General features: G+C 45.7%; 44 protein-coding genes, 9 pseudogenes and 1 other annotated feature (1 of these 54 only partly in view). Of the genes and pseudogenes, 13 read left to right on the top strand and 40 right to left on the bottom strand.

Going from position 1 to position 57,671, the window contains the following annotated elements; genetic code table 11:
• Together PAV_RS15705 and PAV_RS15700 are read right to left on the bottom strand one after the other, a co-directional pair.
• Nucleotides 1-45 carry the 5' end (the start) of a DUF3679 domain-containing protein gene (locus tag PAV_RS15705; RefSeq protein WP_005547867.1) on the bottom strand. The gene continues 435 nt to the left of window position 1, outside the view, so the window shows 45 of its 480 coding nt (coding positions 1-45); its start codon is at nucleotides 43-45; the stop codon falls past the left edge of the window.
• A 17-nt stretch (nucleotides 46-62) separates the two neighbouring features.
• Nucleotides 63-1,418, bottom strand: coding sequence for a stage II sporulation protein P (locus tag PAV_RS15700; RefSeq protein ID WP_005547865.1), 1,356 nt, complete (start codon nucleotides 1,416-1,418; stop codon nucleotides 63-65).
• A gap of 632 nt (nucleotides 1,419-2,050) precedes the next feature.
• Between PAV_RS15700 and PAV_RS15695 the strand changes: the two genes are divergently transcribed.
• From PAV_RS15695 to PAV_RS15690, 3 genes are all read left to right on the top strand, one after another.
• Nucleotides 2,051-2,644, top strand: a complete 594-nt coding sequence (locus tag PAV_RS15695) for a hypothetical protein (protein WP_040735999.1) — start codon at nucleotides 2,051-2,053, stop codon at nucleotides 2,642-2,644.
• 186 nt (nucleotides 2,645-2,830) lie between these two features.
• Nucleotides 2,831-3,049 (top strand): RDD family protein, encoded by a 219-nt coding sequence (locus tag PAV_RS37650; protein WP_081505756.1) that lies wholly within the window; start codon nucleotides 2,831-2,833, stop codon nucleotides 3,047-3,049.
• Between the two features lie 68 nt (nucleotides 3,050-3,117).
• Entirely contained in the window at nucleotides 3,118-3,345 is a 228-nt protein-coding gene (locus tag PAV_RS15690) for a hypothetical protein (protein WP_005547859.1), read from the top strand.
• A 109-nt stretch (nucleotides 3,346-3,454) separates the two neighbouring features.
• Here PAV_RS15690 and PAV_RS15685 read toward each other — a convergent pair whose 3' ends face one another.
• From PAV_RS15685 to PAV_RS36190, 3 genes are read right to left on the bottom strand one after another with little or no spacing between them, the layout of a single operon-like run.
• Nucleotides 3,455-4,333, bottom strand: coding sequence for a hypothetical protein (locus tag PAV_RS15685; protein ID WP_005547858.1), 879 nt, complete (start codon nucleotides 4,331-4,333; stop codon nucleotides 3,455-3,457).
• Nucleotides 4,334-4,373: 40 nt separating this feature from the next.
• A complete protein-coding gene (locus PAV_RS15680) occupies nucleotides 4,374-10,349 on the bottom strand; it encodes a non-ribosomal peptide synthetase (RefSeq protein WP_051135136.1) in 5,976 nt (1,991 codons plus the stop codon).
• Nucleotides 10,283-12,547 (bottom strand): non-ribosomal peptide synthetase, encoded by a 2,265-nt coding sequence (locus PAV_RS36190; protein WP_238555835.1) that lies wholly within the window; start codon nucleotides 12,545-12,547, stop codon nucleotides 10,283-10,285. Before PAV_RS36190 ends, PAV_RS15680 begins: the two co-directional genes overlap by 67 nt.
• Before the next feature lie 376 nt (nucleotides 12,548-12,923).
• Between PAV_RS36190 and PAV_RS37645 the strand changes: the two are divergent.
• Nucleotides 12,924-13,076, top strand: a pseudogene (locus PAV_RS37645) (IS30 family transposase); the annotation flags it as partial.
• A 484-nt stretch (nucleotides 13,077-13,560) separates the two neighbouring features.
• Here PAV_RS37645 and PAV_RS33480 read toward each other — a convergent pair.
• The 3 genes and pseudogenes from PAV_RS33480 to PAV_RS15670 all read right to left on the bottom strand — a co-directional run.
• Nucleotides 13,561-13,665, bottom strand: a pseudogene (locus PAV_RS33480) (IS3 family transposase); the annotation flags it as partial.
• A 111-nt stretch (nucleotides 13,666-13,776) separates the two neighbouring features.
• Nucleotides 13,777-15,540: a HAMP domain-containing sensor histidine kinase gene (locus tag PAV_RS15675; protein WP_005547854.1), complete on the bottom strand. Its 1,764-nt coding sequence runs from the start codon at nucleotides 15,538-15,540 to the stop codon at nucleotides 13,777-13,779.
• Entirely contained in the window at nucleotides 15,537-16,316 is a 780-nt protein-coding gene (locus tag PAV_RS15670) for a response regulator transcription factor (protein ID WP_005547852.1), read from the bottom strand. Before PAV_RS15670 ends, PAV_RS15675 begins: the two co-directional genes overlap by 4 nt.
• Nucleotides 16,317-16,573: 257 nt before the next feature.
• Here PAV_RS15670 and PAV_RS15665 point away from each other — a divergent pair, with 257 nt between their 5' ends.
• Complete coding sequence (locus tag PAV_RS15665; RefSeq protein WP_005547851.1) at nucleotides 16,574-17,605, top strand: M23 family metallopeptidase; 1,032 nt, start codon at nucleotides 16,574-16,576, stop codon at nucleotides 17,603-17,605.
• A gap of 207 nt (nucleotides 17,606-17,812) precedes the next feature.
• Here the strand turns inward: PAV_RS15665 and gpr are convergent, their stop codons facing one another.
• Nucleotides 17,813-18,814, bottom strand: coding sequence for a GPR endopeptidase (gene gpr / locus PAV_RS15660; RefSeq protein ID WP_005547849.1), 1,002 nt, complete (start codon nucleotides 18,812-18,814; stop codon nucleotides 17,813-17,815).
• A gap of 272 nt (nucleotides 18,815-19,086) precedes the next feature.
• Here gpr and rpsT point away from each other — a divergent pair, with 272 nt between their 5' ends.
• Entirely contained in the window at nucleotides 19,087-19,359 is a 273-nt protein-coding gene (rpsT, locus tag PAV_RS15655) for a 30S ribosomal protein S20 (protein WP_005547847.1), read from the top strand.
• A gap of 60 nt (nucleotides 19,360-19,419) precedes the next feature.
• Here rpsT and holA read toward each other — a convergent pair whose 3' ends face one another.
• The 6 genes from holA to PAV_RS32420 form a co-directional block, all read right to left on the bottom strand.
• Nucleotides 19,420-20,469 (bottom strand): DNA polymerase III subunit delta, encoded by a 1,050-nt coding sequence (gene holA / locus PAV_RS15650; protein ID WP_040736074.1) that lies wholly within the window; start codon nucleotides 20,467-20,469, stop codon nucleotides 19,420-19,422.
• 263 nt (nucleotides 20,470-20,732) lie between these two features.
• Nucleotides 20,733-22,052: an anti-sigma factor family protein gene (locus PAV_RS15645; RefSeq protein ID WP_005547844.1), complete on the bottom strand. Its 1,320-nt coding sequence runs from the start codon at nucleotides 22,050-22,052 to the stop codon at nucleotides 20,733-20,735.
• Nucleotides 22,049-22,597, bottom strand: a complete 549-nt coding sequence (locus PAV_RS15640; RefSeq protein WP_005547843.1) for an RNA polymerase sigma factor — start codon at nucleotides 22,595-22,597, stop codon at nucleotides 22,049-22,051. The genes PAV_RS15645 and PAV_RS15640 overlap by 4 nt, the downstream gene beginning before the upstream one ends.
• A gap of 235 nt (nucleotides 22,598-22,832) precedes the next feature.
• Entirely contained in the window at nucleotides 22,833-25,454 is a 2,622-nt protein-coding gene (locus PAV_RS15635; RefSeq protein ID WP_005547842.1) for a ComEC/Rec2 family competence protein, read from the bottom strand.
• A 134-nt stretch (nucleotides 25,455-25,588) separates the two neighbouring features.
• Nucleotides 25,589-26,110, bottom strand: coding sequence for a deoxycytidylate deaminase (locus PAV_RS15630; RefSeq protein ID WP_040735997.1), 522 nt, complete (start codon nucleotides 26,108-26,110; stop codon nucleotides 25,589-25,591).
• A gap of 112 nt (nucleotides 26,111-26,222) precedes the next feature.
• Nucleotides 26,223-26,867 (bottom strand): ComEA family DNA-binding protein, encoded by a 645-nt coding sequence (locus PAV_RS32420; protein ID WP_005547840.1) that lies wholly within the window; start codon nucleotides 26,865-26,867, stop codon nucleotides 26,223-26,225.
• A gap of 158 nt (nucleotides 26,868-27,025) precedes the next feature.
• Between PAV_RS32420 and comER the strand changes: the two genes are divergently transcribed.
• Complete coding sequence (gene comER / locus PAV_RS15620; protein ID WP_005547839.1) at nucleotides 27,026-27,871, top strand: late competence protein ComER; 846 nt, start codon at nucleotides 27,026-27,028, stop codon at nucleotides 27,869-27,871.
• Here the strand turns inward: comER and leuS are convergent.
• From leuS to PAV_RS15530, 17 genes and pseudogenes are all read right to left on the bottom strand, one after another.
• Entirely contained in the window at nucleotides 27,852-30,302 is a 2,451-nt protein-coding gene (gene leuS / locus PAV_RS15615; protein WP_005547838.1) for a leucine--tRNA ligase, read from the bottom strand. The two genes, comER and leuS, sit on opposite strands and share 20 nt — an antisense overlap.
• 104 nt (nucleotides 30,303-30,406) lie before the next feature.
• Nucleotides 30,407-30,636, bottom strand: a binding site (T-box leader).
• Between the two features lie 227 nt (nucleotides 30,637-30,863).
• The gene (locus tag PAV_RS15610) at nucleotides 30,864-31,625 is read right to left on the bottom strand and encodes a class I SAM-dependent DNA methyltransferase (protein ID WP_005547836.1); all 762 of its coding nucleotides are present in this window, start codon (nucleotides 31,623-31,625) and stop codon (nucleotides 30,864-30,866) included.
• A gap of 68 nt (nucleotides 31,626-31,693) precedes the next feature.
• Nucleotides 31,694-32,677 (bottom strand): CvfB family protein, encoded by a 984-nt coding sequence (locus tag PAV_RS15605; protein ID WP_005547834.1) that lies wholly within the window; start codon nucleotides 32,675-32,677, stop codon nucleotides 31,694-31,696.
• Complete coding sequence (gene rsfS, locus PAV_RS15600) at nucleotides 32,674-33,021, bottom strand: ribosome silencing factor (RefSeq protein ID WP_005547833.1); 348 nt, start codon at nucleotides 33,019-33,021, stop codon at nucleotides 32,674-32,676. Before rsfS ends, PAV_RS15605 begins: the two co-directional genes overlap by 4 nt.
• A 54-nt stretch (nucleotides 33,022-33,075) precedes the next feature.
• The gene (gene yqeK, locus PAV_RS15595; protein ID WP_005547830.1) at nucleotides 33,076-33,669 is read right to left on the bottom strand and encodes a bis(5'-nucleosyl)-tetraphosphatase (symmetrical) YqeK; all 594 of its coding nucleotides are present in this window, start codon (nucleotides 33,667-33,669) and stop codon (nucleotides 33,076-33,078) included.
• Nucleotides 33,641-34,249, bottom strand: coding sequence for a nicotinate-nucleotide adenylyltransferase (locus tag PAV_RS15590; RefSeq protein ID WP_005547828.1), 609 nt, complete (start codon nucleotides 34,247-34,249; stop codon nucleotides 33,641-33,643). Before PAV_RS15590 ends, yqeK begins: the two co-directional genes overlap by 29 nt.
• 21 nt (nucleotides 34,250-34,270) lie before the next feature.
• A complete protein-coding gene (gene yhbY, locus PAV_RS15585; RefSeq protein ID WP_005547826.1) occupies nucleotides 34,271-34,561 on the bottom strand; it encodes a ribosome assembly RNA-binding protein YhbY in 291 nt (96 codons plus the stop codon).
• Nucleotides 34,562-34,675: 114 nt separating this feature from the next.
• A complete protein-coding gene (gene aroE, locus PAV_RS15580) occupies nucleotides 34,676-35,572 on the bottom strand; it encodes a shikimate dehydrogenase (protein WP_005547824.1) in 897 nt (298 codons plus the stop codon).
• Between the two features lie 44 nt (nucleotides 35,573-35,616).
• Nucleotides 35,617-36,720 (bottom strand): ribosome biogenesis GTPase YqeH, encoded by a 1,104-nt coding sequence (gene yqeH, locus PAV_RS15575; RefSeq protein ID WP_040736072.1) that lies wholly within the window; start codon nucleotides 36,718-36,720, stop codon nucleotides 35,617-35,619.
• An 11-nt stretch (nucleotides 36,721-36,731) separates the two neighbouring features.
• Nucleotides 36,732-37,255 (bottom strand): annotated as a pseudogene (locus tag PAV_RS15570) (YqeG family HAD IIIA-type phosphatase).
• Nucleotides 37,256-37,392: 137 nt separating this feature from the next.
• Nucleotides 37,393-39,666 (bottom strand): transglutaminase TgpA family protein, encoded by a 2,274-nt coding sequence (locus tag PAV_RS15565; RefSeq protein WP_005547818.1) that lies wholly within the window; start codon nucleotides 39,664-39,666, stop codon nucleotides 37,393-37,395.
• Nucleotides 39,663-40,958 (bottom strand): DUF58 domain-containing protein, encoded by a 1,296-nt coding sequence (locus PAV_RS15560; RefSeq protein WP_005547815.1) that lies wholly within the window; start codon nucleotides 40,956-40,958, stop codon nucleotides 39,663-39,665. Before PAV_RS15560 ends, PAV_RS15565 begins: the two co-directional genes overlap by 4 nt.
• A 2-nt stretch (nucleotides 40,959-40,960) precedes the next feature.
• Nucleotides 40,961-41,917 (bottom strand): AAA family ATPase, encoded by a 957-nt coding sequence (locus PAV_RS15555; RefSeq protein ID WP_005547814.1) that lies wholly within the window; start codon nucleotides 41,915-41,917, stop codon nucleotides 40,961-40,963.
• A gap of 269 nt (nucleotides 41,918-42,186) precedes the next feature.
• Complete coding sequence (gene spoVAE / locus PAV_RS15550) at nucleotides 42,187-42,537, bottom strand: stage V sporulation protein AE (protein WP_005547813.1); 351 nt, start codon at nucleotides 42,535-42,537, stop codon at nucleotides 42,187-42,189.
• Nucleotides 42,538-42,543: 6 nt separating this feature from the next.
• Nucleotides 42,544-43,565 (bottom strand): annotated as a pseudogene (gene spoVAD / locus PAV_RS15545) (stage V sporulation protein AD).
• Nucleotides 43,566-43,603: 38 nt separating this feature from the next.
• On the bottom strand, nucleotides 43,604-44,101 hold the full coding sequence (spoVAC, locus tag PAV_RS15540) for a stage V sporulation protein AC (protein ID WP_005547809.1): 498 nt from the start codon (nucleotides 44,099-44,101) through the stop codon (nucleotides 43,604-43,606).
• Nucleotides 44,102-44,505: 404 nt separating this feature from the next.
• Nucleotides 44,506-45,165, bottom strand: a complete 660-nt coding sequence (locus PAV_RS15530) for a carbohydrate-binding family 9-like protein (protein WP_005547807.1) — start codon at nucleotides 45,163-45,165, stop codon at nucleotides 44,506-44,508.
• Nucleotides 45,166-45,562: 397 nt separating this feature from the next.
• On the opposite strand from PAV_RS15530, the gene PAV_RS15525 reads away from it, so the two are divergent.
• The gene (locus PAV_RS15525) at nucleotides 45,563-46,963 is read left to right on the top strand and encodes a transposase (protein ID WP_202950506.1); all 1,401 of its coding nucleotides are present in this window, start codon (nucleotides 45,563-45,565) and stop codon (nucleotides 46,961-46,963) included.
• Nucleotides 46,964-46,991: 28 nt separating this feature from the next.
• On the opposite strand, the gene sigK (PAV_RS15520) is transcribed toward PAV_RS15525, so the two are convergent.
• From sigK (PAV_RS15520) to PAV_RS15510, 3 genes and pseudogenes are all read right to left on the bottom strand, one after another.
• On the bottom strand, nucleotides 46,992-47,699 hold the full coding sequence (sigK, locus tag PAV_RS15520) for an RNA polymerase sporulation sigma factor SigK (RefSeq protein WP_005547803.1): 708 nt from the start codon (nucleotides 47,697-47,699) through the stop codon (nucleotides 46,992-46,994).
• Nucleotides 47,700-48,191: 492 nt separating this feature from the next.
• Nucleotides 48,192-48,959, bottom strand: a complete 768-nt coding sequence (gene rsiV / locus PAV_RS15515; protein WP_476638844.1) for an anti-sigma-V factor RsiV — start codon at nucleotides 48,957-48,959, stop codon at nucleotides 48,192-48,194.
• 105 nt (nucleotides 48,960-49,064) lie between these two features.
• Nucleotides 49,065-49,567, bottom strand: a pseudogene (locus PAV_RS15510) (RNA polymerase sigma factor).
• Between the two features lie 243 nt (nucleotides 49,568-49,810).
• Here PAV_RS15510 and PAV_RS37300 point away from each other — a divergent pair.
• The 3 genes and pseudogenes from PAV_RS37300 (at nucleotide 49,811) to PAV_RS36185 (ending at nucleotide 52,468) form a co-directional block, all read left to right on the top strand.
• Nucleotides 49,811-51,578, top strand: a pseudogene (locus PAV_RS37300) (acyltransferase family protein).
• A 239-nt stretch (nucleotides 51,579-51,817) separates the two neighbouring features.
• Nucleotides 51,818-52,111 (top strand): annotated as a pseudogene (locus PAV_RS37640) (IS3 family transposase).
• Between the two features lie 54 nt (nucleotides 52,112-52,165).
• Nucleotides 52,166-52,468, top strand: a complete 303-nt coding sequence (locus PAV_RS36185; RefSeq protein WP_005547796.1) for an IS3 family transposase — start codon at nucleotides 52,166-52,168, stop codon at nucleotides 52,466-52,468.
• Here PAV_RS36185 and PAV_RS33470 read toward each other — a convergent pair.
• From PAV_RS33470 to PAV_RS15480, 3 genes and pseudogenes are all read right to left on the bottom strand, one after another.
• Nucleotides 52,448-52,973 (bottom strand): annotated as a pseudogene (locus tag PAV_RS33470) (SDR family oxidoreductase); the annotation flags it as partial. The gene PAV_RS36185 and the pseudogene PAV_RS33470 overlap by 21 nt on opposite strands.
• A 12-nt stretch (nucleotides 52,974-52,985) precedes the next feature.
• Nucleotides 52,986-53,716 (bottom strand): annotated as a pseudogene (gene sigK, locus PAV_RS15485) (RNA polymerase sporulation sigma factor SigK).
• 821 nt (nucleotides 53,717-54,537) lie between these two features.
• Complete coding sequence (locus PAV_RS15480; RefSeq protein WP_005547794.1) at nucleotides 54,538-55,155, bottom strand: hypothetical protein; 618 nt, start codon at nucleotides 55,153-55,155, stop codon at nucleotides 54,538-54,540.
• A gap of 364 nt (nucleotides 55,156-55,519) precedes the next feature.
• On the opposite strand from PAV_RS15480, the gene PAV_RS15475 reads away from it, so the two are divergent.
• Nucleotides 55,520-55,711: a transposase gene (locus PAV_RS15475; RefSeq protein ID WP_005547793.1), complete on the top strand. Its 192-nt coding sequence runs from the start codon at nucleotides 55,520-55,522 to the stop codon at nucleotides 55,709-55,711.
• A gap of 139 nt (nucleotides 55,712-55,850) precedes the next feature.
• Here the strand turns inward: PAV_RS15475 and PAV_RS15470 are convergent, their stop codons facing one another.
• Both PAV_RS15470 and PAV_RS15465 read right to left on the bottom strand, forming a co-directional pair.
• Nucleotides 55,851-56,384 (bottom strand): hypothetical protein, encoded by a 534-nt coding sequence (locus tag PAV_RS15470; RefSeq protein WP_005547791.1) that lies wholly within the window; start codon nucleotides 56,382-56,384, stop codon nucleotides 55,851-55,853.
• Between the two features lie 97 nt (nucleotides 56,385-56,481).
• Nucleotides 56,482-56,742, bottom strand: a complete 261-nt coding sequence (locus PAV_RS15465) for a hypothetical protein (RefSeq protein ID WP_005547789.1) — start codon at nucleotides 56,740-56,742, stop codon at nucleotides 56,482-56,484.
• A gap of 220 nt (nucleotides 56,743-56,962) precedes the next feature.
• Here PAV_RS15465 and PAV_RS36180 point away from each other — a divergent pair, with 220 nt between their 5' ends.
• Nucleotides 56,963-57,301, top strand: coding sequence for a hypothetical protein (locus PAV_RS36180; RefSeq protein WP_005547788.1), 339 nt, complete (start codon nucleotides 56,963-56,965; stop codon nucleotides 57,299-57,301).
• Nucleotides 57,302-57,671: the final 370 nt, after the last annotated feature.

Here is a 57,671-nt window from a genome sequence, read left to right as displayed (position 1 = left end):
CAGCAGTACGACGACACCGATCAATTGCTTCATAAATCGCGTCATGCAAGCGCCCCCTTCGGTTACCCTTTTGCTCCCGCAGATTTCGATTGAGTCTTGCCCATTACTGTTTTGTCAGCACCTTTCCCCTTGATGATTGGGTTAGGTATTGGCTTGTTTACCGGCTTGGCATCCTTCTTTTTGTGAACAATATCGGCAATGAAATCAGCAAGCACATCAGCAGTCCGGTATAGCTCCTCTAATGTGTTGTCTATGCCCCCAATTTCGATAACGACACTATTCGGAGAAAGCGACTGATTGTACTCTCCATTTCCTTGTAATGCAGTTTTGCCGAATATTCCCCGGGAAATCCCTGGATAGTTCTTCTCCAGCCGTTCATGAATCTCATTTGCAAACTGCTCATTCTTTTTCCAATTGGGATTCAAGTGCCCGATAATAAAATAAACTCTCGCATAGTCCTTTCCCTTTATCGTTACGGTTGAATCCTTGCGTCTATTCGAATCTCGATGTATATCGAAGAAAAATTGCAGTTCCTGATTCGCGCTCATCGCTTGTTTTACCGTCTGCTTCGAATACTTATAAGACATGTTCCAATTGTACCCTTCTACACTTGAAGCATAGTCTTTATTGGAATGAGAGGCCCCGATTCCTCGCTTCTCTAACTGCCCCTGCAATCGCTTGCCAACCAGTGTAATATTCTTCTTTGCATCATTCGGATTGTTACTTTCCTTCTTAAGCAGTGGATTGAAGGATTCTCGGTTATGAGAGTGATAGATGAATACGATCTTGCGCAAATTTGAATTGCCTCCCGATTGCGTTGTTGATTCATCCTTGTCTGGTTTTAAATCCGTAGATGGATCAGTCGACTTGGGAGGTTCCGCACTCCCCTTATCTTTATTTCCGTCTATAACCTCCCCCTGAATGACATCATGCGGCGGCTCTCCTCCATGCTCGGCTTGAGAGCTGCTCTCTTGATCAGTAGGTGTTGGATAATCCTGCGGCCCAATGCCAGTTTGATTACCGATGCTCAGTCTCAATGGGATCGCTGCATCTCTATTAATTCCTGGCACTTCACCAGCCAGCAGCGTTTTAGGATCTAGCGGATTCACATTCGTCGCAAGTCTGACAAGGAACTGGGCCACTTGATTGCGAGTAAGTGTTGCTTCCCCTTCCCCTTTCGGGAGATTTGGCATTTCCATAGCCATCATATCGACAAAGAAGCGTGTCGATAACTGTGCTGCAACTCCCTTCATCGAAGATAACGGAGAAGAGTTCAGCTTATTCTCCAACATTCCTCCAAGGCCTAATACGATAAAAAACATAGCCGTTCCGATAGACAACAATGCAAACGTCCGTCCCATAACGAGCGCCTGCAGCCATTTACGCTTCCACTTTCCTACATTAAATGTCCGAAACATGCGCAGTCCTCCTTCTTCCGCCTTCCTCTCTCAGCTCAAGCAAAGGAGCATTCATCTAAGAGAGTACTTTTACTAGAATCTATGAGGACAATCTATGAAATAGAACAAACATATTAAGTATCAATTATTCTAATTAGATACATGTTCTTTCCAAGCTAGCTGCTGACAGCGCCACTATACCTTCATACACAACTGCGAACTATTTCGATATCTCAAACCTTCCCCTTATCTTTATTTTGTACTGTACTTCATTTTAATTGCAGAAAGCGATAATGCGTACGATTTACCCTAGGGACTTCTCACCCATTTTTTTATAAAAGTTCCAACCAAAGCCTGCCCCCATTTGCATACTTACGATGGATATCTAATAATATGCTTTTATTCCTTCATACATCATTCCGTCTACAAAGTAAGAGGTTGAATCTACCTAAAAAAACGTAAGGAAATCTTCTTTGCATAAACAATAAATAATTAAATGCAATAGTTAAAGAATTATATGTGCTTCCTAAAATTATTTTCCTGGATATCTATTCTAATTAAAATCAGGACTTGAACAATAAAGATACGATAAAGAACTTCCATTTAATAATCATGACCCTTTATTCCCTCTGACCTCTGCTAGCATCATGTGCATGCATATAAAAGATGCAGAAAAACTTTCTTTAAAAACTCTTAAACATAAGATACGGCATATGGGCTCTGAGGAATATATAGAACGTGCCGTCTATATGCATCAACTCCTCAACAATGACGAACATAACCATTATATTAATACTTTGAACCAGTCTGATAATTACGATATCGAGTTGCAACGAATAAAATCATGTAAACAACCCTGTTCTACAACCAAGGACTATGCAACACTAATAAAAGGGATTCATCAAGATAACGGATTGCTCCCTTCTCATGTAAGCGAGATGATGAGAAACATCTTGAACCGTACATTCTGTTTTGCATTACCGTATTCTTACTTAAAAATAAAAGGTTACCTTTCTCTAAAGGAACTTGGATTAGTTGATGAATTCAGAAATTTGGAGGATGCCACGAATTTTATCCAAATGAAACTTTCAAACAAAGCACAAATCATCCAGTATAGCAAAAACTCATCTTTCTTGAATCAAATCTTGCCTCAAGCAGCTCATATAACCCCTCTAGAAGAGCAGATAAAAGCAGCAGCAGCGCAGCTTTTCGATTCTACGCCTCAAATATTGTACATGCTAAAATAAACATATGGGGTATTCAGGAATGGAGGTAACTGTAATGGCTCCCCACACATTGAATCATGCCGGCTTTTGGGTTAGGTTTTATGCATTTATCTTAGATCTGATTTTCACATTTTCATTACTCTATATTATTTTCGATGTTTTTTTAACGAGCAATAACAAAAGTTTTTTAGTTACAGTCGCAAAAGTATGCTTTCCAGGATTTTAGTTTTTATCTTGACGTATCTATTTGAGCAAACACTTGGTAAAATGATAATGGGAATCAAAGTCATACCTGTCACGAACAAAAAAATATCCTGGGATGAAGCCCTGCTAAGGGAAATAATCGGGAAATTTTTATCTATGAGCTTTATTATTCGCAGGAATGATATTAATTGCTCTAGATCCATACAAACAATCTTTACATGACAAGTTGGGAAATATGTATGTATTATGGGATAAAAATGATTGACAAATCATAATTTTAGAGGTGTTACATGAATAAAAGTTTGGTTTTGCTCATTCAATTTGTGGCGCTTTCCTGCGGTTTTGCTATTCCCTTCATTCATGTTGTCCTCAGAATTGTTATGCTCTTAGGTGTTTACTTTGCCGACGCAGTGGTCGGCGAAAAAATAGAAAACAGCAATCGAAAAGTATTGTTGATGTGGATTATAGGGCTTATTATCGGCTATGTTGCTAAAGGATTGTTAGGCGGGGGCATATAGTAGTCCCGCCTGCATCCCCCTGCTTATAGAGTTGTTTATTTTCCCCGTCCCCCTACCTGTTCTTTAAGCAAGGAACATAGAGACAACTCCTACCCGAATCCCGCTAGCTTTAATACCAAAGATCTTCCGTTTGAACATCTTGAAGGGCAGCCAAAAACGTTTTATCGTTATCGACATAGAGTTCAGAGTCAAGATAATACAACTTTTTATCATCCAGACACTTTTTAATATATTCCTCGCTCACAATGCTTTTGTCCTTCACGTTAGCTGCGAAAGCTTGGAGCTTGGGAAGCGCCGTTTTAGGATATTCGAGCCAGGAATGATGAAATCCAACCGGTTCCTCCAAACAGTAAATATCTTGATACAATCCTTCGGCAATCCCCTTCTTCCTCAGGTAATCCGCCGAAAAAGGCATGCTTCTGAAAAAGCGGCCGGTCATCGCAAAGACGCGATAGCTCCAATGCGGAGCGCCATGATTCGATCGGCAGAATAAATTAAGGAAAAAGACGGAATAGTGCATCTTAACGGTAATAACTTGACGCCTCTTCACTTCAGTAACGATCCGATCTGCCATGCGACTGTCGATAATCTCGTCGAAGTCGGCCAAAATAATCACATCTTCATCCTCTACCCGCTCTCGCAAAATGTCAGAGCATTTACTTCTTTGATAGGCTTCGTTATGAAACGCACTATTATAGCTAAGCAAACGCCAATACCACCGGTCAAAATTAGCGGATTGACAGGTTTCGGGATTGAAATACAATTGGTGTCGCTCCGGTTGGCGAAACACGTTGTCGGCATGGAGCGGATGATAAATTACCTTCGAACCGATATAAGACGGATTGAAATTTTGAGGTTTGACCGCATAACTGAATGTTTTGTTCGCCTCGATTACATGGAGCTCATCAATCCAGCGGGCATCTTCGTTTACTTTGATTTCCGCCACACGGTTTTCGTTAAAAAAAGGGCAAAATTCATAGATTTTCATGATCGAAATCTCAATCTCCTCTCGCTGTAGTCGTTCGTGTCTACAATTGCATGCAATCGCGCAGATGATAGGAAAAAAGATGTGCCAGTCGGTCAATGGTCTGTTCGTTGTAATGTAGTGAGCTATAATAACAGGTCAGGCATAATTTGTCCTTCTTTATGCAAGCCGTCATATTTAGCCAGTAGGCAGAAGGGTTATTCGACGCATTCGTGTTTCCAAAAGGAATGGATAATGGTTCATAGAGATTATCGGCTTGCCAAGCCGTTTCCTCGGATTGGTAGTGAAACAACATGTGGCTTCCATCAATAAGCGGTCCCACTCCGTTATGCAAATCTGGCAGAACATATCGCATAGCAAAATAATCCATGCCTTCACGTGGAATATCGCTTAACGTCTGCTTGACCTGCTTCAGATCCAATTCAATATCCCCTCTAAGCTCTTGGTTCTGGAGGCGGATCCGCACAGGATATGCCCCGGCAAAAAAGCCGATCGTCCGGAAAATCGAGATGTTGGGTAAAAAGGACTCCCGCTGATAAGACATCAAATGCAGCAGCAAATCCGATTGTCCTTTTAAGTCAAAACAAGCCCGGGACAATGCCGTCAATAAGACGCAAAGCGGGGTCGTTTTCCAATGCCCGGCTATCGCTTTTAATCTGCTTACCCGCTCCGATCCTTCAAGTAAATCATACGCTTTGGTCGCCATTTGACGATGAACTGGCCTTTCCTCCGTTTCCTTGTCGACTTGCAACGATTTCCCACCCGTGGTCACGTTACTCCAATACTCCGTCGCCGCAAGTGGTAAGCCGTTGGCCACGTATTGCGTCAATGCCTGACACCAATCCCGGTAACTGCTTCCATGTTCCTGGCTCGCCTCCTCTTCAGCAACGACGTCTAATAGAAGGAGATTCCTTAAATCATCCAAGAAGATGTTCATTGACATGCCGTCAAAAATCAAATGATGGAACAAAAGCAGCAAAACTTGGCGACTACCGTCATAGTGATCAAACAATACCACTTTCCACAAAGGCCCATTTTCAATGTCAAAGCCATACTGAAGGTTCGAGCTGTAATCTGAGATGAAGATGTCGTGCACTTCGGGAGTCTCTCGCAAATCTACATAAGTAAAAATCTGATCCGTTTCGATTCCCTGCTCGTATTGATACCATTCTCCGTTATCCAGTTTGGCAAAAGTCAATCGTAATGCCGCATGCCGATCGGCTAGGGTTCGTATCGCTCGACTTACCGCCTGCTTCGAAGTTTGTCGCTTGAGCAAGGCCAAGTAAGGAACATTGAACATATTGCGGTTTTGCAAATCTCTTTTGATAAACCTCCTTTGTACCGCCGACAGCGGGAACCCGTTGTCGGGATACTCCACCCACAATGAGTTTTGCGCTTGCTCTTGAACCTCGATTGCCGCCGTATCCGGAATCATTCCGTTCAGAAATTGAGCTAAACGTTCGATCGTTTGTTCTCTAAATATTTGGTTGACCGTAACGGGATAACCGCTCTTTTGCAAAATACTGGCTATGCGCAGCGCATGGAGGGAATGTCCTCCCAATGCATGAAAATCTTCATTCTTGCCGATATGATCGAGCTTAAGAACGGAACGCCAGATCAGTTCCAGCTTGTGTTCCATTTCGGTGTTGCAGTAGGAATTGCCTGCATTTGCAACTCGTCGAACTTCCGGCAACGGAAGCCTCTTTCGGTCGATCTTCCCATTAAGTGTCAACGGAAACGAATCTAGTCGCGCGAACCTGTAAGGAAGCATATACGAAGGAAGAACCTCAGCCATAAAGGCTCGCAGATGTTCTTCCTGCTCCTCCGTTTCTGAGGTATAATAAGCAATCAACCGCCGTTCCCCTTGAATTTCTCGGACGACCACCAGACATTCTTTCACGCGGGAATGAGAGCTAAGACGATGCTGGATTTCTCCGAGTTCAATTCGATTGCCGTGTAGTTTTATCTGCTCATCGATCCGTCCTATATATTCGATGTTCCCGTCCGCAAGCCATCTTGCGCGATCCCCTGTCCGATAAAGAACCATGTTTCTTTCTCTCTTGCGATCTTCGGCGGAAGCATACGGATTAGTGAAGAATGCATTTCGCGTCAATTGATCGTTCTTCCAATACCCCCTCGATACACCATCCCCTCCGACGTAGATCTCTCCGATCGCCCCAACAGGCTGAACACGACCTTGTTTATCCAGAATATAACAGGTGGAATTGCTGATCGGTTTGCCGATGGGAATATCTCGTTCAAAGTGTCGCTCGATCGTATAGCTCGTAGAGAACGTGGTGTTCTCCGTCGGGCCGTACATGTTCAGAATCGTAATAGCTGGACAAGCTTGACGAATGCGATTAATGGCCTTTGGCGATAATATTTCTCCACCAACCAGCAGCCATGATAATCCGCTAAACATCGATATGCTTTCTTCAATCCATTGATTGCATAACGCGCTGGTAAGCCATAAGGTGTTTATGCTCCACGATTCCATTCGCGTCTCTACTAGTCGAATATTCAAAAGGTCGTCTTTTGAAACAACGTGCAGACGTCCCCCGTTTAGCAGCGTTCCCCAGATTTCGAACGTAGAAGCGTCAAATACGGGTGAACCCGTATACAATAAATTCATATCTGGGGAAAACGGGAAATAACCGACGTTTTTGACTAGACGAACGATGCTCCGGTGATCGATCATTACGCCTTTCGGTTTCCCCGTCGAACCAGAGGTATACATGAGATAAGCAAGGTCGGAAGCTGCCGAAGCTACGGCTTCCTTCTCTGGATAACGGACTGTCGGAATCGCATCGCAATCGTCGAGGTAAATCAGATGTAGCCGGGTTCCTCGGCTGATTTCCAGGATATTAGCAGCATCGCTCCGCGAAGTGATTATCGTTTCCAGTTCTGCATCTTGGATAATATCGTTCATCCTTTCCCTTGGGGAATCAGGATCAATTGGGACGTACGCGCATCCCGCCTTCAAAACCCCTAGTATGGAAACAATAAATTCAAGAGAACGAGGGAAGCATACGCCGATAAGCTTTCCGCGCGTCGGCTTTTGTTCTTCGAGCAAGCTCGCAACATACCAAGACAATCGGTCTAAGCTGCCGTAAGATAGGATGCTGTCATGGGTAATCACTGCCGGTTGGGAATGTCTAATCATAACCTGCTCGCTGAACAGTTCGGGAACAGAGCTCTCGTTTGGATACTCTGTAAAAGTACGGTTCCAATCGTATACGATTCGTACATATTCCTCTTCGGACAGTAAATTTACATCGCCAATCAAACGATCCGGATATTGCACAGCAATATCCATGACGTTTCGCAGATTTCCTGCCAAACGACGAATCGCGTCCTCATCAAGCCTTTCAACATCATACATGAACTTGACTTCGATTTGCTCTCCCACGTTTGCGATCGTGATTGTTAGCGGGTAATTTGTTTTCTCTCTTTCCTCGATCGCCGACATTATCAAGCCGTTTGCAGGCTGACGATAATCATTCAAATAATTTTCAAATGCCACGATGCTATGGAACAGCGCATTACCTTGAATCGGGCTCCATTCCTGCAGCTCGTTTATACCAACGCAACAGTAATCGTTCAGCTTCAGAATGGTTCGATGAAGCTCTTGTACATAATCGGCAATCGTTTGATCCGTATTCCAGCGCATGACCAAAGGGAGCGTATTAATGAGCAGCCCTGTGATTCGATCCGCTTTCGCCAGATCCGATCCTCTGCCGGACACAACCATGCCGAATACGGTGGTATCCGCATCATGATACACTTGAAGTACTTTGCCCCAAGCGAATTGCACCAAAGTGTTTAGTGAAATTTTCATCGTTTTCACAAAATTCGCCACTCGTCCTGTAAAGGTTGAATCCAAATGAAGTATTTCGATTTGCTGTCTACGGATTGCCCGATGAGCTTCGAATCGCGGACCGCTTATGTCCATAGGAAGCAAGGTAGGTTCAGTAACTTCCTCCAAATACGCTTTCCAAAATGACTCGGATTCCGTCCTTTCCTTCTCTATAAGCCATCGGATATAACCTTCAAAAGAAAGCAAAGAGTTGCGCTGCGGCTTCATGAATTCAAGCCTGCAAGAATAAATTTCATGAATCCGATTAAGCAACAGCGGAAGACTCCATCCATCCAAAAGTATGTGATGATAACTCCAAACAACCGTCCATTCCTCTGATGACCTCTGAATTAACATAAGGCGATGGGAAGGCCGACTCAAATCGAAGCGGCGAGCTCGATCCAGCGTAATCTGTCGTTCGACGAACTCTTTCTGTTGAACAGGGGATTGCGAGTCAATCTCAAGCAATGTCCAATCCATTTCCATTTTTTGAACCACACATTGTACCGGCTTGTCTATCGACTCCCAAACAAAACATGTCCGCAAACAATCATTTTCGGTAATGATGCGTTGCCATGCCTCCTTGTAGTAGGTGGTATTTAGCCTTCCTTCATAATTCCAAACCATTTGTACATGGTATTGATCAGATGCAGGGTTCTCTAAATAATGAAAAAGAAGGCCCTCCTGCAATGGACTAAGCGGCAAGATCTTTTCCAAACCGCATTGTGGATGGTATGTGTTTGCAATATTGTCAAGAGCATGTTGCTGTAGGGAAACCATCGGAAAATCGCTTGGCGTAAACTCCCCCCATTCCTTATAAACGCAATGATCAATAATAGAAAGCAATCGCGATGTGAATATTTCCATGACTTGAACGATTGTCGATTCCTCGTAATGACGCTTGCTATATTTCATGAACAGATGAAGTTCCCCATGAACAATGGAACAGTTTAGCTCCAGCAGGCTTGTTCCGCGATTTCGCGGCGAACTATAATCTTGTGCCGTATCCTGCGTGAAGTACAGCCACTCACTCTCCTCCTCTGACTCGGCATGGCCAAACTGGCCCAAATAGTTGAACAGCGCTTGAGGTTCGGGATCCGTCAGCGACGCTCGAATGGCCTGATCTGGATGGCAATATCGTAAAATTCCATAGGAAATTCCATGATGAGGGATGCTCCGCAATTGTTCCTTAACAGACTTAATCGTTTCGCCTAAAGCATCGTCAGGCGCCACGTGGATGCATACAGGAAACAAAGAGGTAAACCATCCGATCGTTCTGGTCAAATCCATGTCTGATACACATTGTTCGCGTCCATGGCCCTCCAATTGGAAAGAAACCATATCTTGTCCGGACCATGCAGACAATGTCAATGACCAGGCGGCAAGCAACAAATCGTTAATTTGCGTACGATAAGCATGGGCGCATTGTTTCAGTAGTCGCTCCGTATCAATGAACGACAGCGTTGAGAGAAGCACCCCGGATTCAACATTGATTAAGCTATCTTTGCAATGATCCACAGGCAACGAAAATCCGGCGGATCGTTTCTTTACTTCGATCCAATGGCTCACGTGGTCGACGGTCCCCTTATTTGCTGCATAATCCATCAACATAGCCTGCCATTTGTTAAATGAAGCCGGAACCGGGGGAAGTTCCCCTCCTCTGTACAAATGATAAAGTTCATCAAGCAAAATTCTCCAGGAGACGCCATCAATAACAAGATGATGAATTGTTATAAAGAGACGTATTTTTCCGTCGGGATGCCCCTCGATAACACCTACCCGCATCATCACTCCCGTTTCATAGTTCAGTTGCCCATGCCACTTCGCACAGATCACCGATATTTCATGTTCTGAACGTTCTGCTTGCTGAATCGTATAAGTGGAAATTTTCACGTCAGCATCCTTGCGATAACGCTGCTTATACACATCGCCATTTTGTTCGACTGCCAACGTAAGCTCTGGGTGCAAATGAACTAACTTATTTATAGCTGACGTAAGTTGGTTACAATCGCAATGGTTAAGCAAAACCATTTGAGACTGGTTGAAATAATGCGGTTCTTCAAACTGCTGCTCGAAAAACCAACATTGGATCGGACTCAGTCCGAAATCCTCATCAAGCGTGTCATCGCTAACGCTTTTATTTTTTCTTTCGCATTTGCCCACAAGGCAACTGTTGACAAATCTTTCACCGTCGGATGATCCGCAACTTTCCTAGGTGTTATGATAATCCCTTCATCTCGGGCCATGGATACAATCTGAATGGCAAGGATTGAGTCTCCTCCTACGGAATAAAAATGATCATTGATGCCAACATTGGCCCGCTTCAGCAAATAGCGCCATATTCGAAGCAGTTTCGCTTCCATTTCGTCTTCGCTTTCGTCAACTGACGCCTCAATTGAATCGTTCCAAACCGTGCTCGGATGCGGGAGAGAAGCGCGATCCACTTTACCGTTTGCATTCAACGGAAACGCTTTCAATCTACAGAAATAAGAAGGAACCATATAAGATGGTAGCTTAGACGCCAAATGCTGCATCAAACTAGCGTCTTCTATCGCCATGTCGGAGGTAAAGTACGCAGCTAGTTTTGGAGAATGCTCATCCTGCCATGCTTGAACGATGCAATGGCCGATGCCGGGATACTGGCGGAGCTGATGTTCAATCTCCCCTAGTTCTATGCGAAAACCTCTAATCTTCACCTGATTATCGCAACGGCCTAGAAATACCAAATCCCCCTTTGGAGTCCATTTCACGATATCCCCTGTTCTGTACAACCTTTCCGTATGAAGAGGAAATTCGCCACCTATCAAAATCTCCTTGTTTACAAAACATTTTTTCGTCAATTCCTCACGGTTCAAGTACCCTCTTGCAAGTCCGATTCCACCTACCCACAGTTCTCCCGGAACTCCTATCGGGACAGGGTTCCCAAACGGGTTCAGCACATAGAGCCGCTTATTATATACAGGCTTGCCGATCGTTATCTCCCTTCCCGGACTGCATGGGGCAGCGGAACACATAACTGTCACTTCTGTCGGACCATACGCGTTCAGGAACAGGCGTCGTCTCCCCCAAGCCTTTACAAGGTCGGGTGTACAGACCTCCCCGCCCGACACGATCGTACGCAAAACGGGCAACTCCCTCTCCCCCATCGTTCGCAAGACGGAAGGCGGAAGCATCGCAACGTGAATATTTTTTTCCTCGAGAACATCTGAAACGTCGGCATAGGGAGGCAGATCATCTTCGGATAGAACAACAAGCGTTCCTCCTACTGTAAGCGTACCAATCCATTCATACACGGAAGCATCAAAACTGATGGAAGCAAATTGCATGACTCTTGTTTGGGGCGAAATGCCGAATTTGTCGACCAGGTAAGGGATCAGCGCCACAAGTCCAGCGTGTTCAATGAGCACACCCTTCGGTTTTCCGGTAGAGCCGGAAGTGTAAATAACGTAAGCGAGATCGCTCGGCTTGACCCGTATGTTTAGATTATCGGAATGACTGTAAGGAGACGTAAAACCATCCTCGACACAAATAAGCAACTGCTCATCGATGCCGAGTTGTGCGATTATCGGTTTGAGTTTTTCAATCGACTTGTTATTTGTCATGATGAAGTTTATTTGAGCATCTTTCAAAATAAATCGGATCCGTTCTTCGGGATATTGCGGATCGATCGGAAGGTAAGCTCCTCCCGTTTTCATGACTCCCAGCATGGCCGGTATCACATCCGCGCTTCTATCCATAACGATAGCGACCAAAGTCCCTAACGGAAGAGGTGCGTTGTGTTTTTTTCGGTATACGTCAAGAATGAAACTGCCAATTCGATTAGCCCGGCAATTCAATTCGCAATAGGTAAGCTTCTGTTTGCCGAATTCCAATGCGACCGCTTCGGGCGTCTCGGAAGTCTGTTCTTCTACCAATTGAAATACGGTACTATGGGATGAATAGTCCCTATCCGTATCGTTCCATCGGACGAACTGCTTCCATTCCTTTAGGGTCAGTATGGGGTGAAAGAGAACCGGTTTCTTCGGAGCATTCAACGCGTTTGACAATAATGCTTGAAAATGCCCGCCCAGCCTATTAATCTGCGCTTTGCCATATCTCCTGCCATCGTATCGTATCATGCATTCCAATTCATCGCGGGTATAGCGATAACAGAAAGTGATGCCCTGCTGTTCCACTCTCGAATGAACCTTTATATTTATGTACGGCTGCAAGTACCCTCCATTCGATTCTATAATACCGACGGTAATAGAATCCTGCAGCTCCGTATGTGTCCATTTCCCGCTTACCTTCCGAGCTGTCTCTCGTTCCTCGCTCCGTGTTCTGCCGAAACATTCGTCCAACTGAAGCTTTACCTTGTTCACCAGACAGAAAAGGTTATCCTCTTTTTGAATAGATATATCTAGCGGATGGGCATTGCAACATGTATCTTCGTCGTCTTGTGAACTTGTCGAAAACAAAACGGAAATTTCATATTGTTCAGCGTAAGACGATAACAGTACGGACCATATCGAAAGCAGAAAAGAAGACATGCACAGTTGGTGTCCGTGAACAAATTCAGTTGCTGACCTGACCGTTTTCTTTCTAAAACGAATGTTATGGATCATTTCCTTATCAAATGAATCAAATCTGTTTTCCCTTAAAGCATCAATTAGGCTCCTGACTTGTATATTGGCAGGTACCATTCGTTATTTATTCCCCTCTCGTTGTTTTTTAGAACATGCGTAAGGTTGGTCTACAAGAATCATCGCTCAGGAACTAGGGCGACATCATTCAAGTGTAGCGCATGAGTTGAAGCGCAACCAAATGTCCAATATGTATAAAGCTGATAGAGCACGACTGGCCTATGTGAACGCCGTAGTTGCACCTCTTCCTTCCATAAGCAGACTATGAATAGAATCGAGTCTATCAGCGAGAGACTCAAGGCAACTTGGTCACCTGATCAAATTTGCTTGCCATGAGAAGCTTGAAGACACGCATGGCATTCAAGTTTTAAGGAAATGCCTAGGCTGGAAAATCGCTTTCGAATCATTTATGAATGAACTGCCGCACCTCACTTGACAATCCGTCTTTTCTACAAACTATGTATTAAGAACATGGAAGCATTGGTCATTGGTACAGGCGGGCAATAAAATGATCGGTATTAGAAACCATGCAAATGGGAGCGGATGCTTAAATCATCGTGCAGCGATTCGTGGATAATTGAAAATATTTAAAAATATGTATTTGGAGTTTAGCCTTTTAAAGATACCATAATGCATAAAATAATTCAAAAAACTTAAAATCCTCCTTTCTTCCCCGTTATTTTCAATAGATCGTTACATCGAAATAATAAAAAAACTGAACAGTGACCCTTACACGGACACTAAAAAACACACTACGCTGTCAGAAGATGATTCCTATATTCATTAGGAGTCATCTTCTTTAATGTCCACTGATATCGTTCGGTATTGTGAAAGTAAATGCAGTGAAGGATATTTTCGTCTCCGATAAGTGCTTAACATTTGGATTTGCTTCTGAGTGTCCATCTCTCGGGTCACAGTTCTATCATCGATAACCCAAGTGAACATTTATGCGGAAATCCTATTTTACTTTAAGAGATTAGATGGATAGCCTCATTTGGAAATGAAAGCATAATGGTCGTCCCCCGCCCCAGTTCACTTTCGGCTAGCACCGTTCCTCCATGAGCTTCTGCCAATTGTTTTGCAATCGCCATTCCAAGTCCCGATCCACAAGAAGACTCATCTGTAGACGTACCGCGGTAGTAACGATTAAATAAATTTCCTAGTGTCTGTTTATCCATTCCTTTCCCATTATCCTCGAATACGAGTACAATTCGGCTACCTTCCATATGTAGTTTTATGCACAATGTCGTATCCTTCGAATTATGCAAAAATGCATTCACGCACACATTAGCTACCATGCGCCGAAAATAACGCGGATCCATCGAAAATAATACTTCTTGATGGGGATATAAATATTTGATACGTCCTGCGGAATATTCGGGCGGCATGATATGCACCAGTTCCTTTTGCAGCCAGTCTCTCAAATCCATGACTTCTAATTGCAACGGAAGACTGTTGCTCTGCAGTCTATATGTTAAATTCAATTCTTGAATAAGTTCGTCCATCACCTCCGCTTTTTGCCTCATAATATCCGCGTATTCGGCAACTTCCTGTTCACTCCAGTTGTACTGCGGCGCGTTCAAAAGATGCGCATAGCCAATGATAGACGCAAGCGGTGTCTTCATATCATGTGATACCCCCGCGAGCCATTCTTCACGAAGCACTTCATGCTTCCTTCGCTCCTCATCCGCCTCTTCCAGTCGAATTGCCATACGCCGCAAGCTGTCAATGACATCGCCATAGATGCGGTAGTTCCGCTTCATCTTTCCATTCTGCCGCTGTGATAACGGCATGCCCTTGAAATTAGAAGGTTCTTCATACTTGCCAAGCTCAATTCGCCTCATCCACAGCATAATATGCTGAAGCGGCCTTGCCAGCCGCGCGCTCTGCCACCATGCCATGCCGATAAAAACAACGATCATAAACATAATAACAGCCGCAGCAGCAATCCAAATCAATTGCATTGGGCTATCTACAATGAATCCAGCAACGTCAATCGATGAGCCAAATGTAGGAGGCCGATGCATCAGCCACGTTTCTTTCGTATCTGGCATGTAACGATAAGTAAGAATCCATCCATAACGTTCAGGGTAAACGCTTCGAAGACCGATGTCTGAAACTTCATACCGAGACGGCTCTTCTACAGGCTTCTGCCATGATTTGAGTTCACGCCCATCGGCATCTATTAGCTGTACCCATGCCTGTTGGTCGCTTAGTAATTGATCGGCCTCCTTGAAGGATTGCTCAGTCCCCTTCTCTCTAGCCGCCAACCAACGATCCAGCAGTTGATCCTGGGCAGAATCAGTACCAAACAATACCGTAAGCGTTGCATGCCCAATCTCTGTGACATATAAAGATAAATGATAAGGAAATGGAGAATTCTTTTCTACATAGGCCATTATTTCTCCTGAAGCATAATGAGTCGGCACATTTGAAGGAGCCGCATATGACTTGATGACATCTCCCTTCTCATTTACAATTTGCATCCATCCCCCGACCATATCCACTTTCCTCAGTATTTCTTCATCCAGAGATATTTTCCCATCTTCATCGACCGAAATCGACCTAGAAACCAATTCCCAGCCATGCCTCATGAAGTTGCGATTTAATTCCAATTCGGTTACGCGATCAGTTATCCAAATAAACGCAAACAATACCGCAGTTAACAATATTGCCCCAATAAAGACCCACTGCCAACCGTAATGCCATGCCAGCCTCTTTCCCGTCTTCATTGTTGATCTCCTCGTTCACAAAGATGCACTCCTTGTTCCAGTTCTTCCTTTTCGGGCGGAACAAGCTTATATCCGAGTCCACGGACAGTGATCAACAGGCGCGGGTTGCTCGGTTGCATCTCGATGCGCTCTCGGATTCGATGAACATGCACCATAACGGTATTATCATCGCTCAGGGAATCATGGCCCCATACCCGCTCATACAATTCCGATTTCGAAAAAATCCGGTTCGGGTGCTTGCAAAAGAACAGCAGCAATTGAAATACCATCGCGGGACAATCGACGACTTTACCCTTGACGCGAAGCTCACCGGCAGCCGCATCCAATTGAACATCACCATATCGATATACGTGATCTTCAGGCAATGCAGGCACAACTTTCTCTGTCTCCCCTTTTTTGGACATATAACGCCGCAATAAAGCCTTGGTTCGTGCCGCCAGCTCCAATGGATTGAACGGCTTTGCTACATAATCGTCCCCTCCGAGCGCAAACCCGGTCAACTTATCCAAATCCGTCGTCCTGGAGGTCACAAATATAATCGGGGCGTCACACTTCTGGCGGATAAACGGGGCGATTTCAAACCCGCTTTTCCCTGGGAGCATAACATCTAATATAATCAGGTCAACCGCTTCCTTCTCTATATGGCAGATGGCCTCTTCCCCCGTCGTGATACAAGTTATGTACTCCATACCTTCTTTATGTAACACGGCTCGAACCATTTTGCTAAGCGCATTCTCATCCTCAACGATGAGAATGCGCGCCTCATGCAAATCCATGTTATTCATCTCCATTCGCAGCGTAAATTATCTTCCGATCAATGCGTTCATTTTATCACATCTATTTGTCCCCCTTATCTCCACTTTCTTAACGGAACCTTAACTGTCCGTCCAAATGAAGTGGAAAATACTGAATAATTAAGGTTGGCATGAACTTCTGTTTCCATTCCGTTTAACTTCGTTTCCTACAATTAAAGCAGGTAAGTTCATCGCAATCTAAAACATCAATTTATGCTAATGGGAAAGGAAGATTAGAAATGAAACAATCAAAAGGCAGGATAGTTTTTCTGACCGCATGTTTAGCAATCAGCATGACATACCCATTTACTGTCGAAGCTGAGTATAAAGAAGGGATAAGAACGGAACATATGACGAAAACTGCCGGAACTATTGTATCTGACCAATCGTATTCCAAAAATCAACTGACGTCTGAGTTAATCGAACAATGGATCCAAAAGCCGGATGGCTCGCATATGTACCGTTATTTTTCCAAGGAGCTTATGGAAAAAGTCCCTGAAGGCTACCTCCCGAAGCTGCTTCAAGCGCTATGGAAAAAGGGAGAGAAGCCGACGCTTATCGCCCGCAAAAGCTTAGGCGGCATTGAATCATATGTGTGGACGGATTCGACCGGACTGCGTGGCATTCAAACCGGAATTGCGAATAACGAAATCGTGTCGCTGCAGATGTACCCTCTTCTCCAATGGGAATCCGATCATCACCCGACAAAGCAGGCGTATAAGCCCCCGTTTACAGGTGAGTGGCTGGTATTCTGGGGTGGTAATAATGAATTCGTGAATTATCACTACGCTTCTCTTGGGGAACGTTACGCCTATGACCTCGTCATTGCGCGCGGTGGGTTGAGCTATGAGGGAGATCCGTCCAAGAACGAAAGCTACTACGCATTCGGTCAGCCAGTAGTAGCACCACGGGATGGCACCGTCGTTCGAGTAGAGAATAATATTGTAGACAATGATCCCGTTGGCGTACCAAACGAGAAAGATATGGCGGGGAATTATGTGGTCATTGATCATGGCAACGGGGAATACAGCATGCTTGCTCATTTCAAGAAAGGCAGCGTTGTTGTCAAAAAAGGCGACGTTGTCAAGCAAGGCCAACTGTTAGGAGAGTGCGGCAATTCAGGCAATTCAAGTGAACCTCACATTCATTTCCAAGTATCGGATACACCACAGTTTGAGGAAGGCATGTCTATCCGAATTCGTTTTGAGGGCGGGATTGACCCTGTATACGGCCAGACGATTACAGGTCAAAGCGCAGTCGCAACGAAGTAAGTAGCTGCGAATGCTCTCTTATCGCTTTATCATGTAACTTCTATGAAATGAGATCTCGTATCTTCTTAGAATGAACGACGAATAGGAACGTCAGAGAACAAGCGAAAAGATCGAGTGCAGTCACACGAAGGAGGCCAAAACTCGATCTTTTTCGTTATTGTCATGACGTTATTCTAGTTGCATGACCGCGTCATACTTGTGGATGACTTAATGCGTATACGCGTTCACATTATCTGTATCGACTGCCTCATGCAATGCCGCATTCAGCCCACTTGCAATAATGTTCGCCATATCCTCCATGAACTCGTCAACTTCCTTCGGCGTTACGACTAAATCATGACCGAGCGGCTCAAGCACTTCCTTAACCAGCATTAATCGTTCCTGCTCGCTAATATCATCCAGCATGCCAAGGATGTCCCTTGTATGGTTCGTTTCCTGCTTAAAATGCTCTTTCATATAATCAATTGCATTGTTGACAATTGTTGAGGCATAGCAGACCGTCGGCACCCCGATTGCAATGCATGGAATCCCGAGAATGTCCTTCGTCAATCCTCGGCGCTTATTGCCTACACCAGAGCCTGGGTGAATGCCAATATCTGCAATCTGAATCGTCGTATTCACCCGTTCTAGCGCCTTGGATGCCAGGGCATCGATTGCAATGATCACATCTGGCTTCGTCCGCTCCACAATCCCTTGCACGATTTCGCTCGACTCGATCCCAGTTACCCCGAGTACACCAGGTGCAACCGCACTGACTTCTCGGTATCCAGGACTCACTTGATCCGGCATAATTTCGAAGTAATGGCGAGTAACGAGTACGTTTTCTACGACTAGAGGCCCTAGAGCGTCCGGTGTTACATTCCAATTCCCGAGTCCAACGATGAGCGCCTTGGAGTCTTTATTCAACCCGACTTCACCCAAGAAACCTTCGAACAGCTGAGCGAACTTGGTTGTTACGCGATCCTGGAGCTGGCTGTCCTTACGCCGCAAACCGGGTACTTCAATCGTAATATACCGTCCTGGCAGGCGACCAATTGCACGGGAGCCCTCTTCGGTCTGGACATGTATCTTTGTCACCTTAATTCCACGTACATCCTCCACTTCTTCGGATACACCAGGTATCGGGATCGTACTGTCCGGCTGGGCAATTTCTCTTGATTCGAGTGCTAAATCGGTTCGAACTGAATACGAATTCAAATCTACTGTCATGGTAAACTCCTCCCATATCGCACATCATTTCCTAACCTGTATTTTGCTCATAGAGACGTTTCTTATGCGAATGATAAAGCGTACCGAGCAGAACGGTGACAGACCGTTGAACATCCCCGTCCATTTCAAGGCTAATCCCAATACCAACGTGGCAAATGTATTGCTTTTTGAATTGTAGCGTGATAGAATACTTTAAGTTGTGAATCTATTTTTCTTATGAACGAGGGAATTGGATTCTGTTGTCGCACTACGATGCAACGGAGGTGAAAGCAATGCCAAACATTAAATCCGCTGTTAAACGCGTTAAAACAAACGACAAGCGCCGTCTGTTGAACGCTTCTCAAAAATCTGCACTTCGCACAGCTGTTAAAGCAGCTGACACTGCTTTGGCGAACAACGAAGCAGAAACAGCTAAAGCTGCTGTCGCTTTGGCTTCCAAGAAATTGGATAAAGCTGTGACAAAAGGCTTGGTACACAAAAACGCGGCTTCCCGCAAAAAGTCTCGCTTGGCAACGAAATTGAACGCTCTGCTTGCGCAAGCGTAAGCCCGAGCCTTTTCATACTTAGCTAGAAGCGAAGAAACCAGAAGATGAACGCCTAGGCGTTCATCTTCTGGTTTCTTTTTGTATTCTTGTTATTCCTTTCGACATCCGCATAATAAACAGCTCTAAGCCCAATGTTTTTTCCACTTGACCTGATTTCATTTCATAATCAAGCTCTGCCGCCTCTGCAATCCACTTTGTCAGCATATTGCTATCATAGTCACGCGCTTGCTCATAAGCCATTTTGACCGCATACGGATGCATTCCGAGCTGAGAAGCTGCCTGCTGCTGACTGAAGCTGCGGCTCGTCAATTCCTTCACCTGTACCATAATCCGCAACTGACGCACGATAAGCGCCATAATTTTAATGGGCTCTTCCTTCTGCTTCAACAATTCATGCAGCGTATCGAGCGCACGATCCGCCCGCCGCTTAATAATGTCCTCGACGAGTTGAAATACATTCTGCTCCGTATTTTTAGCAATTAAAGAGTGGACCGTATCTACGACTACTGTTCTGCCTGTCCCAGTGAACAAGCAGCACTTTTCAATTTCGGCCGACAGGGTTTGCAAATTCGTTCCAGCATTGTTCAGAACGGTTCGTACGGCCTCATCCTCTATGGCGCATCCGTGCTTCTCCGCTTCCTTGCGAACCCATAAAATCAGCTCATCTGCACTAAGCGGCAAGAAAGGCAGCACCGCCCCTGCGGTCTTTGCTTTCTTGACCGTTTTCTTTCGCTCATCCAGCTTGTCCGCTTGGACAAGGAATACTACAATGCTCGTATCCATCGGATTATCCATATACTCCAGCAAGCGTTCGGTCTGATGCTCAATCTTGCCATCCTTGCCTGATGCGAACACCGTCTGATCCTTGACAAGAATGATTTTGCGCTGAACTAGGAACGGCATCGTCTCCGCCTCTGCTACGACTGCCTCCACTGGAAATTCAGAAGTATCCATCTTCATAATGGCTAATTCACGATTTTCTTCATCCACGGTATGCTCTATTAAAAATTGAACGAATTCCTGAATTCGATATTTTTCCGTACCGTACAGAATATAGATAGGGCGCGGGAAGCCGCGCTTAATTTCCTTGACGGCTGCTTTAATATCCACCATGTTGCTACCCTCCCCTCACGATATAACGAACCTCATCATAGCAGACTTTGCTGCAAAAACAAAGGGACTTGCACAACATCTCTGTTGCGCGAGTCCCTTTGTCCCCTAACATCTATAATAAACATTTGCCACGAAGCTCTAGAAACTTCGCACAAATGGTCATTCGACGTACGGGAAAGCTTTGCTGTCATCCTGATATTATAATATACGCAAGGCCTTACTAATGTGTGCATCAACGCCCTGCATGTCTGCCCTTTTTATTACTGCTGCTGAACGGAACCCTCGATCACTTCTCGCTCTTCCTGATTTTCAGTATCCTTAACCAGTTCGAGCGATTCGTTCTTCAGCTCATATTGCTGCTTAACTGACTTTCCATCTTCCGCTGCGGTCACAATCGTCAGCTTCGAGCTATCAGCAGACCATAAAAGCTCTGTTGGCTTATCTGCCAGTGCAATTGTCTGCAGCTTGGTACGTTCCTGTCCAGTTAACTTATACAACAGTAACTGCCCATTGTCCCAAGTCGCCATAAGGCTGCCGTTCGGTGCCGTTGCTTCAGCCGTGGACGTAATCGAAGGAGGACCAACTAAGCTGTTGACCTGCTTCTCCTCAGTTGAACCATTATCATTTTGAACCTGATTTGTATCTTCTTTCGGCGGATCTTCTGCCGGAGTCTGTTTTGTATCTTTTTGCAACTGATCTTTCTTAGCATCTTCCTTCTTGCCCTCTTGTTTAGCTGGAACCTTGCCCTTATCCAGATCCGTTTTCGGCTGTCCGCCTTTTACAGGGGGTTGATCTGTTGAGGCTATCTCTCGCTCCTTTTGCCGACGAGATGACTTACCTTTAGAATCTGCCTCTGTCTTCGAACTTTCCCGAGCCGCGGAGCCTGCCTTATATTCCTGAACACCTTGTTCTGACGCCTTAAGATCCTTATTTTCCGTTCCATCCGGCGCTTTATAGGCAGAAGAGTCAGGCTGATTGTTCTGTGGATCGTTATTCGCTGGCTTCTCCTTCACCGGCGAACTAGAGTCCGATTTGGTTTCTTGAGGGCCATGTGATTCATCCATCGCTTCTGATTGCATCAATTGCTCTTTTCCCAGCTCGCCAAAGTCCCCAGCCTGTTCGACTGTAGGCGGCTTGAAATTCACAATAAACAGTCCTAGCACAAGCCCCGCTGCTACGACAGCGCTTGTTGCACGCCAACGGATTCGTTCGAACCACCGCTGAGCAGCCTGAGGCTGTGAACGATCCTTATCGATACGTTCCTTTTCGGACTTACCGTTCGTTACTGGGCTCACTGCCTTCATCTCATGCGGATAAGGTTCTACATTTGATTCGACCGCAGCCAACTGTTCGTCTCGATCTATGAAATCAAGCGTAGGCATAATTGCATCTACTAGGCTGAATTTAGGCTCGACCTTAGGCAGCTGAACTAATTCCATATGGAGCCGTTCCAATCGCTCAGCCATTTCACTACAGGCGGGGCAATGGTTAATATGCTCAGTCAGAAGGCGCTGTTCCGTATCGTTTATGTCTCCATCCAATCTCCGCTGCATAAGTTCCATCACCTCTGAACAGTTCATCCTCGCACACCACCTTTCTCGTAATCTTGCAGCATTGTCTGCAGCTGTTGTCTGGCGCGGAATAGATATGATTTCACCGTATTGAGAGGCAAGTTCAAACTTTCAGCAATTTCGTTATACGAGAAGTCTTGCAGGTAGCGAAGCACAACGACAGCACGATGATGCTCCGGCAGTTGCTCAATCGCCTCTCGTATATCCTGCGCTGCATGGGAAGATAGAACCTCACGCTCCACGCTTTCATTCCCAAGGAATGTGAGGTTATGCTCCTCAATTGATACAGTTGGCTTCGTACGACGGAATTTGTCAATGCAAATATTCGTTACGATGCGCTGTACCCAAGTTTTGAACTGTGCTTTCTCCTCATACGATTGAATTTTAGTATATATCCGGATTAAGGCCTCTTGGGACGCGTCCAGTGCATCCTGCTCATTATTCAGTATGTAATAAGCAGTTCGATACACATATTGTTCGATTTCCCGCAAAAGAGTGATAAGCGCGTCTCTATCGCCAGACTGAGCGGATCGAATGAGTCCTGGCTCTACCACCTTGATCCCCCTCTCTTGCATATCCATTGACGTGAGAACGTCTGAAATGGTTGCAGATGATCGTTACCAATTTGTAGAATAATCTTGATACGTGAATTTTTTTCAATAATCCAACATTAGCATAGCAAACAACACCTTGAAAAGGATATTACAATGTAATGAAACTTAAAAAATAGAAGAAAGCTACAGGAAAGAAGAAAAAGCACGCCTTATATGACGTGCTTCCCGCGCCAATCTATAAATGTATCCTATCACGCTTCGCTCTAACCTTCAAACCACCTGATGTCAGCTTGAATTGAATTTCCCCCTCTATGTCTGTACGCTTCGCTGGGATCCTCGCATCACGCAGCGTATCTAACACCTTCGGATGTGGATGACCATATCGATTATTTCGCCCCGCTGAAATAATTCCGATTTTGGGGTGCCATTGCTCTATCCATTCTGGGGTAGTAGAGGTTTTGCTGCCATGATGCGCTACCTTCAATACATCAATAACCCTCGGCGACCTCTCTGCAACATATTGCAGCATTTGTCTCTCTCCATCGGCCTCCAAATCACCTGTCAGCATGAATACCGCATGTTCACCACTGGTTGGGTGTGTAAGTGTTACCTGTACGACAAGGGACGCCTCATTCTGATTGTTCTCCAATTGGAGAGAAGAATCAGAATTTGATGATGGGTACGGATACAAAACCTCTAACGTACTCCACTGATCCAACTTCCAGCGCTGTCCCGCTTCCCATTTACGGATTGGAATCCCTTTATCTATAGCTGTACCATATAAATTGTTCATAAAAACAGAAGACTTCCATGTCCCATTCATAATGAACTGCTTCACGGGAATATGCTTCAACACGGCCTGCAAGCCGCCGGCATGATCTTGATCAGCATGGGTAAGCAGAACGACATCCAACTCCCTGATTCCTCGCTGCTTCAATAAGGGGACAACAACCTTTTCCCCTACCTCGAATGGTACCCTTCGTTCTCGCCAATGGTCATTCGGTTTGCGGAAATTCACAGTCCCTCCTCCATCAATCAGCATATGCTTGCCTGTCGCAGTCGAAATCAGAACACTGTCACCCTGACCAACATCAATGAAGCTTACCGTTGCATCATCAGGACGGCTCCAAGTATATCCCTGCACCACCACGAATCCAAAAATGAAAACAGCCCCAAATGCTCTGATCCCCTGATATCGTCCCCCTCTAATCGGAAGCTCGATGAAATCAAGCGGCTGTGTTTCATCCCCATGATGAACTGCCGCATTCTTGCCTCTCTTGTAAATCTGTCTAGTTGCCGACCAGCGGCGTACAGATTCAAGTGCTATGGCGAATATCACATAGTAAAGAACAATCCACCACAATGGAGGCGTTGGCCATATAATCGTAGCTCCTTCGATTTGCGCCAGCCAGTGAACCAAGCGGAACGTGAACTCATTCAAGTGTTCAACGAGCCATGCAATCGGTTTCGCTAAGGGCTCATATACGGAACCGATAAGTAAGGATATGGAACCTAAAGGTAGTACAATAAGACTAATACAGGGCACGATCACAAAATTAGCTAGAAATGATAACAGTGAAAACTGATTAAAATAATATACCGTTAGAGGCAGTGATACAGACTGTGCGACTAACGTCACAGAGATTGCACTGGATATCGTTCTTGGAAGTGAGCCTAACATGTTCATCACTTGAGGAACAAATACTATCAATCCGGCCGTAACCACAAAAGATAATTGAAATCCGACCTGAAGCACATAGCGGGGATCCCATAACGCCATAAGAAGGAAGGCTGCCGCCAATAGATGAAGACCATCCTTCAGCCAGCCCCTTTTTGCTCCGTACAGTGCAAGAAGCGCCATCATACCTGCCCGTATGACAGACGCAGAGGCTCCGGTCATCAATACATATATTGGGATGAATCCCATCGTGATCGATATGCTCGTTTCCTTGGTGATTCGCAGTAAGCGTAAGAGCGATAATAACGCTCCGATGAGTACACCTACATGCAGTCCGGATATGGCGAGCACATGGGTCAGTCCCAACTGCGAAAACTGTTGATAAATATCCGGATCCATATCTTCCCGCGTCCCTAGCACAAGCCCCTGCATATAGCCGCTATGCGGTTGTACGTAGATGTGCTGCAGTATATTTGCCAAACGTTCCCTGCCTTGATCAACATAGGCGAGCATCCGATTCCATAGGACTATTGGTTCATAGATAGAGATCGTTCCAAGTGAAACATGCAGTTGCATGTGCTGCAAGCCAGACACCTTCAAGATTGAATGGATATGCAATGTACGCAAATAGTCTCGATAACTAAAACCACCAAAATTCCCAGCGTCACCGGGGACATCCAGCTTGCCTTGTATACGTACCAGTTGCCCACGTTTCCAATCATTCACTAGCTTCAACTCCTGCTTGCTCAAGAGTTTAACTTGAACAAGCAGCATTTCCCGAACACGATCCATACGAGACTCTTCAGGTGTCCTCCAGCCTGTTGCTGCAAGTTGGAACTGCATCCGGTCTCCATCGATCTCTGGATGGGAAAAAATGATTCCTTCCCACTCACCGTTCAATTCCTGTTCCTGATCGACAAGGGAAAGGGATTCCCATTCTGACCATACACTGTCGCCAGCCTTGACGATCCATTGATAATAAAGCACAGCAAACATTAATAGCAGCGCATAGACGATCGCCTGCATGCGGCTGCATTTGCTCCCAATTACACAGATGGGCAGCAGCAGTGTCAATCCGAATGCCGCTACCCAAGCCTCTCCATTAGACAGCACTGCGCTCAGATGAAATCCTGCTGCAATGATACATGCAGCAGCGACTAACGGCCGACGTGCCAGCATATGAACTCCTTCCTGCTGCGAATACGCAAAAAAACCTCTGTACTCGCAAGTTCACTCGTTCGCATTCCATATGCGCAACAAAGTACTTGATTTGAGTACAGAGGTTCTTCCTCTTCCGTATTCAACATTTTCAATTATTCGCGAACCTCATCCATAACTGATTCAGCTGGCGGATGATAATGCTGCAGCTGGCGGAACACAATTCCTTTGTGCTCCATCATCGCTGCCACCTTATCACTGTCCTTCTTATAAGGGCGATGATATACGATCTCCACAACGCCACTGTTCGCAAGCATATTTGCACATGTCCAGCATGGCTGATCCGTCACATATACCGTAGAACCTTCCCGATCATTCCGATCTGTGAACAGGAGCAAATTTTGTTCGGCGTGGATCGTACGTATGCAGCGCTGCTTCTTGACCATCTGCTCCGAACCGTCTACGATAACCTTCTCATACTGTTCTGCGATCATGCAGCCAGCCTCACTGCAGTCAGGAACCCCCATCGGAGCGCCGTTATAAGCAGTACCCAACAGCTTCTTACCCTGTACAAGCAACGCGCCAACATGCCTTCTAGGGCATCGTGAGCGTGTAGACACCATATAGGCAATATCCATAAAATATGTATCCCAGTCTTTGCGCATAGTCGTTGTCATAACTCCAGTCCCCATTCTTCTGCCTTTGTCTATGATGTGTATATTATCCTTATTGTAAGCAGGGTTGTGCATTCGTGCAACAAAAGACGTCACATTCTACACATTGCCTTCTTTACTCAATACGGACTTTATCCCGGATTTTAGCCATTAGCTTTTTTCCGATTCCCTTCACCTTCATCAAATCGTCAATTCGACGGAAGGCGCCCTTCTTGTCACGATATTCAACAATTGCCTTCGCTTTACTTGGACCAATACCTGGAAGCGTCATTAACGCTGAGATATCAGCCGTATTAATGTTAATTAGCTGGGATGGAGTTTCTTTTCCTCCTGAAACATTTGCTTGCTCCTTAATATCTTTTTTGATCTGTTGTTCATCAGCTGCCACTAAAGGAGGGGAAGTTGCAGAAGTTGCAGAAGTTGCAGAAGTTTCTGAGCTTCCAGAGTTGTCCGGCTGCCCAGTATCAATACCGCTGTTCTTCTTCACGTCAGCTTGTATAGCAGGTTGCTGCTTATATCCCCAATCTTCCCCTTTACCCCCTTTCAATGGCATAGTATTGTCATTCAGCAGAGCTGGCTTTCCATCAGCGGCAATCAAAGACTCAATTTCTTCATTCAGATCTGTCCATGTGCCTGCATCCAATACTGCTTGCGGCTTCACCCATACCCACATGCAAATCGCAACACCAATCACGGCCAAGCCCATAGCTAGCAGCCAGCGCATTGGCAGTGCTTTAGCTTCCCTATTTCCTTGCTTCATGTCCCCACACCCTTCGTCAGCGAATGACGGCATAATGGTCAACCATGTCATCATATGGATCAATAAGCTTGATAATTTTGCGTTCGTAGAAATTGAATACGAAGAGAACATAATCACGACGTGTGCAGAATAGGCAGAGGCAAAGGGAGGGAACGTACTTGAAAGTCGGATTTATTGGTACGGGAAGCATGGGGTCTACGATAATTGAGGCACTACTTCAATCTGGAGCATTAGAATCATCTCAACTTATCGCAAGCAATCGTTCAAAACATAAAATTCAGCAACTTGCTGCACAATACCCCGGATTTCAACTGGCCAGCAGCAATGTAGAAACTGTACAGGAAAGCGATATTGTCTTTATATGCGTAAAGCCTTTGGAGTTTAAAACGGTTCTGGATGAAATAGCGCCATTTGTCAGACCTGAACTTATCGCTGTATCGATAACAAGCCCTGTATTGATCAGCCATTTAGAACAGCAGCTGACTTGTAAAATAGCGAAAATTATCCCGAGTATCACGAATTATGTATGGAGCGGAGCATCCTTATGTATGTATGGCAGCAGAATCCTTACAGAAGACAGGCTGCTATTGGAACAACTGATGATGTCAATTAGCCGACCTGTTCAGGTTCCCGAGCAGTTCACCCGCATCACTTCGGATATATCAAGCTGCGGCCCTGCATTCATTGCCTTCTTTGTCCAAAAGTGGGTAGACGCTGCTGTTGAAGTAACAGGAATCGAAAGAAAAGACGCCGAACGTCTAGCTAGCGAAATGCTGCTTGGAACTGGCAAGCTGCTTACCGAGGGCGGTTTCACCCTTGAGCATCTGAAACAGCGGGTAGCCGTCCCCGGCGGCATAACCGCCGAGGCGCTCCGACTGTTGGATGATGAGCTCGAAGGAGTATTCCAGCAGCTCATTCAAGTCACCCATGCCAAATACGAGGAGGACCTGCATAAGGTCGAATTCCAGTTATTCGGCGAAGAACTTAACCGACCACAATGTTGACGAGTCGACCTTTGACCGCGATGACTTTGCGAACCGTCTTGCCAGCAATGGCTTCCTGAACGTTCGCAAGGGACATCGCTTTTTGCTGCATCGCCTCTTCGTCAGCATCAGCCGCTACATTTGAACGGCATACAATCTTACCATTCACTTGGATTACAATCTCAACTTCTGCGTCAACGGTAAGAGCTTCCTCATAAGTCGGCCATGCAACATACGTAATCGACTCTTGATGGCCAAGACGCTGCCACAATTCCTCTGCAATATGAGGCGCAAGCGGCGACAGCAATTGAACGAAGTTCTCCATCGCTTGGCGCGGAAGAACATCTGTCTTGTAAGCTTCATTGATGAAAATCATCAATTGGCTGATTGCCGTATTGAAGCGGAAGCCTTCAATGTCTTCCTTTACCTTCTTAATCGTCTTGTGCCATGTACGGATGAAGGCTTGGTCTGCGCCATCCGTTCCGTCAACGATTTTGCTGTTCAGTGCTCCTGTTTCCTCGTTAATGAACAGGCGCCAGATGCGGTTCAAGAAGCGGAAGCTGCCTTCTACCCCGTTCGTATTCCAAGGCTTTGTTGCCTCCAATGGACCCATGAACATTTCATAGATGCGAAGTGTATCGCCGCCGAACTCGTTCACAATATCATCTGGATTGATTACATTGCCGCGAGACTTGGACATCTTCTCACCATTCGTACCAAGGATCATCCCTTGGTTAACGAGCTTCTGGAATGGCTCCTTCGTATCTACAACGCCGAGGTCGAACAATACCTTATGCCAGAAGCGTGCATACAGCAAGTGAAGAACCGCGTGCTCTACGCCTCCAATGTACAGGTCGACCGGAAGCCATTTCTTTTGCTTCTCTTTAGAGCAGATTTCATCGTTATTGTGCGGATCGATGTAGCGCAGGTAGTACCAGCTGCTTCCCGCCCATTGCGGCATTGTGTTCGTTTCACGACGAGCCTTCATGCCTGTCTCTGGATCAACTGTGTTCACCCATTCGTCTACATTCGCAAGCGGAGATTCTCCAGTACCCGATGGACGAATCTGGTCTACATCCGGCAGGGTAAGTGGAAGCTCGGATTCTGGCACAGGCTTCATCGTACCGTCTTCAAGATGCAAAATCGGAATCGGCTCTCCCCAATAACGTTGACGGCTGAACAGCCAGTCACGCAGGCGGTACGTCACTTTGCCCTCGCCTTTGCCTTCTGCTTCAAGCCACTCAATCATGCGCGCCATTGCAGTTGCATTATCCATTCCATTCAGGAATTCCGAATTTACATGCTCTCCGTCTCCGGAATATGCTTCTTCCTGTACATTGCCGCCATTAATCACTTCAATAATTGGCAGGTCGAACTGCTTGGCAAATTCCCAGTCGCGCTGATCATGACCTGGGACAGCCATAATTGCCCCTGTACCGTATCCAGCAAGTACATAATCCGCAATCCAGATTGGAAGCTTCGTCCCATTCGCCGGGTTCACTGCATAGCTGCCTGTGAATACACCCGTTTTGTCCTTCGCCAAATCTGTACGCTCCAGATCACTCTTACGTGCTGCTTGCTCTTGGTATGCCTTCACGGCAGCCTGCTGTTCAGCAGTTGTAATGCGATCAACAAGCTCATGCTCCGGCGCGACAACACAGTAAGTTGCACCGAACAGCGTATCTGGACGAGTCGTGAATACAACCAATTCCTCATCGTGACCATCGATTGCAAAGCGAACTTCAGCACCCTTGGACTTGCCAATCCAGTTGCGCTGCATGTCTTTCAAGCTTTCCGGCCAATCAAGATCATCCAAATCTTGCAGCAGGCGCTCTGCGTACTCGGTAATCTTCAATACCCACTGGCGCATTGGCTTTCGTATAACTGGATGGTTACCGCGCTCCGAGCGGCCATCGATAACTTCCTCGTTGGCAAGAACCGTGCCAAGTGCTGGACACCAGTTAACCGGTACCTCAGCTACATATGCCAGGCCTCTCTTGTACAACTGGATGAAAATCCACTGTGTCCACTTGTAATATTCCGGATCAGTCGTGCTGAACTCACGATCCCAGTCATATGAAAAGCCGAGAGACTTAATCTGACGACGGAAGTTGTCAATATTCTTCACCGTAAATTCACGCGGATGCTGTCCTGTATCAATGGCATACTGCTCAGCTGGAAGGCCGAATGCATCCCATGCCATTGGATGAAGGACGTTATATCCCTGCATACGCTTGTAACGGGACATGATGTCGGTTGCCGTATAACCTTCCGGATGCCCTACATGAAGACCCGCTCCAGATGGATAAGGGAACATATCCAACGCATAGAAATTCGGCTTGCTTTCGTCTTCTGTCGTTGCGAATGTCTTATGTTCATCCCAATAGGATTGCCATTTCGGCTCAATCTGCTGTGGCGCGTAGCCATGCGGCTGCTTCACTTCTTGACTCATAATTAATCCTCCTACGATGCCTTAACGGCTGCTCGCGCATGTCCGTCCTGCTTGCGGCAATGAATAAATGTGATTAAAAAAGCCTCTCATCCTTAGCGAATATCGCTAGGGACGAGAGGCATTATTCCCGTGGTACCACCCTAGTTAGCGGACAGCATGCTTTGCTATCCACTCCCTTTACACCATTAACGCTGGTGAAACGTCGCAGCTTAACGTTCCCGATTCTGCTGCGCGACTCTGAGGTGAGTTCGCTTCTACTCCATTACCGGCTTGCACCAACCGCCAGCTCTCTGAAGATGGATCGTAAGGTACTATTCCTCTTCGAAGTCTTTCCATTCTACCTATTCAGCTTCAATGTGATTATTGTGCACCAAATAGGTGCAAGTAGCTATATCATAATGAAAAATTTACTTATTGTCAATGATCGCCAAGCAACTCCAAAACTTTCTTGTTTGTTCGCCTTATAATGAAAACGTATCACCAGATTTCACATGCTACGACAGACATAAACAGACATAATGATGTAACATCGCATCAGGATTATGTACAACCATTATTTATTTAAGGCTTCACAGCGATCATAAATATTCGCCGTGACTCTTCGTCTGGAGACTGCCATGCAAAATCCGCAAATTGCTCGACACGGTCAAAGCCGACTTCCTTCAGCATAACTTCCAGCCAACTCGGATCGTAAGCTCGCTCTACATGTATCTCGTCAATCCGTTCATACAGTTCTCCGCCCTGCTGGCGAACGAATAAAGTTAATTGATGCTCAATCTCTTGACGTTCTTCGTCATAATCCGAGAACCAGAGGTATGAAACATCTTCATCATCATATGCAAACGGCTGCGTCTCGGCATACTCCTCAAACTGACGAGCATGCAGTACATCGAACAAGAACAAGCCGCCAGATTTCAAATTATTGAACGTAGCTTGAAAGGCACGCTTCACGTCTTCCTCTTCAGTCACATAGTTCAAACTATCGCAAAAAGAAACGACCGCATCTGCCTCATCAGGCATTGTCCACGCGCACATATCCTGATGAGCCCAACGAACACTTCCTAAAATCGGCCCCGTCTCCAACAACTTGTTATTTGCAATAGACAGCATAGAATCAGAAATGTCGATGCCGATAACATCATAACCTAACTTGGCTAACGGTATAGCCGTATTCCCTGTTCCGCAGCCAAGGTCAACGATTGAACGCACCTCTCCGCTCCCGAAGCGCTCCCAAGCTTGATTGGCAAAGGATACCCATTGCTCGTACGGCATATCTCCCATTAATCGATCATAGACCTCAGCTATACGTCCATAAGAAATCATCCATTTTCACTTCCCCTGCTGGAGCTGCTCTAATCTCCCATCATCCACATTGGCTGATGGCGAACAGCCTATCGTGCATTGTCGCTGCCGCGAGAGCGCATCTTATGCGCCTCCCGTGCCTCGGCTTGTGCTGCCTCGAGAGCCTTGTGAAGCTGCTCCTTATCCATCGCAGAAGCGGCTTCCGTCAGTTCCGTCCAGTTCCCCTTCTGACGAATGATTCCTGCCTTCATCAAACGTCCAATGGCACGCTTGAATGCAGATTTGCTAATCCCGAAGCGCTGCTTCACAATATCAGCCGGCGTTTCATCAGAATAAGGCATTGTACCATTCGGACGCTCCTTCAAGAAGGTGAACAAGCGTTCCGCATCTTGATCCATGCCCACTTCCTTGCGCTCCGCCATCGTAACATTGACTCGACCATCCTCACGAACATGCGTAATACGAACACGGACTGCTTCTCCTAAACGAAGCAGACGCGGACGCAGGGATTCATGCAGAAATCCGATCACGCCTTCTCCAACTGGCGCACCGTCCACAACAACGAAGGTTCCCATCTTGAGCGGACGGTATACTACCGCGTCGCGCCATGTATTGTTCCATGACTCCGGCGCTTCGAACATAGAAGGAACCAAATCATCTTCACGGGCTGGAAGTGCAATAAGACGGCCGTACCGATCCTGTTCCATGCGCACGTACACCTCGTCCCCAACCTGAGGATGAAGCGGTTCGAACTCAGGAAGCTCGCCCTTCGGGAGCAGCAACTGACGCCCAATGCCCATCTCTAGGAAGCAGCCATACTTTTTATGAATATCAGCAACCTTAAGCTTCGCAACTTCCCCTAATGTCAAAAGAGGACGCTTCATTGTCGCAGCGATACGATCTTCCGTGTCATAGTACAAGAACACTTCCACGTGATCGCCTGGCTTTACTTTGTCCGTAAGCTCTGTATAATGCAGAAGCACATCCTGCTCTCCGTTCGTCAGAAAATATCCGTACGGAGAAACTTCACGTGCAACTTCTAAACGTTGAATTGTACCTGCTTCCCAAATCATGCAAACTCCACTACTTTCGCGTCAGACCACAGTTTTTCAATGTTGTAGTATTCACGTTCTTCGCGGTGGAACACATGAACGATGACGTCGCCCAGATCGATGAGCACCCAACGTGCAGAATCAAAACCTTCCGTACCGCGTACTTGTCCGCCCGCTTCATGCACACGCTTGCGAATTTCGTTCGTAATCGCTTGAACCTGAGTGTCCGAGTTCCCGTGGCAGATTACAAAATAATCTGCAATAAGAGAAATACCTTGCAAATCTAGCGCAATAAGATCCATCGCTTTTTTATCTTCTGCCGCGTTTACGGCGATATCGAGCAATTGTTTTGTGTTGATTGCCATTCAATTACCTCCACATTAGGTTTGAACCTTGTATTCATAAGTGCTACAAAATCCTTAATCCGCTTGCTGTTCCAATTCTGCTTCCAGCTCTGCAAGTAGACCGTTGCGGGCACTGATCGTAAGCGGGAAAATTCGCCGCCGGCGCTCAATGAGGAACGATATCGTGGAATCAAAGCCAGCGATAAGCGCCGCATTCAGATTCTGCTCAGCCAGTACACGGATATGCTCTACTCCCGGGAAATCCCGGCCTGGCTCGATATAGTCGGCCAGACATACAACCTTATCCAGAAGTGTCATCTTCTCGCGACCAGAAGTATGGTATCTGATTGCATCCAGTATTTCTACATCCTCAATCCCGTATTCATGCTCCGCCACATACGCGCCTACGGGCGCATGCCATAATTGCTTGTCATGCTCCAGCAATTCAGACGGCATATGATGTTCACGGATCATGCGCTCCATCCGATCAGTCTGCCAATATTTTGCAACATCATGCAGAATCGCTGCAAGATCAGCCTTGTCCGGGTCTGCACCGTACTTTTTCGCTAATTGAACAGCTGTCGTCATTACCCCTTGCGTGTGCTGCCAACGTGCAGCGGGCATTTGCATTTGAACTGCCTCAATCAGTTGTTCGCGTGTCCGATTCATATAGACCCCACCTCGCTATATACTGTTGAACCTGATCCGGTACAATGTACGCAATCGATCTTCCTTCGGCGATACGCTGACGAATATCAGTCGATGAGATATCCATCTGCGGCATCTGGCTTTCGATGAGGCGGGAAGCCCACGAAGCAGGAATCTTAGAAGTATCCCAATTCGACCCCGGTCGGTGCAGTCCAATGAACCGAATTTGTTCCATCAACTCGTCAATGTGATGCCATTGAGGCAAATAGGCAACCATATCACCACCGATAATCCATGCCCACTCGGTATCCGGATACTCCTCGCGCAGCCCTTTGACGGTGTCCAGCGTGTAGGATACGCCTCCATGTCTAATTTCCCAATCACAGACTCGAAAGTGCGGATTCCCTTGTACCGCCAGCTTCGCCATTTCCAGCCGCTGCTCCGCAGAAGCTGACGGACGATGCGATTTATGCGGAGGGACATGTGCCGGCATAAACCATACCTCGTCCAAAGAAGCCGTTTCTCGGGCACATTCCGCCGCCACTAGATGTCCGAGATGAATCGGGTCGAAAGTGCCGCCCATGATCCCTACGAACTTCATGTCGGTAACCTCCAGTGATCGTTATGGCAGTTCAATCTGTTTGTGATCAGTCGATTCCTTGTACAATACGATTGTTTTGCCAATGACTTGAACAAGCTCAGAGCCAGAACGTGATGCGAGCTCTTCTCCGATTTCACGCGGATCCTCCAAGCAGTTGTTCAATACAGAAACCTTCATTAATTCACGCTTCTCAATTGCATCTTCCACGTGACGAACAAGCTGATCATTCATACCGCCCTTGCCTACTTGGAAAATAGGCTGTAAATGATGTGCAAGAGAGCGGAGATAGCGTTTTTGTTTACCCGTTAGCATATAAGTTTAACCTGCCTTATCTATTCATAAATTATGTGATTGCGTATCGTCTGCCCACTGATGGCAAGACTCACACCATTGATCTGAAATTACTACTATATCACGATTTCCACTTCACTGCTTACAATTCAGCGTCTCCAGAACCTTCTGCCGCATCAATTCTGTCGGAGCCTTCATCCCTGTCCACAGCTCAAATGCAATGGCCCCTTGATGCACGAACATACCAAGGCCATTGTGAATGCGGCATCCTTGTGCCTTGGCAGCTTGCAGCAGCGCTGTTTCCAGTGGATTATAGATGATGTCACTGACAAGCATATGAGATTGAAGCCATTCCTTGGCTACAGGCATCTCATCGATATGCGGGTGCATGCCGACCGAGGTCGTTTGAATCACAATATCGACGTCTTGCGGTGGAATAGCTGGTGTATCGTTTAGCATAACCGACCTTACCTTGCCGAATCCAGACAAGTCCTCCGCAAGCGCATGCGCGCGTTCTACTGTACGATTGGCGATGGTAAGCTCTTTACAGCCTTCTGCGAGAAGCGCATACGCGATACCACGAGCTGCGCCACCCGCCCCTATGATTACAATCCGGGAGGATGGAATATCTGCTTGCATCTCTTCCTGCAAGGAACGCACATATCCTAAACCATCCGTGTTATACCCATATAGCTTGCCTTCACAGTGAACTATCGTATTGACTGCCCCAATGACTCGGGTGCTTTCATCAATCTCGTCCAAATATGCCATTACCTGCTCCTTATGCGGAATCGTAACGTTGACACCTCCGAGTCCAAGCGCACGGATGCCAGCCACTGCATGCTCTAACTGCTCCGGCTTTACATGAAAAGCAGTATATACCCCGTTCACTTCCATCTCCTGCAAGGCTGCATTATGCATAAGCGGAGATTTGGAATGCGCAATCGGATCACCGATTACCGCATAAACCTTGGAGCTTGTATCCAAGTTCCGTACGATATTGTTCGAGTATGCTGCACCCTTAGCTGCCATCAAGCCCATCCCCCTACCTGTTGACGTTCTCTTCTCCCAAATTGCTAAATTAAGGAGTGGCGAGCAAGCACCTTGACTCCCTTAGGCGCATGAACTTCCACCAATGCGCCGGTTGTACCATTGCACTTAATCCAGCCTAAGCCGGAAATGAATACATCTGTCGCTCCTCCGCGTCCAATGCGGAACTGGTGCTTCGTCCATGCTGGAAGCTCGTCAATTCGTTCACGCGTCGGTGGAGCGAGCAATTCACCACGATGATCGCGGTAGAGCTCGTCCGCACGTTCAAGCTTCGTCCGATGGATCGGAAGATCATTGGACAAATAGCATGTAAAGGATTGACGTTCCCCTTCTACAAAGTCAAAACGAGCAAAAGCGCCAAAGAACAGCGTTTGCCCTTCATTCAATTGATATACGGCCGGCTTCAAAGATTTGTCCGGCAGCAGAGCAGACAAGTCCTCACGGCTAGCCAGCTCTGTTAAACGGCTCTTATAAACAATCCCCGGCGTATCAATAATATGCTTGCCGTCATCGAGTGGAATATGAATCATATCCAGGGTTGTACCCGGATAGCGCGAAGTGGTAAGCTCCCCGTCCAAATCACTATAGTCCCGAATCAAGCGATTAATTAACGTTGACTTCCCTACATTTGTAGCCCCAACGACATAAACATCGCGATCGCCGCGCCAATCAGCAACCTGTTCGATCAGACGATCGAAGCCAAGATTGCGCTTTGCGCTCACAAGTGCAATGTCCACGATCCGAATGCCGTGCTCCTTCGCTTGGCGCTGCACCCAATTGATCATGCGGTTCCAATTCGTTACCTTCGGCAGCAAATCGATCTTATTCACGACGAGCAATACTGGGTTATTCCCGACAAATCGCTGCAAACCGGAAATAATACTGCCGTCAAAGTCGAATAGATCGACGATATGAATAACAAGTGCGTCTTCTTCACCGATACGGCCTAACAAGCGAAGAAATTCATCTTGATCGAATGCGACGGATATTGCTTCATTGTAATTTTTTATTCGAAAGCAGCGCTGGCAAATTACAGGCGTCCGTTCCAACGCTTTTGCCGGCACGTAGCCGGATGCTTCCGGATTCTCAATTTGCAGTTCCGCACCGCAGCCGCTGCACTTCCGTGCCATTTGTTCTTCTGTCAATGTCGTTCCTCCTCGTGCCACAGTCCTTTTTTCGTAATCGTTTCGTTACGATGCGTTCGACTCGCCGATTAATGCGCGTCATCCAACCTTCATCTTGAATCGCGATCGGATCAACTAATATCGTAAACATACCGATGCGGTTGCCTCCGAGCACATCGGTCAACATTTGATCTCCTACCACCACCGCTTGCTCAGGTGTCAGCCCCATCAGCTTCAATGCTTGATGAAAGGCCCGTTGCGAAGGCTTCCGTGCTGAATTCACAAACGGAATATTGAGCGGTGTTGCAAAACGGGAAACTCGCGGATGATCGTTATTTGACACGATCACCACTTGAAAACCCATTTGCTGGGCCTGTTCGAGCCAAGCCGATAATTCAGGCGTTGCCAAAGGTTCCTTCGCGCCGACAAGCGTATTATCCAAGTCTGTAATAATCCCCTTGTAACCTTGATTCTGTAGCTCTGCAAGGTTAATGTCGTACACAGTACGAACCCGAAGACGGGGAATAAGCCTTTCCAACAAAGCGGTCACCTCGTTTTCATACGAAAAACTATACCATATTCTTTGTTTTTCGTGCAAAAAAAAGCCGTTCCTATGCGGAACGACTTTCATTTGTCACATATACTGGCATAATCTGAACATTTGAACGAACTTCCTAGTTAGCCGGAACGTTTATATGCGCGGATTGCGTCTTTCAGCTGTTGGACATCTGACTCGCTTACAGGTTGTCCGCCATACTTCGCCTGTTCGAACTTATTGACGATTATAGCAGCTGAGGGTCTTCTCTCCTCTTGCTGTTCCGACCATCTTCGTGCAGCTTCGCGCACCGTCTCGTGCGGCGCCTTGCGCATTCCCTTCCATCTGCAATAACTGAGCCACAGATCCGTATGCAAAATGATCTGTTCCTTATACGAGAGATTGCGCTTAAGCAGCCCGAAGAATCGAAGGGAGAAGCCTATCGTTCTCCATTTCCACAATAATAGTAGTAAAACTACCGCCGCCATGACGATAACGACCCACTTTGCCCCCTGAACAAGCCATACCGGAAGTGGAGCATCATGCTCCTCCTTCTTCATATCTGGCTTCTTCTCCTTTGGCGTCTCTTCCGGCTTCTCTTCTTCCTTCTTCTCTGGCTCAGGCATCTTCTCTTCCTGCTGTTGATAGCGCGGATAACTGAAGCCCGGTGTTGGCTCGAATGGAATCCAGCCGTATTCACCCATGTACACTTCCACCCAGGAATGAGCCTCTGCATTCGTCACCTTGTAAGTGCCGGCTCCGTTGTCATCCGATTGTTCCATCAGCTCATGGTTGGACACATTCTCGATCTGCCGCGTTCCTGGTGCATATCCCTTTACCCAGCGTGTAGGTATGCCAACCGATCGAAGGAGAACCGCCATCGAGGTGGAAAAGTGATCGCAATATCCTTCCCTGATTTCGAACAGGAAGGCGTCAACAAAGTCCTCACTCTTGCGCAGCGATAAATTCGGTGCATTCGTATACAAGTACTGCTTGCGCAAATAGTCCTCTATCTTTTTCACCTTGTCAAAGTAATTTGTCTGACCCTCCGTTAAAGTCCGCGCCAAATCCTTTACACGCTGTGGAAGCGTTTCTGGGATCTGTAAGTACTTTTGAAATCTTTCTTCTTGTACAGTGCCAAACAATTGCCGCGATGCCCTGCGCAAATCGTCGTCAGAAAACATCGGTACTCGTGACGTCAGTGCATAGCTTGTCGGATAGTGTCCCTTATTCGCATCCTCATACCCAACAACACCGTCTTCCTCATTCCAGCGCAATACGGCGTCATCAGCAGAGTTCATTTCTGCTACGGATTCGATTGCCCCTATGCCGAACAACACCGGATACGAATCCTTATTTTGCATCGTAATGGTTTGCTTCACCTTACGGGTTGGTACATGAGCAGCAGGCTTGTCCTCTATTGAGAGATGCTCTCCGGGTTGAAAAATGAAATTCCGATTCGGCACCTTCAGCCAGCCCTGTCCGGTATACTCTTCCTTTGTTTCTCCCCGCCAGTAGCCGCGCATTTCCGTATTTACGCTCATAACCGGCAAATAATCCATGTCAAAGCCATTGCCCAGCTCTAAATCGGAATGGCTGTAACCTGATGTGCTGAGACGAGAGCCCGTACCGCTTTCACTCCCCGCTACTCTTGACATGAGATCCGACATCGGATTATTTCCATCGCCATAACGGTTGTTCCAAGCAGTGTAGGGATCGGTCAACATCGGCTCTACTTCCGGTACACTGACTCCAACGGAAATAATCAATGAAATCACAAACACCGCTAGCAAGCCCATCTGAAGTGGATATCGTATTGACCCGCGCCATATGTTCGGATACTGTACTTTCATATTTTTATAATGAATGCAAATCAGCCATATGAGAGACGAGCCTACGATCCATGCTACCTGCATCCATAAATATTCGTCAGTAAACGAGTCAAGAAGGCCAAATAAAATGATTTGAACGAGCAGCCAAATAATAACGCGCGCCTTGCCTTGCAGAAGCATAATAAGGGTCTCACAGCACAGCCACAGCCCCAGCAGAAACCAAATATAAGGATGGAACTGAGTCAAACGATCCCACTTGCCGCCCCCATCTGTCCACAGATCGAACTGAATGAGGTACCGATATACGATATAGCACAAAGCAGGAAAAGCGATTATCAGTCTGCCCAGGAAACGAGCTGGAAACAACATGACCGCTCCCCATAAAACAATCATGAACACGCGTGACATTGCTAACGTTTCGTCATACCAATATGGCTCAAGCATAACAAGCCACTGCCAGCCCATTACAATCATGCAGGTCCATATTACTCGTTCCGTCCAATAAGAAAACAGCCACAATTGTATTCGATCTTCGGCCTTCTGCACCGTGGAGGTACGAGAGGTAGAAGAAAGTTCTGTCTTCATACTGCCCCACCTCCTAGAAGCTTCGGCAGTTCCTCCGTATGGATCAAGGGAATGTAGTGTAAACGCTGGGTTGCGAGCAAATGTACCAGCGATTGGCGGCTTTCGTTGTGTTCAATGCTTTTTTCGACAGATACATGACCCTTTACATGAATAAAGCTTCCCGAACATCCGAACTTCGACAATGTCCTTGTATACAGCAGCACATTTGAGGTTGTATGACCACTGATAAAGGCGAGGGTCGATCCATGAAGCAGTGAAGCTTGTTCGGTAAGTGCTACGAGCAGCTTTTCGTTGTCTTCTGTTGATGCTGATTCCAACTGAACAGTCGACATCCATTTTTGGAATGAAGCAACGCCCGGCTGTGCCTGCTCGGCCGACCACCAGACGAGACGTACTCCGATTGCGGCCACATAAGTTGGACGTTGACACTGCGCCCCATATTGTACAAGGGAGGCCATCGCTGACACGGCAACCTCAAAGCGTTGTTCTGCCCCACTCTTATTGCCTTCATAAGAAGAAGCGCGGCAATCCAACACAAGCACAATTGGCGATGGCGACTCCGGATCGAATTGCCTCGTCTTCAGTGTTCCTGTCTTCGCTGTTGCATTCCAATGAATGCGAGATAGTTTGTCCCCGTATACATATTCACGCACACCATTCTGCTGCGAGGACTCTCTATGCCGCCGAACTGAGGAGGTCGCATGAGACCCTTGACCCGCCTGACGTTCAGCCAGTGTCCATCTCGGGATAGCAACGACAGATGGCGTAACATAGAAGGTTGAAGGAGCGTTCAACACCCCATTTTGCTCAAATAAGCCGAACAAATCTCGGGAGACGCACGATGTCGGAACAAATTCATAATAGCCTCTTGCCAAGGCTGGGGTTCGGTAGGTGATCGCTGCCGAACGTCCTGCTCCTAATGCGACCGCAGATTCTATTGTACTGTAGCTGATGCCGAAGCGATGAAGATTATCGTGGACAACGATGTAGGGGATCGGCATGAAGCCAGGCACGGTTACCCGTAGTGTAATGAACAACTGCGATTGGGCGGGAAAGAAAACCCCCGAACCATCTCCTATCGCTCTTTGCCCCTGTACCTTGCGAATCCCGCCGAATAACACAACAATCCAATAGAACAGTAAAACAGTTGCCATAGCGAACAGCATGACAGATGTTTTGCCACCCTGAAATAAAAAGTAGAATAAGCACGATATGTACATAAGTGCTACAGCAGCTATAGTTCGCAGCCGAGATCCTTTAGACTTCCAGATGCGTTGCGATTTGTTCAACATAATTACGTCCCCAATCGAACGGGTACTCTAACGCGTTCTGTAACGCCATGTATAATTTGCTCTGCCGTAATGCCATCCATCTTGGCTTCCATTCGCAATACGATCCGGTGTGTTAATACGAAAGGCAGCAGTTCCTTTACATCATCAGGAGTTACGAAATTCCGTTCGTGAATCCAAGCTCTCGCCTTAGCCGCCTGCATTAATGCAACAGATGCGCGCGGACTCGCTCCGAGCAGGACATGCGCTTGTTCACGAGTCGCACGAATAATATCAATCATATAGGCCGCAACTGCATCATCGATATATATGCTGCGCACCTCCTCCTGCATCAATTTGATGGAGTCAATGTCCGTAACCTGCTCCGCTCTTTCCGAAGGCAGGCCTTCTGCGTGGCGAATCAGCATCGTACGTTCCGTCTGCTCATCCGGATAACCGAGCTTGAGCTTGAACATAAAGCGATCGAGCTGAGCTTCCGGGAGTACATATGTCCCCTCGAATTCGATCGGGTTCTGTGTTGCGAACATGACAAAAGGAGATGGCAGTGGAAAGGTTTCCCCATCTACCGTAATATGATGCTCCTCCATTGCTTCAAGCAGAGCTGATTGTGTCTTCGTGGTGGCGCGGTTTATTTCATCTACGAGCAATACGTTGGCCATAATCGGGCCTGGACGGTATACGAATTGTTGATCCTTGGGATGGAATACGAATACGCCTGTAATATCGGTAGGGAGCAAATCCGGATTACACTGAACACGGCGAAAAATTCCATTCATCGTACGAGCTAGCGATTTTACAAGCTGTGTCTTTCCCGTACCAGGAACATCTTCTATAAGTACATGCCCCCCAGCCAACATCGCCGTTAGCAGCAGTTCAATCTCGCGAGACTTTCCTAAAATACATCGTTCCAATGTCGCTTGCATCTTCCGCATAATGGAATGCAACGATTGGTGGGATGACATGGCAACGACCTCCTATTGGGTACCATTCTGTTGTCGTAAAATAGAAAAACTCCACATGATAACGTTTTATAACGTTACGTACATTTTTTCATTTTACACCATCCTAGGAAGAACGTACATGTCATCGCATTGTGGATCTTGCCAGATATTACGCCATTCGCGAACGAATGATTAGACAAAATGCACACAAAAAAGCCCTGTGACCATCCGAGATGGAATCAGAGCTTTCATGTTTTTTGCTTATAGAGTGTTGCGTTATCGTGCAGACGCTACCCCTTAGGTCGAATGACCAGCGCAGCTAAAAAGGAGAACACAATAGCAGCAGATATCCCTGCACTCGTTGTCTTGAACATGCCGCTGACAGGAGCTACCCATCCAGAAGACTTAATTTCCGTTAGAGCTCCGTGAACCAGTGAGTTGCCAAAGCTCGTAATCGGAACTGTCACGCCCGCTCCTGCGAAATTGATGAGCGGCTCATACCAGCCGAGCCCATCAATAATGGCCCCCGCCACAACAAGGATGGTCATCGTGTGCGCCGGGGTCAGCTTAGCGACATCGAACATCAGCTGACCAATGACACAGATTAACCCACCTATGATAAAAGCCCACACATAAATCATTTTGCTTCATCCCTTCATTTCAAGCGTAACCGCATGCGCAATACAAGGAATCGTCTCTCCTTGCTGATAGGAAAGCGGAGAGAGCAGCGCTCCAGTAGCTGCAACAAGCACTCTCTTCAGCTTCCGTGCGCGCAATTGCTTCATAATATGGCCATATGTAACGACTGCCGAACATCCGCATCCACTTCCTCCTGCTTGTACGGCCTGCTTGTTCAAGTCATATACCATAAGCCCGCAATCGCTGAAGTTAGTTCGCTCCATATGCAGCCCATTCTTTTGGAACAGGTCGTTTGCGATCGAGAGACCTATAGAAGCCAGGTCGCCTGTTAAAATAAGGTCATAGTCCTGTGGCTTACGATCCAAATCAATTAAATGTGTCTGTATCGTATCCACAGCGGCTGGTGCCATAGCTGCTCCCATATTGAACGGATCCTTTATTCCAAGATCTACAATCTTGCCAATTGTGGCCGCCGTTACTCTTGGCATGGAGGAATACCCCTTTTCGGGCTTGGCCACTACAGCCGCACCAGCACCCGTCACCGTATACTGCGCTGTTGGAGGCTTCTGGGATCCATACTCTGTCGGATATCGAAATTGCTTCTCTGCTGTACAGTTATGACTGCAGGTAGCCGCCATTACTTTGTTCGCATTGCCCGAATCTACGAGTAAGGACGCGACTGCAAGTGATTCCATCGAAGTTGAGCACGCACCGAACACACCAATGTAAGGGACACCTAACGAACGTGCAGCAAATGAGTTGCTTATAATTTGATTCAACAAATCTCCGCCGACAAAAAATTCAACTCTTCCTGCGTAATATTGGAATTCACAATAGCAAGCTGTGTCGCCTGCTCCAATAGCTTGCGCTCGGCTTTCTCCCAGCTTTTTTCCTCCATATCAAGCGTATCATGTATATAATCAAAATCTGCCGCCAGCGGCCCTTGTCCCTCATCAGGCCCTACAACCGTCGCCGTGCCGATAATCGCTGGCTCACTCTGAAATCGCCATGTATGACGTCCAACTTGCATCCGAATCCTCCTTCCTAGTGCAAAGATGAAACATCAGGTCAATGCGAGAGCCCAAAGATCAAGTAGATCAATGCCACGAAAAAGGCGGCAACCGTACCAAACACAACTACAGAGCCTGCCAGTTTAAATATGTTCGCACCTACACCAAGCACGAGCCCTTCGCTGCGATGCTCCAGCGCTGCAGAGCACATGGAGTTGGCGAAGCCTGTTACCGGAACTGCCGTCCCTGCACCGGCCCACTGTGCGATTTTATCGTATACCCCGAGACATGTTAGAATGACGGATATGAGGATTAATGTGACGACTGTGGGATTCCCAGCTTCTTTCTCATTCATGCCCAAATACGTCATATATAGCTGCTGAATGCCTTGTCCAATTAAACAGATCGTACCGCCGACTAGGAACGCGCGAAGGCAATTTTTCCCTACCGTTCTTGATGGTTCCCGGCGGCTGGCGATTTGTTTATACTCTTGCTCAGAGAGCGTCCAATTGCCCGATTTCCATTTCGGCGTGCCGGATTTCGTAGATGACGCCATAAATCCACCTCCTCATCATACTTGTGTAGCATCATTTCATTTGCATCATCATTCCTACACAGTATTTGTATTTTGGACATGGAATATGTCATGCGTCACCTAACTTCGCTCAACAAGGCTACGTCATCCGACGAACATGCAGCAGCAGCAAGCAAATGGCAAGCAGGATGAACAGAACAAGCACGATACAATGAAAAAATGGTGCCAACCCCTGAGATCCTATCGTCATCTCCTCCTTAACATGACCCGCTAAATCCCCCATACAATACAATAGTGTATGCACCTTCTTATGATCTGTCACAGAAAAAGCAGCTAGCCAACACAAAAACGCCCTTCATCCCCCACAACACTGTAAGCTGCGGCATATGGGCTCAAAAGGCGCTTGTAGATACTTATATCTCTATTTATTTCGTAAAACGAAGAAGTCCGAACCGCTCAGGCATGTGGAAATTAACAGCCCCTGTTGGCGACCAAGCATCATAGCTTCGAGCGCCAAGCGTATCTTGATCGATACGGAACCAATTCACTCGATAGCAGCTCCCCAATTCTGGTGTCTTGGCCTTCAAGTCCTCAAAGGGAATTGCTAATTCATAAATTACCTGACGTTCTGGTACATTGACATACAAGACCGAGGTTCGAAGATGCTCTGCGTTCCACTCCGGATGGAAACCCTTCGGTTCCCCGGACAGGTTCGTAATATATGCATCAAACACAACATTATGAGGACTTACATTAAACTCATAGTAAGCACGCCCATCCCCGATCGGATCAAGGAAGCACTCCACAACATCTGCCTCATATAAAGGATCGTCCCGATCTGTATACGGACTGACAATGTTATCATCCTCACATTCAAATCGCATATATAATACCGCATCTGTCCAGCAAGCCCTTACCCTGGTTTTCTGACGCGGGGATGCTCCCGTTACCACATCGACAAGCTCCACCGAATCCGCCAAGCTCCAATCCGGCATACCGCTTTCCATATATGTACATTGATATTCTGGAAGCTGCGCCAAGCGTGGTGCTGCAGAGCTATTCCCTTGATGAACACCCGATACCATTAATAATCTCTCCTTATGTTCCATCTATAGTTGTCTTTGTAAAAATATAGTCTATAATCCCCATACTCTATTTAGTATAGCAAAATAAAGATAACTTACGTGATACATGAGGATAAATTTGCTTCCCAGTTATTTTATTTATTCATGTCAAAAGAGCCGCTAGGGTAGCCTGGCAGCTCTGCACTAATAACTATATGTTTAATTCCGTCCCTTACTGGACAGTTAAAAGTTCTCGTTGAAAATGATCGCATAGAAAAATAACCCAATCGGACGAATCTGTGGTATCCTTACGGTTCCTAAGTCAGAAAGGAGATCAGATCGCAGAAAGGGTTACTCTGTTAGTTTACCCGATTTCGTCGCGACCGACCATACCATGTTGAAATTTATAAATGAGATTTTGTCTGCCTTTCGTGCTTGTTTCTCGCGCGCCGCCGCCTTCGAGTGGTTCGTAGTCATCGTTGTCGGTTTGATGGTCCGTTCCGATCATCTCGGTGTCACTTCCATCGTCCGGGATCTGACGCTCGATCCGCGTCATTATGAATCGATGCTTCATTTCTTTCGTTCCTCCGCATGGTCATTGGATTCAATGCGGCTTGCTTGGCAGGGAGTCGTTAACCGCTCGGCCCCGCTTATGCGCGTGCGCGGAAGGGTTGTGTTCGTCGGCGACGGCGTGAAGCAGGCCAAGGAAGGACGGCATATGCCGGGCGTGAAGAAGCTGCATCAGGAATCCGAAAATGTCTCCAAGGGCGAATACATCTTCGGTCATCTGTTTGGCGCCATCGGCATTCTGGCGGGCACACGGCACAAGTGGTTCTGCCTGCCCTTGTTCATAAACTTGCAGGACGGTGTGAAAGCCATCTTCAACTGGACGGGCGATGCTGAGCAGCGCCATGGCTCCCATGTTGTGCAGCTGATCGAGCAGGCCTTCGTCGCCGCGCGTACCTTCGGCGGAGCGTTGCTCCTGCTGGACCGGTATTTCCTGTCCATCCCCGCGCTGCAGCGGCTGGCCGAAGGCAATGGATCCATGCACATCGTTACGAAAGCCAAAATGAATGCAGTTGCCTACGAAAAGCCTGCACCGAAGAAGTCGGGGCCCGGTCGTCCGCCGAAGAAAGGCAAGATGCTGAAGCTGGCTGAGTTGTTCCAAACGCGCGCAGCCGATTTTCAAACCGCCACCGTGACTCTCTACGGCAAGGAAGAGATCGTTTCCTTCCTGTGCCTGGATTTGTTATGGGGGCAAGGCCTCTACCAGAAACTGCGCTTTGTTCTCGTTCGACACGGTGACCGCCTTGCCATTCTCGTCAGTACCGATCTGTCGCTTACGGCCGCGGAGATCGTCGAATTGTACGGCTACCGGTTCAAGATCGAATGTACGTTTCGGGAAATGAAGCAAGTGATCGGCGCATTCGGCTATCGCTTCTGGAGCGCATCGATGCCCAAGCTGAATCGTTACCGCCGCAAAGGCGAAAGCGATCCGCTGGAGCAAGTGAAGAGCGAGTCGGATCGGCATCGGATTCGGTTGACCCTTCAGGCCGTCGAAGGCTTCGTGATGTGCAGCGTCATCGCCACGGGCATCGTGCAGTTGATCGCTTTACGCTTTTCCGGTAAAACGCCTGCGCTGTTCTTCCGCTATTTGCGTACACCGTCCAAGTCCATCGTCTCGGAAGCGACGGTAGCGGCTTATTTGCGCAAGTCGATTTTTCGCCTGTTTGCCCAAAATCCACACTTATCCATAACCCAAATAATTCGTTCCAAGCAAGAAACACCTGATTCTGCTGCCGATTTTCTGGCTTCTTAAGCGTTAGAACTTTTCACTGTCCAGTCCCTTAAATATGTCCTTTATTCTTATAAAACTCATGATACAGCTTCATCAGCGCCCGCTTTTCAATCCGTGACACATAAGAACGTGAAATGCCCAATTCCTTGGCAATCTCCCGCTGGGTGCGCTCATCGCCGCCCCCATCTAATCCGAAGCGGCCTCGGATCACTTCTTGCTCCCGCTCATCCAATATATCCAGGTTGCGATAAATTTTGCTTTTCTCGATTTTTAGCTGCACCTTATCGACCACCTCATCGCTTTCCGTGCCAAGGATATCGATCAGGGTGATTTCATTGCCTTCTTTATCCGTTCCGATTGGATCATGCAGCGATACATCCTTACGGGTTTTCTTCAAGGATCGCAAGTGCATAAGGATCTCATTTTCAATACATCGAGCGGCGAAAGTAGCCAGCTTCGTTCCCTTGTTCGGCTGAAAGCTTTCAATCGCTTTAATCAATCCAATCGTACCAATCGAAATTAAATCCTCTAGATCCTCGCCCGTGTTATCGAATTTCTTCACAATATGAGCTACTAACCTTAGATTATGTTCAACTAACATATTTCTTGAGTGGGCATTCCCTTCGGCCATTAAGCGCAAATGCTTCATTTCTTCTTCTTCCGCTAATGGTTGGGGAAAAGCATTATTTTTTACATAGGATACCAACAATGAAATCTGCTTAATGAACATGGCGATCGACGACAAAAACCCAAGCATTACTCCACCTCCTAAGACGTAAACACCTCATGATTATCCGAATGAGAACGTTACATTCTATGTGGGCGGCCGCCTATGCGTGCCTGTACGGGAGAAAAGAATATGGCGCAATTCAATCATTTCCCTTGACTTGCTCATTCATCTCCGGCGCATAGTTCCCTGACGACCATCAGGACTGATTCAAAAGCAAAAGCCACGGATCACAACGTGGAACTGACCCCATACCGTGAGACTAATCAAAACACCTTCAAGAGAAATACCCTTATATCGTAAGATAAGGGAGACAATCTTGGAGGTGTTTTTGCGTTGGTAACTAGAGTGAGTTACCCGGCGGAAGTGAAATTGAAAGCAATCGAAATGAGATTAGCTGGTATTCCTGTGAAAGAAGTAATGAACGAGCTAAACATCCGATTACGATCATCATACTTTATGCGACGTTCGCTTATACGAAATCACTGTGACTCCATATAGTCGCTTCCTTTTGTTGTTATGCTACTTTATATATTCTTGGCTAACCAAAACATCGGTCAGTACATTTGTTGGAATAATAAACTCGACAACGCCCATAAATCCGGGAGCGACCTCATACTTATCGAATGAGATGACGAGCTTGCCGTCGTTATTGATATAAAAGTTTTGGTCTTTTGAAATGTTTTCAAAATAAGAATTGACCGTATTGGGAACTCCTGCAACCCAATAGAATTTATCCGGATCGTCTTTCACCTGTTTTATCATTTGTTCCTTAATATTGTCGCTGATCAGCTTGATATAGCGATCATCTATAAATAAACTAGGCAAAGTGATTAAAACTTGATTTTTCTTGTCGATCGTATCGTACTTGATCGTTGTCGAAGAAGAACCTACTGTATTTACATAAGATCTGCCTATTGAAAGGATGCGATCGTTATCGGTTTTTACGACATATCGGCTATCTACTCCCAAATGGCCTCCACCGCTTTGCTTTACACTTTCCATTTCTTTCTTGAAGTCACTGTATAGTTTTTTACTTTCTTCAAGATATTTTTGATTTAAAGAATGCTCTAACGACTTATTCTCTAAATTCTTAAGGGCGGGCACTTCAATTCTAGCCGTAAAATTTCCATCATCAATTTTATATTCCCTAAATGTAAGTACCTGAACGAGCTTTCCGACTAATGGCACTTCGGATAGGGCATATGCAAAAGCCGGACTCGCATTAATTCCGATTACGAATGCAATGGCGGCCGCGCCAGTCCCAACAAGCCATTCATGTTTGAAAATGCCTTTCTTTCGTTGTTTTATAGTTTTTTTACGATGAAATCCAATTCTTTCGGAATAGGAACATCCCTATATTGCTCTATTATTTTCTCCAGTTTTTTGTCCATATTATTTATCCTCCGTTGACTCATCGTTCATTTTAACCCGTAGTATTCGCAGCGCTTGATATAACCGTGTTTTAACAGTACTCAGGTTTTCCTCTAACACCACTGCAATTTCTTCTAATTTTAAATCTTCAAAATATCGAAGCACGATGATGGTTCGATAGATTGACGGCAAATCATTCAATGCCTCCTCCAAATCAATATTCGGATAAACATCATTTTTTGCCGGATGAAAAGCTTCTAACGTACTTTCATCAACAACTTGAACTTTCTTTTGTTTTCTCAATAAATCCAACGATGTATTGATAACAATTCGATAAAACCAGCTCTTCACGGATTCGGTGTTTTTAGTTTTTCAAGTGACAAAAAAGCTTTATGGATGGAATCCTGAACAATATCGAGTGCATCTTCAGAATTCTTTACATAGCTGTAAGCCAATCGATAAACGTTTTCTTTGTAATCCGTTATGCATTGAACAAGCAAATTTTCTAATTTCTTATTATTCATTTGATACCGAAACTCCTTATTTGTCGCACTCGGATTGATTGTCCACTTCAGCAAGACGTGCGAGCATAATGAAAAGTTTGGTCAAGTTTAACCAATTTTTTCACTTTCTCGAACAAACTTTTTTACACGTGTCACACGTCTTGCTAGCGAAAGTCAGTACATGATGGGGGAATGAGAACATTGAAAGACAACTTGAATTCATCGCATAGTGGTGATAATAGAGGACATCCACCAGGGCATTACATGCCGGGATTGGATGGGCTCAGGGCACTATCTGTCATAGCGGTTATCGCTTATCATCTCGACTTGAAATGGGCGCCAGGGGGGCTCTTGGGGGTCGGAATTTTCTTTGTTCTATCTGGTTATCTCATTACTGATCAGATCATCTTGCAGTGGAAACGAAACAACAAAAAGTTTAATCTTAAGGATTTTTGGTTAAGACGAGCTCGCAGGTTGCTGCCGGCCATGTTCGCAATGTTGGCATTTGTAGCGTTGTGGCTCATCTTATTCGATAGCTCCCGGCTGGCGGCATTACAGGGTGACTTTGCTTCTGCAGCCCTGTATTTCAACAACTGGTGGTTCATTTTTCACAATGTATCCTATTTTGAAAGCTTTGGTCCCCCTTCTCCTATCGGGCATCTATGGTCTTTGGCCATCGAGGAGCAGTTTTATTTCATTTGGCCGATCGTTCTCATGATCATGTTGCACATTGTGCCGCAAAGAGGCAAAATCTTCTTACTCACGCTTACAGGCGCAGCCGTATCGGCGTTGGCGATGGCGCTCATTTACGATCCGGGTACCGATCCGAGTCGAGTATATTACGGCACGGATACGAGAGTTTTTGCTCTGTTGATCGGAGCTGCACTTGCCACCGTGTGGCCGAGTCAATCTATAACCGAAAAAGTCTCCCGCAAAGTTCGAAATATCCTCGATCTGACCGGAGGAGTCGGTTTATTCATCATCATTTACATGATATGGCGTACGAATGAGTATGAAGATTCTCTTTATTACGGGGGGTTCGTATTCTTATCCCTTATTACTGCAATTGTTATCGCTGTTCTCGCCCATCCCGCGAGTCGACTCGCGAAGATTATGGGTTGTAAACCTTTGCTTTGGATCGGACGGCTTTCTTACAGTCTGTATATTTGGCACTACCCTGTCATCGTCCTAACCAGCCCTACCGGAGCAACCGATTCATCGGATAGCTTTCGGATCCTTCTTCAACTTGGGGCTAGTCTGCTTCTGGCCATACTATCATGGAAATATATCGAGGAACCTATACGAAACGGTCTATTAAAAAACTATTGGAGGAAAAAAGAATGAAAACCCATTTTAAATTTCGTCATTTGCTTATCATCTTCGTAATCCCAATCCTGCTATTAACCATATCCTGCTCAAAGAATGCAGATAAGCCGGTTCCAGCCCAATCGTTATCAAAAACTATAAACCATAAAACAGGTAACGATTCTAATGCAATAGTAAATCCTAAAGATGAAGATCATTCTAAAATAACGAATAAACCATCGGAGCAAAAATCGGGTAAAAGTGTTACTGCAATAGGCGATTCCGTGATCCTTGACGCTGCACCGTATCTGGAAAAAATTTGCCAGGCATTGTGGTCGACGGTAAAGTAGGCAGGCAAATGTCTCAAGCGCAAAAAGTAATCGATAAGCTCAAGGCGAACGGGAAACTTAGCCGCCGAGTTATCATCGAGCTAGGTACGAATGGTCCGTTTAACTCTAAACAATTACAAAAATTACTTTCCTCGCTCAGTGATGCTCAGCAAATCGTATTGGTAAATACTCGGGTACCGAAAAAATGGCAAGACACGGTTAATTCAGCGCTCGAGGAAGAAGCTGCAAATTTTCAGAATGTAACGCTTGTGGACTGGTATTCTTCTAGCGAAGGTAAAGATTCGTACTTCACCGCCGACGGCGTTCATCTTCAAAGGGAGGGAGCGGAATTCTACGCCGCACTTGTAGCTGAGGCCGTACAACAAGACAATCCTTGAGATAGTGTGTCGGATTTTTTAAGCAGAAAATAAAAAAGAGCAAGAGCTGGTGCGCAATAACTCGGGACTGACCCCATAACGTGAGACAAATCAAAACACCTTCAAGAGAAATACCCTTATAAAATATCTTGCAGAGCTTAAAAAAGTGAAAGCAGAGAATCGTTTTCTTAAGCATCAGTTAGAGGTTCTAAAAAAGTACAAGGAGTTGGAAAGGAGGTGTCACCTGAAGTAGTCATCTCTTGGATGGAGTCCATTCGAGGAGAAATAAGTATTACCAAGCCTGTGAATGGTTAGGGATTCCTCGATCTAATTATTATCGTTGGAAATCATCTTGCAGAGCTAAGCGTGTAGATAATGCCGTAGGGAAAATTCGAGAGCTCTGTACGGAACATAAATTCCGTTATGGGTACCGAAAGATCACGTCACTGCTTCGAATGGAACAATAAATTAATCACAAACGTGTACAGCGAATTATGCAACGTGAAGGACTACAATGTCGAGTCAAGGTAAAGAAACGCAAACCAACTGGATAGCCTACACATATCGCGGAACATCTGTTAAAGCGTAAATTCCAAGCAGATGCTCCGATGCAAAAACTCGTGACTGATATTACGTATTTGCCTTACGGCGGAACAACACTATACTTATCAAGTATTTTAGACTTGTATAACGGAGAGATCGTGGTTTACAGTATAGCAGACAAGCAAGACACTTCTTTTGTTCTTGACACGCTGAATCAGCTTCCGCTACGTTCAGATATGATGCTTCACAGCGATCAAGGAAGTGTATATACGTCTCAGGTTTATCAAGAAGCAATAAAAGCAAAAGGCATTACCATGAGCATGTCCCGTAAGGGAACGCCCGCTGACCGACTTACCAGCGTTAAATAGTTCCGTGTTCACCGGACCCTGAGAGATCGCGTTGATCGTAATTTTCTTCGATCCGAGCTCCTTGGCCAGATGACGAGTAAATTGCTCGACGTCACCTTTCGTACCCGCATAAACGCTGTACGTTGGAAGCATCATCCCGACAACCAAAGTGGAGAAGTTAATAAAATAATGCGGCCATTCTCCCTCATGACTCGCGCTGCTTGTTGAATTGCGAAGAATGTCTTCCTTTCACGTTTATTGCGAAATGTTTGTCGAAGTCCTCTTCTGTGAATGCGGTAAGCGGCTTCGTCGACAGGTCACCAGCGTTGTTCACGAGAAAGTCCAATCACCCAAAGGCTTTCAGCGTTTCGTCGAACAGTCGTGCAACTTCCGAGACGTTCCCGATGTCGGCTTGAACGGCAATCGCTTCGCCGCCTCTTTGCCGAATGCCGTTCACGACTTCTTCTGCTTTCCCTGCATTACTTGCGAAATTCACAACGACCTTCGCACCCTCCAAGGCCAATTCCTATCTTTCTTCTCACCGCTTCGCCTTATAAAACTCATGATACAACTTCATCAGCGCCCGCTTCTCGATCCGCGACACATAGCTCCGCGAGATGCCCAGCTCCTTCGCAATCTCCCGCTGCGTGCGCTCTTCGCCACCAGCTTCGAGACCGAAGCGGCCGACGGCGACCTCTTTTTCCCGTTCATCCAAGATTTCAAGGTTCTGATAGATCTTCGACTACTCGATCTTCAGCTGTACCTTCTCCACAACGTCGTCCGCCTCAGAACCGAGGATGTCTATTAGGGTAATTTCGTTGCCCTCTTTATCCGTCCCGATTGGATCATGCAGCGATACATCCTTACGGGTTTTCTTCAAGGATCGCAAGTGCATAAGGATCTCATTTTCAATACATCGAGCGGCGAAAGTAGCCAGCTTCGTTCCTTTGTTCGGCTGGAAGCTCTCGATAGCTTTAATCAATCCAATTGTCCCAAGGATATTAAGTCCTCAAGATCTTCCCCCGTATTGTCAAATTTTTTCACAATATGAGCTACCAGCCTTAAATTATGTTCAACCAGCATATTTCTTGAATGGGCATTCCCTTCGGCCATTAAGCGCAAATGCTTCATTTCTTCTTCTTCCGCTAATGGTTGGGGAAAAGCATTATTTTTTACATAGGATACCAACAATGAAATCTGCTTAATGAACATGGCGATCGACGACAAAACCCAAGCATTACTCCACCTCCTAAGACGTAAACACCTCATGATTATCCGAATGAGAACGTTACATTCTATGTGGGCGGCTGCCTATGCGTGCCTGTACGGGGGAAAAGAAAATGGCGAATTCAATCATTTCCCTTGATATAATCGTTCGTTTTATTCAACTTATTTATAAACCAATTCTCTACCGGATTGAACCACACCTTTGAAACATTAAGCATCTGTTTTATTATCCAACATGTGATTATGTATCGATGTCGCGGTAATCCCATTATTCGACATCGTTATTTGTTAATCGGTATGTCCTCACCTTTTTGTCAAAAACGAAAATGTCCCAAGTTCTTGTCAAACCAAAATGACAAGAACTTGGGACATAAAATAAAACCGACTAATGTTTGACAAGTTACTCTATAATGATTTACTGAATTTTAGAGCTACTATTTTTTGAATTTACGTTTATACTTGGTAAGGCTGTCCTCTATTCAAGATAGCATAATGTGATGCGGTAGCGACTCCTGTACAAAGTAAGCGCAGTTTCATTTATGGTTTGTCGTTAACAGTTGCTTATCCCACAAATGCCAGTAAAGATATTTTTGAGTACCAGATATCCCATAACACAAATTAACACAACTATCATTAAGATAACACCAATTAAAACTATTGATTTTCTTTTTCCTATTTCTCTTTGTCTTTTTTCGTCAGATGACCGTTTTTCATTAATATTCATTATATCACCAATTTTTTATTAACCTCGTATTGACGACCTTATTGTTACAGCTACTCTCCTTTATAAATCCTATGTTAATCGAAGAAAAGGACAAATGTGTAACCAGTTTATATTTAATAAATTTCACCAAACTAGACCTTTAAAAAATTTTATCTAAAAGTCTAAAACTTGGGCACCAATGGAACGCATCGATATTCGGAATTGCTTGTGAGAAATACTCAATACGGTCGAACCACGGAACCTCCATATTTATCCCCTGTATCTCTCTAAAACAATACCATCCATGTCGCAAATCCTCTCCACCATCTGATTTAAAATCACCATAATAGCAATATGCACAGCTTTCACATGCAAGATTCATTTCTCTCACTAATTTACCAAAAGCAATAGAGAAATCATGAAACGATGTTGTTGTAATTACTCTGTCTTTGAAATTGGACTTAAGTACAAACTCTAACTGAAGATCATTTTCATAGGGTACATCCGTTAATTTAACCACCTCTTCAATTTTTAAAATATTCTTGGATTTTCCTTCAGTGACGGCAATATAATTTTCAAACCTTATTTCTGTACTGTGCTGGAAATTTCCCAACAAACTTTCTAATGCATTTGTATAACTGTCCCCGCCACCCTCAATCATGCTGTTATTATAGTCCAAGATAATTCTGCAATTCGAATCAATAAATTGAACAAATAACTTACATTGATATATTCGTTCTTCTTGTTTAATCTCAACGAAATTAATATACTCCTTCATTTTATCACTCCTATTTCACCCTTATTGAGATACTTTGTAATACGCAGGTTAGATATAATATGGTTATCAATTTTCGCGTAAAATACATCTGACATATTGATAGCTTCTGTGGCAGTAAATGTATATTCCTTTTTATTTGTTGCTAGGATAAGCCATCTTTATCTTTTACTGGACATGGTGTTAAATTTGTTTTATTGCCTGATCCATCCCTAAAGATAAATGTATAATTAATCTCTGGAGGTGATGTAGTTTCCTTCGCATTCAAAATATTCCCTATACTAGCTGTCATTAATACAACTGCATTATTTATAATGCTCCTATAGGTTGAGACACGGGAGGGGAAAAAATAAGTTATAATGAAACCATGGAAAAACAAAACCAATATACCGCAGAGTTTAAAACAAAGGTCGTGCTGGAGGTGCTCCCTGAGGAGCAGACCGTGAATGAGATTGCTGCTAAATATGAGCCTAGCTCCTTGATGATTAGCCGCTGGAAGTCGGAGTTTCTAGAGCGTGCTACCACGGTTTTTGAGAAGAAGACGAGTGAAGAAGAGTGAAGTCGACAAAGTGAGAAAGAAGTACGAGAGGCAAGCAGGAGTGAAGGTCTCAATGGATGGTAAAGGCCGGGCAACGGATAACAGCCTATAACCGTTTTATCGAAATAGTTATAGGCTGTGTGCTTAACTTAAATAATATTTACTTTGCGGATTCAATAAATGTATTCTTGATTGGTGGACTTGACTCCCAGCTTATTAGTTTAATATGATATTTTTCAAACAATTCATCCGATCGAATTACCCTAGTGCTTCCAATATCCTTCTCTATGATTATTGCATTAGGGAACAAGGGATTATATTGTCTATATTCCTTTAAATCCCCCATATAATAATTTGCACTTCCTTCTGAGTAAACTATTTCGCTGTTGTTATTAATTTTCAACAAAGTAATATTTTTATTTCCACTTACATACCGCTGCTTCCATTTTCTATGCTTACCTTGCCCTTCATCCATTCCAACCCCATCATACTCACAAATGACCGTATCTTGAATAACCTTTCTTTCCCCATTTATTTCATAGACTAACTTGAAAGGAAATTCACCATAGGTGATTTCTGGACGAGGAGGATCTGGTTGAAGTTGCAGTCCAACATATATTAGAATCCACGGTAGAGCTACAATACAGATCACTAAAGCAACTGATATGATTAGAATAACTTGTGTTTTTTTCATTTATTTCTTTCCTTTAATGCATTTATTACTGAACCCATAGAATGATTCTCAATTGAATTTTCTATATTTTTCCTAATATTCCAAATGCCTCACTTACCTATTGGATACTGGTTACGTAAATAATACACTCTCCACCTGGAGTATCAACTTCACCAAAAAGTTCATTTAATATTTCTCCATTAACAACATATGCATTAGTTTTTGCAGTATACACCTGAAAATAAAGACCCACTTTAGTATTCATAGAAGTGCTTAACTTGTCTGGATTAAATAATATAGCATTTTTGTTTGTGACAATTGCATTGGCCGCTGCTTCTGCACCTCCTTTTGAGTGAACTGTAACCCGTAAGATGGACACTTGAAAAAAGTGACCTCTTACGGGTTTTGTGTTTTAATCATACTATCGAGAATACACGGGGAATGAACATCATGAGAAAAACTAGAACAGGATTTACTGAAACGGAGATCAGGCTGTTGGAGTCCAATCCGAACGGAAGCCGCGTACCGGGGAGGAATATCTCGTATGTTCCAGCCTTTAAGCTAGCAGCAGTGCAAGTTAACCACCAGGAGAGTAACCAATGGAGATTTTCTTGAAAGCAGGCTTTAGTATCGGACTCATCGTTCAGAGAACACCTACTAAGAGCCTCTATCTTTGGAGGGAGACCTACGCTAAGTACGGTGAGGCTGGCTTACTAGAAGAGCGCAGATGCATAGGAAGTACGGGCAGACGATCAAAAACGGAATCATCAGCAGAAGAGAAACTGAAACAAGCAGAAGCTCGGATTAAACTCCTCAAAGCGGAGAACGAGCTTTTAAAAAAGCTAGAAGCGCTCGAAAGGAGAAACAGTAAGGAGTTGACCCCTTCCGAGCGCTTTCAACTCATTAATCAAACAATTCGAAAGCATGATTTACAATGAGTAACACGTTATCTATGTCAGATTGCCGAAGTAAGTACAAGCAGCTATTACCGTTGGTGCAGCGCTGAAGAGGCTCGCCAACTACCGTCAAGCAATCCCTATCGCAAGATGGCTAAAGCGACTCAGGGACATCATACATGTCCCAATCTTCGAGCGTCAGTTTGATCAAGGAGAACCAGAGAAAGTCTTCCTTACAGACATCATATACATACGCTATGGCAGTGGTCAGTGTGCGTATCTTTCTTGTATGAAGGATGGTGCTACGAAGCAGATTTTGGCGCACTATCTCTCTTCTACATTGGAGTTATCCTTGGTTGAACATGACAATAACTCGCTTACTCAAACGACTGGACGGCAATATTCATCCCGA

The organism is Paenibacillus alvei DSM 29, assembly GCF_000293805.1.
Lineage (GTDB): Bacteria > Bacillota > Bacilli > Paenibacillales > Paenibacillaceae > Paenibacillus_B > Paenibacillus_B alvei.
Note: the sequence above shows the minus strand (reverse complement) of the source record. Positions and strands in the feature narration are given on the sequence as shown.

What these genes read in the sequence shown, in the direction of transcription:
- PAV_RS15610 (WP_005547836.1), bottom strand. Translation starts at nt 31,625, where the DNA reads ATGATTTCTTATGGACGTATAGCTGAGGTCTATGATCGATTAATGGGA.
- PAV_RS15475 (WP_005547793.1), top strand. Translation starts at nt 55,520, where the DNA reads ATGGAAAAACAAAACCAATATACCGCAGAGTTTAAAACAAAGGTCGTG.
- yqeH (WP_040736072.1), bottom strand. Translation starts at nt 36,720, where the DNA reads ATGGCACGGAAGTGCAGCGGCTGCGGTGCGGAACTGCAAATTGAGAAT.
- spoVAC (WP_005547809.1), bottom strand. Translation starts at nt 44,101, where the DNA reads ATGGCGTCATCTACGAAATCCGGCACGCCGAAATGGAAATCGGGCAAT.
- PAV_RS36180 (WP_005547788.1), top strand. Translation starts at nt 56,963, where the DNA reads ATGGAGATTTTCTTGAAAGCAGGCTTTAGTATCGGACTCATCGTTCAG.
- gpr (WP_005547849.1), bottom strand. Translation starts at nt 18,814, where the DNA reads ATGACAGTAGATTTGAATTCGTATTCAGTTCGAACCGATTTAGCACTC.
- sigK (WP_005547803.1), bottom strand. Translation starts at nt 47,699, where the DNA reads ATGCTTGGGTTTTTGTCGTCGATCGCCATGTTCATTAAGCAGATTTCA.
- yqeK (WP_005547830.1), bottom strand. Translation starts at nt 33,669, where the DNA reads ATGAATCGGACACGCGAACAACTGATTGAGGCAGTTCAAATGCAAATG.
- leuS (WP_005547838.1), bottom strand. Translation starts at nt 30,302, where the DNA reads ATGAGTCAAGAAGTGAAGCAGCCGCATGGCTACGCGCCACAGCAGATT.
- PAV_RS15470 (WP_005547791.1), bottom strand. Translation starts at nt 56,384, where the DNA reads ATGAAAAAAACACAAGTTATTCTAATCATATCAGTTGCTTTAGTGATC.
- PAV_RS36185 (WP_005547796.1), top strand. Translation starts at nt 52,166, where the DNA reads ATGCAAAAACTCGTGACTGATATTACGTATTTGCCTTACGGCGGAACA.
- PAV_RS32420 (WP_005547840.1), bottom strand. Translation starts at nt 26,867, where the DNA reads ATGAAGCAAGGAAATAGGGAAGCTAAAGCACTGCCAATGCGCTGGCTG.
- PAV_RS15635 (WP_005547842.1), bottom strand. Translation starts at nt 25,454, where the DNA reads ATGCTGGCACGTCGGCCGTTAGTCGCTGCTGCATGTATCATTGCAGCA.
- aroE (WP_005547824.1), bottom strand. Translation starts at nt 35,572, where the DNA reads ATGGCAGCTAAGGGTGCAGCATACTCGAACAATATCGTACGGAACTTG.
- PAV_RS15560 (WP_005547815.1), bottom strand. Translation starts at nt 40,958, where the DNA reads ATGTTGAACAAATCGCAACGCATCTGGAAGTCTAAAGGATCTCGGCTG.
- PAV_RS15670 (WP_005547852.1), bottom strand. Translation starts at nt 16,316, where the DNA reads ATGGATTTGCATGAGGCGCGCATTCTCATCGTTGAGGATGAGAATGCG.
- PAV_RS15685 (WP_005547858.1), bottom strand. Translation starts at nt 4,333, where the DNA reads ATGAAAATCTATGAATTTTGCCCTTTTTTTAACGAAAACCGTGTGGCG.
- yhbY (WP_005547826.1), bottom strand. Translation starts at nt 34,561, where the DNA reads ATGCTAACGGGTAAACAAAAACGCTATCTCCGCTCTCTTGCACATCAT.
- PAV_RS15645 (WP_005547844.1), bottom strand. Translation starts at nt 22,052, where the DNA reads ATGAACTGTTCAGAGGTGATGGAACTTATGCAGCGGAGATTGGATGGA.
- spoVAE (WP_005547813.1), bottom strand. Translation starts at nt 42,537, where the DNA reads ATGATTTATGTGTGGGCTTTTATCATAGGTGGGTTAATCTGTGTCATT.
- PAV_RS15695 (WP_040735999.1), top strand. Translation starts at nt 2,051, where the DNA reads ATGCATATAAAAGATGCAGAAAAACTTTCTTTAAAAACTCTTAAACAT.
- PAV_RS15665 (WP_005547851.1), top strand. Translation starts at nt 16,574, where the DNA reads ATGAAACAATCAAAAGGCAGGATAGTTTTTCTGACCGCATGTTTAGCA.
- PAV_RS15675 (WP_005547854.1), bottom strand. Translation starts at nt 15,540, where the DNA reads ATGAAGACGGGAAAGAGGCTGGCATGGCATTACGGTTGGCAGTGGGTC.
- PAV_RS15480 (WP_005547794.1), bottom strand. Translation starts at nt 55,155, where the DNA reads ATGAAGGAGTATATTAATTTCGTTGAGATTAAACAAGAAGAACGAATA.
- PAV_RS15700 (WP_005547865.1), bottom strand. Translation starts at nt 1,418, where the DNA reads ATGTTTCGGACATTTAATGTAGGAAAGTGGAAGCGTAAATGGCTGCAG.
- rpsT (WP_005547847.1), top strand. Translation starts at nt 19,087, where the DNA reads ATGCCAAACATTAAATCCGCTGTTAAACGCGTTAAAACAAACGACAAG.
- PAV_RS15555 (WP_005547814.1), bottom strand. Translation starts at nt 41,917, where the DNA reads ATGTCATCCCACCAATCGTTGCATTCCATTATGCGGAAGATGCAAGCG.
- rsfS (WP_005547833.1), bottom strand. Translation starts at nt 33,021, where the DNA reads ATGGCAATCAACACAAAACAATTGCTCGATATCGCCGTAAACGCGGCA.
- PAV_RS15590 (WP_005547828.1), bottom strand. Translation starts at nt 34,249, where the DNA reads ATGAAGTTCGTAGGGATCATGGGCGGCACTTTCGACCCGATTCATCTC.
- PAV_RS15605 (WP_005547834.1), bottom strand. Translation starts at nt 32,677, where the DNA reads ATGATTTGGGAAGCAGGTACAATTCAACGTTTAGAAGTTGCACGTGAA.
- PAV_RS15565 (WP_005547818.1), bottom strand. Translation starts at nt 39,666, where the DNA reads ATGAAGACAGAACTTTCTTCTACCTCTCGTACCTCCACGGTGCAGAAG.
- PAV_RS15630 (WP_040735997.1), bottom strand. Translation starts at nt 26,110, where the DNA reads ATGACAACGACTATGCGCAAAGACTGGGATACATATTTTATGGATATT.
- PAV_RS15530 (WP_005547807.1), bottom strand. Translation starts at nt 45,165, where the DNA reads ATGGTATCGGGTGTTCATCAAGGGAATAGCTCTGCAGCACCACGCTTG.
- PAV_RS15690 (WP_005547859.1), top strand. Translation starts at nt 3,118, where the DNA reads ATGAATAAAAGTTTGGTTTTGCTCATTCAATTTGTGGCGCTTTCCTGC.
- PAV_RS37650 (WP_081505756.1), top strand. Translation starts at nt 2,831, where the DNA reads ATGCTTTCCAGGATTTTAGTTTTTATCTTGACGTATCTATTTGAGCAA.